The following is a 56,530-nucleotide window of genomic DNA, read 5'->3' on the forward strand; positions in this document are numbered from 1 at the left end:
CCCATCGCCGTGCCTTTGTAACCGGCAGGGGACTCTTTGCTGATCAGCGACGGCAGCAGGGCTTCCATCAGGTTAAACGCCAGGAAGAACAGCTGCACGCCGGCAATCAGCTCCCAGAAGTGCGGGCCGGCACCCCAGAGCACAATCTCAGCTATCAGCAACAGTGCTACGCAGCCAATAAAGACGCGCTTCATCTTGCGCTTCACTTCAGCATAGATAATGAATGGCACGACGGAGACAAATGAAATCAGCATCGTGACCAGATAGATTTTCCAGTGCTCGGCTGCCGGGAAGCCCGCAGCGGCCAGCTGGCCGGGAAGGGCGACAAAGGTCGACATCAGCAGGATGTGCAGACACATAATGCCGAAGTTAAGCTTCAGCAGGCGTGGCTCAACCAGCACTTTGCTGAAGCAGCCCTTTACCATTCCCGATTCACGGTTGAGGACGTGGTTTTTGCTGTCCGGGACTACCCACAGGGTTAAGGCAATACCGAGGGTTGCCAGCACGGCAATCATCCAGAACAGCGCGTGCAGGCCAAGCGCATGGGTGATTATCGGGCCCAGTACCATCGCAATGGCGAAGGTGACGCCAAAGCTAACGCCGATGAACGCCATCGCTTTAGTCCGGTTCTGTTCGCGGGTGAGATCGGACAACAGCGCCATCACGGCGGCAGCAATCGCGCCGGAGCCCTGAAGGGCGCGGCCAAGAATAATCCCCCAGATGGAGTGGGAGAGGGCGGCAATCACACTGCCCAGAACAAAAATAAGCAGGCCACCGACAATCAGCGGCTTGCGGCCAACCCGGTCAGAGAGCAGGCCAAACGGGATCTGGAAGACCGCCTGGGCCAGACCGTAAATGCCAATGGCCAGGCCAATCAATGCCTCGCTCGCCCCCTGCAGCGCCATGCCGTAGGTGGTCAGAACAGGCAGGACCATAAACATGCCGAGCATCCGTAGCGAGAAGACAGTCCCTAAGCCCCAGGTCGCGCGTAGCTCGCCTGGCGTCATTTTATAATCGTTCATTACCACCTCAGTTCAAAAGCAGGCCATAGTGTAGTGCGGGGAAGGGGCGGGGTAAATAAGGGCTTATTTAACAAATATTACATGCGTTATTAATTGATTTTGTGAATAAAAAAGGGTGCCGAAGCACCCTTTTATTGACCTGTTGTCGCTTACCAGACGTAAGTCAGCAGGTTGTGCGAATCTGGCACCATGAAATCCACGGACATCATCACGGACAGAGAAGTGATGGCGACAATGGAGAACACAAACAGCTTACGTGCCCAGACTTTGTCATCTTCCACTTTGTATCCGCGCAGCGCCATGCCAAGCCACCAGACGCTCACCGCAGCCGCTACCGCCAGATATTTATACCCGGCGTAACCACCCAGAGAGAGCATCAGCGTTGCCACGGCAAAGGCGATGATGTAAAGCGTGATGTGGTTCTTGGCAACCGAAATGCCCTTCACGACCGGCAGAACCGGGATGTTCGCTGCCTGATAATCCTTAAAGCGGAAAATCGCGATGGCATAGGAGTGCGGCATCTGCCACAGGCTAAAGATAGCCAGCAGGATCAGCGCACCGCTGTCGAACTCGTTCGTGACGGCGCAGTAGCCAATCACCGGCGGCGCAGCGCCGGAGAGAGAACCAATCAGCGTGCCGTAGACGGAGTGACGTTTCATATACAGGCTGTAGACGCCCACATAGACCACGAACCCCATCACCCCCAGCCAGCAGGCCAGTGGGTTAGCACCAAACCACAGCAGCATAAAGCCAGCAATACCCAGCAAGGTGGCGTACACCAGCGAGACGGAAGGGGCGATCAGGCCTTTCACCAGCACCCGATTTTTGGTCCTTTCCATCTTCTTGTCGATATCCATGTCGATGTAGTTGTTAAATACACAACCGGACGCAACAACCAGTGACACACCGACCAGCGTGTAAATAAAGAGGGCGTAATCAATGCTGCCTTTAGAGGCCAGCAGGAACCCTCCGATCACGGAGATCAGGTTGCCAAAGATGATGCCTGGTTTCGTTACTTGCAGGTATTGCTTAAACATACTCGCCGCTCTTAGTGAACCATCATGTTGTAGTTGAGGTTCCACATAATCCAGATGGAACCGACTACCAGGATAGCGATGATAATCACGGTAAAGATAAAGGCCGTCATGTTCCAGCCTTCATCGGACTTGGTGTTCATGTGCAGGAAGCAAACCAGATGCACCAGAATCTGAATCACCGCGGTCACCAGGATTGCTCCCAGGATAACCGGTTTAGACGCAGAACCGCTCATCACCATCCAGAACGGGATCACCGTCAGGATGATCGACAGGATGAAACCTGTCATGTAGGTTTTTACGCTGCCATGGGAAGCGCCATGATCGTTAGAATGACTCATTACATCGCCCCCATCAGATAGACAACAGAGAACACACAGATCCACACCACGTCCAGGAAGTGCCAGAACAGGCTCAGGCACAGGATACGGGTACGGTTAGTGCTGGTCAGGCCGCGACGGGAGATCTGGAACATCAGTACTGCCATCCAGATCAGACCCGAGGTCACGTGCAGACCGTGGGTACCGACCAGCGCGAAGAACGCGGACAGGAAGCCACTGCGATCCGGACCAAAGCCTTCCATAATCAGGTGATGGAATTCATAGATTTCCATCCCGATAAATCCAGCACCAAACAGCCAGGTCAACGCCAGCCAGGAGACAACCTGGCTCTTGTTGTTTTTGTACATGGCGATAGCCGCCATGCCGTAGGTGATAGAGCTGAATAACAGCAGTGCGGTTTCAACCAGAACGAACGGCAGTTCAAAGATGTCCTTGCCGGTCGGGCCGCCCGCTGTGCCGTTCACCAGAACGGCATAGGTCGCGAACAGACAGCAGAACAGAATGCAGTCGCTCATCAGGTAGATCCAGAAACCGAAGACTTTGGTCGGTCCTGTATCGTGGTGCGCATGTTCATGCGCGTGGGCAGTTGAGTGCGCCAGAGTATCAGTTGCCATTTTTCAGCCCCGCTTTAGAAATCTCGTCGAAATGCTGATTTTCCAGCTTTTCAACTTCACGGACTGGTACGTAGTAGTCCACGTCCTCGTCAAAGCTCTTCACAATCCAGCTGATTACGATGCCAGCGAAGCCAACAATCGCCATCCACCAGATATGCCAGATCATTGCGAAACCAAATACCGTAGCGAAGGCGGCAATAACAATGCCCGCACCGCTGTTTTTCGGCATATGGATCTCTTCGTAATGAGCAGGTTGCTTGTACGCTTCACCTTTTTCTTTCATTTCCCAGAATGCGTCGCGTTCATGAACCTGCGGCACGATGGCAAAGTTATAGAAAGGCGGTGGAGAAGAGGTCGCCCACTCCAGCGTACGGCCACCCCATGGGTCACCGGTCAGGTCACGGTTCTGATCGCGGTCGCGAATAGACACGTAGAACTGAATCAGCTGAGACGCGATACCGCAGGCAATCAGCACCGCACCGCCCGCTGCAACCATCAGCATTGGGTGGAACTGCGGATCGATCTGCTGGCTCAGACGACGGGTCATACCCATGAAGCCCAGCACGTACAGCGGCATAAATGCCACGAAGAAGCCGATGATCCAGAACCAGAACGCGCGTTTACCCCATTTCTCGTTCAGCGTGAAGCCGAACGCTTTTGGCCACCAGTAGGTTACGCCAGCGAAGCAGCCGAAGACCACGCCACCGATGATAACGTTATGGAAGTGCGCAATCAGGAACAGACTGTTGTGCAGAACGAAGTCAGCACCTGGTACCGCCAGCAGTACACCGGTCATCCCACCTACGGAGAAGGTCACGATGAAGCCGATGGTCCACAGCATCGCTGAGTGGAACACGATACGGCCCTGGTACATGGTGAACAGCCAGTTGAAGATCTTCACCCCGGTCGGGATGGCGATAATCATGGTGGTGATACCGAAGAAGGCGTTTACGTTCGCGCCCGCACCCATGGTGAAGAAGTGGTGCAGCCAAACGATGAACGACAGAACGGTAATACACACGGTTGCCCACACCAGAGAGGTGTAACCAAACAGACGTTTACGCGAGAAGGTTGCCGCGATTTCGGAGAACACACCGAAGACAGGCAGAACCAGGATGTACACTTCCGGGTGACCCCAGGCCCAAATCAGGTTGATGTACATCATCATGTTGCCACCCATATCATTCGTGAAGAAATGGGTGCCCAGGTAGCGGTCCAGGGTCAGCAGCGCGATGGTGACGGTCAGAATTGGGAAAGAGGCAATAATCAGGATGTTGGCGCACAGAGATGCCCAGGTAAATACCGGCATCTTGAACATGGTCATGCCAGGGGCACGCATCTTGATAATGGTCACGAAGAAGTTGATACCGGTCAGGGTGGTACCGACACCGGAGAGCTGAAGCGCCCAGATCCAGTAGTCAACGCCAACGCCCGGACTGTACTCAATTCCTGATAGCGGCGGGTATGCCAGCCAGCCGGTCTGCGCGAATTCGCCCACACCCAGTGACAGGTTAACCAGGATAACGCCGACAACCGTGAACCAGAAGCTCAGGTTGTTCAGGAACGGGAACGCCACGTCGCGCGCGCCGATTTGCAGCGGAACGACCACGTTCATCAGACCGATAACCAGCGGCATCGCTACGAAGAAGATCATGATAACGCCGTGGGCGGTAAAGATCTGATCGTAGTGGTGCGGCGGCAGGAAGCCGGCTTCACCCGCAGAAGCGAGTGCCTGCTGGCTACGCATCATGATCGCATCCGCAAAGCCACGAATTAACATGACGATACCGACGATGCAGTACATGATACCGAGTTTTTTGTGGTCAACCGAAGTCAGCCACTCGTTCCACAGGTAGCTCCACTTACCGAAGTAAGTGATCAGGGCCAGTAAGGCCGCGCCACCAATGATAATTGCAGCCACCGTAACCACGATAATCGGTTCATGGTAGGGCACTGCATCCAGTGTCAATTTTCCGAACATTTTCTTCCTCGGCCCCTTAGTGAGCGGTTTCCGCGTGGCTCATGTCCATGCCTTCCATACCTTCATGCGCGCTGTGCTCGCCTTCAGGCTGGGTCATGTCCATGCTCTTGCCGTGATCCATAAATTTGCCAATGACATCTTTGAACAAATCAGGTTTCACATTAGAGAAGTACTCCACCTTGTTGTATTCGCTAGGTGCAGCCACTTTTTCGAACGCCGCCATGTCAGACATGGTGTTTGGAGACTGCTTCGCTTTTTCAACCCACTGGTCGAAAGCGGCACGGTCTGGCGTTGCAATAGCTTTGAACTTCATACCTGAGAAGCCCGGGCCGCTATAGCTGGCGGAGATACCATCATAGGTGCCTGCTTCATTCGCGATCAGATGCAGGTTAGTCTGCATACCGGCCATCGCGTAGATCTGGCTACCCAGACGTGGGATGAAGAAGGAGTTCATTACGGAGTTGGAGGTCACTTTGAACTGAACCGGAGTGTTCGCCGGGAAGGCGATTTCATTCACGGTAGCAATACCCTGCTCTGGATAGATGAAGAACCATTTCCAGTCCATGGAGACCACTTCAATGGTAATAGGTTTCTCATCGTGAACCAGTGGTTTGCTTGGCTCAAGTGCGTGAGTGGTTTTCCAGGTCAGTACGGCAAGGAACAGGATGATCAGAATAGGTACCGTCCAGACCACAGCTTCCACTTTATTGGAGTGTGACCAGTTAGGGCTATACTTCGCATCTTTATTGCTCGCACGATACTTCCAGGCGAAACCAACAGCCATCAAAATGGCAGGAATAACCACAATCAACATCAGGCCAAAAGCCGTCAGTATCAGTGAACGTTGTTCCAGTCCAATCTGTCCTTTGGGGTCTAGTAGTGCAGAATCGCAGCCACTGAGTAATACAGTGCCCGCGAATAATGACAACCATCCCAAACTTTTATTGTATTTCCCGAGTCTCATTTAACGACCTCAATTCCACGGAGTCTGGTGGCGTTTAAAGTGTGCGGGCATTTTACGGGAAGGTTACATTACTGTAAACATCATTAGACCTGTGTCAGGAAGGTGTTACCGGGTTCTGCCGCACGTGTCACAAGTGTTGCAAATTATGTCGGTTTTTATGACAGAAGCCGCATGGCGTGGGCTTTATAACGAAAGGACCCCCAAGCATACCCTAAAAGGGGCAATTGGTATAACCATTGTTAAAAATAAACAAAAAATTAACAATTAATTATCAATAAAAAGACATCTAAAAAACGAAAAATCAAACTATCGGATGCTGAATCGTTTAATGAAAAATAGCGTTTTGGAACTGGAGCCAATAATTTCCAAATCCTATCCCGCACAAAACAACAAATATTTTTTTGGGGGGGCGCTGGCTATTTCGCCGTTATAATTTCGGTTGGTGATTACAACGGGAAATAACCTTTCGCATTTTTCTTCAGGTCATCTGCGTTTTACGCAACGCCATGAAATCGAGCAGACCCCCGGTCAGGATCCCGGCAATAGCCAGCAGGGCGCCAGCGTCCAGCAGAAGCGCTTCGAACGGGATTGCCAGTGACGTGCTGGCGTTAATAATCAGCACCACAAGCCAGAGTGCCAGAGCAACGCAGCCCACCATTAACAGACGTAACGCAAAACGGTAGGCGGTATGATATTCGGTGCGCGGCATAAAGTGTTCGGTCCGCTGCGTATATTCCAGCGTCTGACGGCAGACCAGCAGCAATAAAATTCCCGGCACGGCAGCCACGACAGAGAAGAGATAAAACGTTGGCCAGCCGTGGGCTTCCACGAACCAGCCCGCAATCGGTCCAACGTACACGCGACCCACGGCAGAGAGCGCCGAGAGCAGCGCAAACTGCGTAGCGGAAAATGATTTATTGCAAAGCGTCATCAACAGGGCAACAAATGCCGCGGTGCCCATGCCGCCGCAGAGGTTCTCGAAGAACACCGCCGCGGCCATGCTGATCATATGTTTGTCGGTAATCGACAGCAGCCAGTAGCCCGCGTTAGAGGCTCCCTGAAGGATGCCGAAAATCAGCAGTGCGCGAAACAGGGTCAGGCGCTGCATCAGCACGCCGCCATACAGCGCGCCCATAATCGTCGCAAACAGTCCCAGCGTTTTGTTTACCACACCCACTTCACCGGCATCAAAACCGACACCGCGTATCAGGAAGGTGGTGGTCAGGCTCATGGCAAACGCATCCCCCAGCTTATAAAGGACGATGAGCAGCAGGATCAGCCAGGCGTTGTTGCGACCAAAAAAGTCGCGCAGCGGTTCGGCCACGGCCTGCTCCAGCGAGCGGGGGACCGGAATGACATCACTTGGTTCGGGAGCAAAGATCGTCGCGATAATGCACGGGATAAGCAGGGCGGCCATCAGCCAGTACATACCCTGCCAGCCGAGGTAACGGTCAGCCAGCCACAGTGCCAGTCCCCCGGAGACCAGCATCCCGAGGCGATAGCCCAGCACGCTGATTGCGGCACCGGCGCCGCGCTCTTCCGCAGGCAAAACGTCCGTCTTCCAGGCGTCAAAGACAATATCCTGGGAGGCGGAACAGAAGGCAATCACGACCGCAAGCGCGGCCATCCAGCGAAGCTGTGTGGTGGGCTCAAGAAAACCCATCGCAGCAATGGCCAGCAGCAGCAAGACTTGCGTCATCACTAACCAGCCGCGACGACGTCCCAGGAAAGGTGGCGTGTAGCGATCCATGACCGGAGACCACAGGAACTTAAAGACATAGGCCTGACCGACAAGCGAGAAGAAACCGATGGTTTTAAGGTCGATATTCTCGACCGTCATCCACGCCTGAAGCGTGCCGGAGGTGAGCGCGAGAGGTAAACCCGAGGCAAAGCCGAGGATCAGCAGAATCGCTGATTTCGGTTGCTGGAAAATGCGTATGTAATGGCTGGACATGTTCTTATGAACTGACCCGGTGAAGCACCGGGTCAGTCGGCAGGATTAACGTGCGTTCTGCTTGATGAAGTCGTGGATGCTGGTGTCCTGCGCCATGTCGGAAATGGTATCCGTCAGCACGCTGTTAACCGCATCAGCAATATTTTTATTCGATGCCTGGAACGCGCCTTCGACAGAGTAGCTCGCACGGTAGTTTTTGGTCATCTTATTACCGTTTTTCGCGGTAGCAATGATGGCGATATCCGCTTTGGTCGCGATGTTGTAACGCACGTTGCCCTGAGACACGTCTGCGTACAGGTTGTTAACGATGATCTGCAGATCAACCGCACCGCTTGGGCCAATCATATAGCCGCGAGCGGTCATTTGCTTCTCGAGCACTTCCTGCAGCAGGAAACGCAGGTCGCGGGACGCGGTCAGGGTTACCTGCTGGTTATCGCGGGTCACTTTTGCCAGAGCCTGGTCCTGACGCTGATCGGCACCGTTAATGCTCACGGTGACGCCCATCAGGCTTGGATCCTGCTGAGGCAGCGTAATTTTTGGTGAGACATCAATGGTGGTAGGCGGGGTTGCACAGCCTGCCAGCATAAAAAGGGCTACCAACGGAAAGAAGAGTTTTTTTAACATTTTCGGGTTCTCAACGAATCGTAAGCATTTAAAGAGAAAAATTGCCGTCATCATAACATCGCCAACGGCGAGGGGAAGTGGTCAACGCATGTAAATTCATCGCCTTGTCCGAAAACTGACCAGCTTACCCAATTTCCCCTCTCGCGAATGATGAAAGGTATGAGTCTCGCAGTGAACTTCATTCGTTTGAATGAGAAAATCAGACGAAAGCTAAATATTTGTTGTCAAGGTGTAATGGAAACGGTAAAAGCGGCTAACATTTAAAGGGATGGGTGACATCCTGGCGTTGTCGGAGGAGTAATTTCATGATGATACGTGAGCAGATAGAAGATAAATTAAGGGCAGCGTTCAACCCTGTGTTCCTCGAAGTCGTCGACGAGAGCTATCGTCATAACGTGCCGGCAGGTTCTGAAAGCCACTTTAAAGTGGTTCTGGTTAGCGATCGCTTCACGGGAGAACGTTTCCTGAACCGACACCGCTTGATCTACAGCACCTTGACGGAAGAACTCTCCACCACCGTGCATGCGCTGGCACTGCATACCTACACCAATAAGGAATGGGAAGGCTTGCAGGATACGGTTTTCGCATCACCGCCGTGTCGCGGTGCAGGCACCATCGCCTGATAAATCGGATTTGCAACGGCTGGAGCTTTTCCAGTATGTTGCTTACAGATTTCCTCAAAACGGCCTCCGGGCCGTTTTGTTTTGTCTGAGTTTTGAGCGGATGGAGCGATTTTAAGGCTAAAAATAGCCTTAAAGTGTGAAAAAAGCCGCAGCAACATGCCCCAACCGTTCTCGACTCACCTAAGTGATGCCGCTATAATGCCGCGTCTTATTGAATGTCTTCGGGATGATTCTGGCGACAGGGAATGTGAATCTGCACTAAGAGAGCATCCCGGTATAACAGACAGATTCAGAGTTGACCGAGCACTGTGATTTTTTTGAGGTAACAAGATGCAAGTTTCAGTTGAAACCACTCAAGGCCTTGGCCGCCGTGTAACGATTACTATCGCTGCTGACAGCATCGAAACTGCTGTGAAAAGCGAGCTGGTCAACGTAGCAAAAAAAGTACGTATTGACGGCTTCCGTAAGGGCAAAGTTCCAATGAATGTTGTTGCTCAGCGTTATGGCGCCTCTGTGCGTCAGGATGTGCTGGGTGAACTGATGAGCCGCAACTTTATTGATGCGATCATCAAAGAAAAAATCAATCCGGCCGGCGCGCCAAACTACGTTCCAGGCGAATACAAACTGGGCGAAGACTTCACTTACTCCGTAGAGTTCGAAGTGTACCCGGAAGTTGAGCTGAAAGGTCTGGAATCTATCGAAGTTGAAAAACCGATTGTCTCTGTGACTGACGAAGATGTTGACGGCATGCTGGACACCCTGCGCAAGCAGCAGGCGAACTGGAAAGAGAAAGAAGGCGCTGTTGACGCGGAAGACCGTGTGACCATCGACTTCACCGGTTCTGTAGACGGCGAAGAGTTCGAAGGCGGCAAAGCGTCTGACTTCGTACTGGCAATGGGCCAGGGTCGTATGATCCCAGGCTTCGAAGACGGTATCAAAGGCCACAAGGCTGGCGAAGAGTTCACTATCGACGTGACCTTCCCTGAAGAATACCACGCTGAAAACCTGAAAGGTAAAGCAGCGAAGTTCGTGATCAACCTGAAGAAAGTGGAAGAGCGCGAACTGCCAGAACTGACTGAAGAATTCATCAAGCGTTTCGGCGTGGAAGATGGTTCAGTTGCTGGCCTGCGTACCGAAGTGCGTAAAAACATGGAGCGCGAGCTGAACGGTGCTGTGCGTAACCGTGTGAAATCTCAGGCGATTGAAGGTCTGGTGAAAGCGAACGACATCGACGTTCCAGCAGCCCTGATCGACAGCGAAATCGACGTGCTGCGCCGTCAGGCTGCACAGCGTTTCGGTGGCAACCAGCAGCAAGCGATGGAACTGCCACGCGAGCTGTTTGAAGAGCAAGCGAAACGTCGCGTTGTTGTTGGCCTGCTGCTGGGCGAAGTTATTCGTACCCACGAGCTGAAAGCTGACGAAGAGCGCGTGAAAGGCCTGATCGAAGAGATGGCTTCCGCATACGAAGATCCATCAGAAGTGATCGAGTTCTACGGTAAGAACAAAGAGCTGATGGACAACATGCGCAACGTCGCACTGGAAGAGCAGGCTGTTGAAGCGGTTCTGGCGAAAGCGAAAGTGACCGAAAAAGCGACCTCTTTCAACGAACTGATGAACCAGCAGGCGTAATAACGCCCTAACGGTTTAAAGTTTGACCAAAAAACCCGTTGCCCTCCGGCGACGGGTTTTTTTTATCGCAGCTTTAGTCCTGGAAGGGTGCTAAAACGCCCTTTCAGTGTTAGCGTTACAACAAAAGGTTGTTATGCTTGAAATAGGGCGTGGCGAACCCCATAAGTATGTAATCACGATGATTGAGACTGGCTGATAATCCGTCCATAAGGTTACAATCAGTACAGCAGGTGTTTTCAATTTTGAACCAGGAGACGGAAATGTCATACAGTGGCGAACGAGATAACTTTGCACCCCATATGGCGCTGGTGCCAATGGTTATTGAACAGACCTCACGTGGTGAGCGTTCTTTCGATATCTATTCCCGTCTGCTCAAGGAACGCGTTATCTTTCTGACCGGCCAGGTAGAAGACCATATGGCTAACCTGATCGTAGCGCAGATGCTGTTCCTGGAAGCGGAAAACCCGGAGAAAGACATTTACCTGTACATCAACTCGCCAGGCGGTGTGATTACGGCGGGTATGTCCATTTATGACACCATGCAATTCATCAAGCCAGATGTCAGCACGATCTGTATGGGTCAGGCTGCATCCATGGGTGCCTTCCTGTTAACCGCAGGGGCGAAAGGTAAGCGTTTCTGCCTGCCTAACTCCCGTGTGATGATTCACCAGCCGCTGGGTGGTTACCAGGGGCAGGCGACGGATATCGAAATCCACGCCCGCGAAATTCTGAAAGTAAAAGCGCGCATGAATGAACTTATGGCGCAGCATACAGGTCAATCTCTCGAGCAGATCGAGCGCGATACCGAGCGCGATCGCTTCCTCTCTGCTCCAGAGGCAGTTGAGTACGGCTTAGTCGACTCCGTATTGACCCATCGTAATTGATGCCCGCGACGCGAGTGTGCCGCTATACTAAGGTAGGGCGGCACGCTGCTTTAAGCAGTACGCGTCTTAGAATGGCATTTGCGTCGTCATGTGCGGCACAAAGAACTTAAAAAGAGGTTTGGACTCATGACAGATAAACGCAAAGATGGTTCGGGCAAACTGCTGTACTGCTCTTTTTGCGGCAAAAGCCAGCATGAAGTGCGTAAACTGATTGCCGGGCCGTCCGTGTATATCTGCGACGAATGTGTTGATTTATGTAACGACATCATTCGCGAAGAGATTAAAGAAGTTGCGCCGCACCGTGAGCGTAGCGCATTGCCAACGCCGCATGAAATTCGTCATCACCTTGACGACTATGTCATCGGACAAGAGCAGGCGAAGAAAGTGCTGGCGGTAGCGGTATATAACCACTACAAACGTCTGCGTAACGGCGACACCAGTAATGGCGTAGAACTGGGTAAAAGTAACATCCTGCTGATCGGACCGACGGGTTCCGGTAAAACGTTGCTGGCGGAAACCCTGGCGCGCCTGCTGGATGTTCCGTTTACCATGGCCGATGCCACCACCCTGACCGAAGCCGGTTATGTGGGTGAAGACGTTGAGAACATCATTCAGAAACTGCTGCAGAAGTGCGATTACGACGTACAGAAAGCACAGCGCGGCATTGTTTATATTGATGAGATCGACAAGATCTCCCGTAAATCAGACAACCCGTCCATCACCCGCGACGTGTCGGGTGAAGGCGTGCAGCAGGCGCTGCTGAAGCTGATCGAAGGTACGGTTGCCGCCGTTCCACCGCAGGGGGGGCGTAAGCATCCTCAGCAGGAGTTCCTGCAGGTTGATACTTCCAAGATCCTGTTCATCTGTGGCGGTGCGTTTGCCGGTCTGGATAAAGTCATTTCCCACCGTGTTGAAACCGGCTCCGGCATTGGTTTCGGCGCGACGGTAAAAGCCTCGTCCGAAAAACCGAACGAAGGCGAACTGCTTTCGCAGGTTGAACCTGAAGATCTGATCAAATTCGGTCTGATTCCTGAGTTCATTGGCCGTCTGCCCGTTGTGGCAACGCTGAATGAGCTGAGTGAAGAGGCGCTGATTCAGATCCTGAAAGAGCCGAAAAATGCGCTGACCAAGCAGTACCAGGCGCTGTTCAATCTGGAAGGGGTTGACCTGGAATTCCGTGACGAAGCGCTTGATGCGATTGCTAAGAAAGCGATGATCCGTAAAACCGGTGCGCGTGGTCTGCGTTCAATCGTTGAAGCGGCGCTGCTCGACACCATGTACGATCTGCCGTCGATGGAAGATGTTGAGAAAGTGGTTATCGACGAGTCCGTAATCAGCGGCCAAACCAAGCCGCTGCTGATTTACGGTAAACCGGAAGCCCAGCAGGCATCTGGCGAATAATTCACCAAATCATACAAGCAGTTAATTAAAAAGGGGGGATTTTATCTCCCCTTTACTTTTTCCGTATTCATAGCGTTGAATGTGTGGGAAACATCCCCATATACTGGATACATGTTAATGGTTATGTGAAGTACAGTGACATGACCAGCTTACCTGGCGGACACTAAACTAAGAGAGAGCTCTATGAATCCTGAGCGTTCTGAACGCATTGAAATCCCCGTATTGCCGTTGCGCGATGTGGTGGTTTATCCGCACATGGTCATACCCTTGTTTGTAGGGCGGGAAAAATCTATCCGTTGCCTCGAAGCCGCCATGGATCATGATAAAAAAATCATGCTGGTGGCACAGAAAGAAGCATCGACGGATGAGCCGGGTGTAAACGATCTTTTCACCGTCGGGACCGTGGCCTCTATTTTGCAGATGCTGAAGCTGCCTGACGGCACCGTGAAGGTGCTGGTCGAAGGGCTGCAGCGTGCGCGTATTACCACTCTGTCAGATGACGGCGAACACTTCTCTGCCAAGGCAGAGTACCTTGATTCGCCTGAGCTTGATGAGCGCGAGCAGGAAGTGCTGGTGCGCACCGCAATTAGCCAGTTTGAAGGCTATATCAAGCTGAATAAAAAAATCCCACCAGAAGTGCTGACGTCGCTGAACAGCATCGACGATCCTGCGCGTCTGGCGGACACCATCGCAGCACACATGCCGCTGAAGCTGGCTGACAAACAGTCCGTGCTGGAAATGTCCGACGTTAACGAACGTCTGGAATACCTGATGGCGATGATGGAGTCTGAAATCGATCTGCTGCAGGTTGAGAAACGTATTCGCAACCGCGTCAAAAAGCAGATGGAGAAATCTCAGCGTGAGTACTATCTGAATGAGCAAATGAAAGCGATTCAGAAAGAGCTCGGCGAGATGGACGACGCGCCGGACGAAAACGAAGCGCTGAAGCGTAAAATCGACGCGGCGAAGATGCCGAAAGAGGCGAAAGAGAAAGCCGAAGCAGAATTGCAGAAGCTGAAAATGATGTCTCCAATGTCGGCTGAAGCAACCGTCGTACGCGGCTACATTGAGTGGATGGTGCAGGTTCCGTGGAACGCCCGCAGCAAGGTCAAAAAAGACCTGCGTCAGGCGCAGGAGATCCTGGATACCGACCACTACGGCCTGGAACGCGTGAAAGACCGCATTCTTGAGTACCTCGCGGTACAAAGCCGTGTAAACAAAATTAAAGGGCCAATTCTGTGTCTGGTAGGACCGCCGGGGGTGGGTAAAACCTCTCTGGGACAGTCCATCGCCAAGGCGACCGGACGTAAGTATATCCGTATGGCGCTGGGTGGCGTACGCGATGAAGCGGAAATCCGCGGTCACCGTCGTACCTACATCGGTTCTATGCCGGGTAAACTGATCCAGAAAATGGCGAAAGTGGGCGTTAAAAACCCGCTGTTCCTGCTTGATGAGATCGACAAAATGTCTTCGGACATGCGTGGCGATCCGGCCTCTGCGCTGCTGGAAGTGCTTGATCCTGAACAGAACGTGGCGTTCAGCGATCACTACCTGGAAGTGGACTACGACCTGAGCGATGTGATGTTCGTGGCAACCTCCAACTCCATGAACATTCCGGCCCCGCTGCTGGACCGTATGGAAGTGATCCGCCTCTCCGGTTACACCGAAGACGAGAAGCTGAATATCGCGAAACAGCACCTGCTGCCGAAACAGATTGAGCGTAACGCACTGAAAGCCAACGAGCTGACCGTCGAGGACAGCGCGATTATCGGCATCATTCGCTATTACACCCGTGAAGCGGGCGTGCGTAGCCTTGAGCGTGAAATCTCTAAACTGTGCCGCAAGGCGGTGAAACAGCTGCTGCTGGATAAGAGCCTGAAACACATTGTGATCAACGGCGACAATCTGCATGCCTACCTGGGCGTTCAGCGCTTTGACTATGGTCGTGCGGATAACGAAAACCGCGTAGGCCAGGTGACCGGTCTGGCATGGACGGAAGTGGGCGGCGATCTGCTGACCATCGAAACCGCCTGCGTGCCGGGTAAAGGCAAGCTGACCTACACCGGCTCGCTGGGTGAAGTGATGCAGGAGTCCATTCAGGCGGCGCTGACCGTGGTGCGCGCGCGCGCGGAAAAACTGGGTATAAACCCGGATTTCTACGAAAAACGCGACATCCACGTTCACGTCCCGGAAGGGGCGACGCCGAAAGATGGTCCAAGCGCGGGTATTGCCATGTGTACGGCTCTGGTCTCCTGTCTGACAGGCAACCCGGTACGCGCTGATGTGGCAATGACCGGTGAAATCACCCTGCGTGGTCAGGTTCTGCCTATCGGCGGGTTAAAAGAAAAACTGCTGGCGGCACACCGTGGTGGGATCAAAACCGTATTGATTCCTTACGAGAATAAACGCGATCTGGAAGAGATTCCGGACAACGTAATTGCCGATCTGCAGATTCATCCTGTTAAGCGAATTGAGGAAGTTCTTACTCTCGCATTGCAGAATGAACCGTCCGGAATGCAGGTTGTAACCGCAAAATAGTGACCTCGCGCAAAGAGCGTCAATAAAAACAAGGCTGGTAAGGCATTTCGCACTTGCCAGCCTTTTTTTGTATAGCTAATTTAGATTGCTGATTAGGTCAGCCATCAACAACGGGTGTTGTAAGGTCATGGCAGGCCTGATATAACTGCTGCGCGGTCGCGTTGTGAAGGACTCAGGCGCGATATAAATTATAAAGAGAGGAAGAGAACAGTGAATAAATCTCAACTGATTGACAAAATTGCTGCTGGTGCTGATATTTCTAAAGCTGCAGCTGGACGTGCGTTAGATGCATTAATTGCTTCTGTTACTGAATCTCTGCAGGCTGGAGACGACGTTGCACTGGTAGGCTTCGGTACTTTTGCTGTTAAAGAGCGCGCTGCCCGTACTGGCCGCAACCCTCAGACCGGTAAAGAGATCACCATTGCTGCTGCTAAAGTGCCGGGTTTCCGTGCAGGTAAAGCGCTGAAAGACGCAGTAAATTGATTGCTTTCCCGTTTCAGGGAAGCCGGAAAGTACAAGGGCGCATCATTTGATGTGCCTTTTTTGTTTGTCCAGACCTGATTTGTGCGAGTTTATGCGAGTTGTGGGCTGACAATCGCCCCGTTTTCTTGTCACAATACGCCTTTACGCGCGACGGGCAGGATTTTCCGTCAGCGTCAGGTAACCAGTCACCTACAGCGGAGTGTTGTTACACCATGATGGACAGCTTACGCACGGCTGCTAACAGTCTCGTGCTCAAGATTATTTTCGGTATCATTATCGTGTCGTTCATATTGACCGGCGTGAGCAGTTACCTTATTGGCGGTGGCGCGAACTATGCCGCAAAAGTGAATGGCCAGGAGATCAGCCGTGGTCAGTTCGAGAATGCTTTTGCCGGTGAACGTAACCGTATGCAGCAACAGCTGGGCGACCAATTCTCTGAACTGGCGGCGAATGAAGGGTATATGAAGACCCTGCGCCAACAGACGCTGAACCGTCTTATCGACGAAGCGTTACTGGATCAGTATGCCAAAAAGCTGGGTCTTGGCATCAGCGATGAGCAGGTGAAAAAAGCGATCTTCGCCACTCAGGCATTCCAGTCAAACGGTAAATTCGACAACGCACGTTACAATAGCATCGTCAACCAGATGGGTATGACGGCTGACCAATACGCTCAGGCGTTGCGTAACCAACTGACCACTCAGCAGCTTATCAACGCCGTTGTGGGCACCGATTTCATGCTCAAAGGTGAGACGGAAGAGCTGGCCGCGCTGGTGGCGCAGCAGCGCGTTGTCCGTGAAGCGACCATTGATGTTAACGCCCTGGCGGCCAAACAGCAGGTCAGCGACGCGGAACTGAACGCCTGGTACGAGCAGAACAAAAATACCTTCGTTTCTCCAGAACAGTTCCGCGTGAGCTACATCAAGCTGGATGCTGCCGGGCTGCAGGAAACGGCGTCTGATACAGAAATTCAGTCCTACTACGATCAGCATCAGGATCAGTTCACTCAGCCGCAGCGTAACCGCTACAGCGTGATTCAGACTAAAACCGAGGCTGACGCCAAAGCGGTACTGGATGAGCTGAATAAAGGGGCTGATTTCGCCACCCTCGCGAAAGCAAAATCCACCGATATTATCTCTGCCAAAAACGGCGGTGATATGGGCTGGCTGGAAGACGCAACCACGCCGGACGAACTGAAAAATGCGGGTCTGAAAGAGAAAGGCCAGCTTTCTGGTGTCATTAAGTCTTCCGTTGGTTTCCTGGTCGCGCGTCTGGACGACATCACCGCGGCGAAAACCAAGCCGCTGGCTGACGTTCGTGATGATATCGCGGCGAAAGTGAAACAGGAAAAAGCGCTGGATGCCTACTACGCACTTCAACAGAAGGTGAGCGATGCCGCCAGCAACGACAACGAATCGCTGGCGGGTGCAGAGCAGGCTGCCGGAGTGAAAGCGGTTGAGACGGGCTGGTTTGGTCGTGATAACCTGCCGGAAGAGCTGAACTTTAAACCGGTTTCAGACGCCATCTTTAACGGTGGTCTGGTGGGCGAGAACGGTACGCCAGGCAGCAACTCTGACATCATTACCGTTGACGGTGACCGTGCGTTCGTGCTGCGCGTCAGCGAGCATAAGCCGGAAGCGGTCAAACCGCTGGCAGAAGTGAAGGATCAGGTTGCCGCTCAGGTTAAGCACAACAAAGCGGAACAGCAGGCGAAACTGGATGCTGAGAAGATTCTGGCTGATCTGAAAGCGGGCAAAGACGATGCGCTGAAAGCAGCAGGCCTGAGCTTCGGTGAAGCGAAAACGCTGAGCCGTACCGGTCAGGACCCCATCAGCCAGGCTGCGTTTGGCCTGACTCTGCCTGCGAAGGACAAACCAAGCTTCGGCACCACCACCGATATGCAGGGTAACGTTGTTCTGCTGGCGCTGGACGAAGTAAAAGCCGGTACCCTGCCAGAAGCGCAGAAGAAGGCGATGGTTCAGGGCATTACCCAGAACAATGCTCAGATTGCTTTCGAAGCCATGATGAGCAACCTGCGTAAAGACGCCAAAATCAAGCTGGGCGATGTGATGACTCAGCAGCAATAATTACGTATCTGCTCGCAGATTTTCGTAACGCTCTGCAAAAACTAAAGGCCGCTTTCGCGGCCTTTTCCATTTCTGCAATCTGCTGTTTGTAGCTGTTTTTCCGGGCGGCTATCGTGACGTGGCTGTCAACAAACAAGGAGAAAACAGCATGAAATGTGGAATTAAATCACTGTTAATTGCGCTGGCTATTGCCACCACCGGGATGACCACGAGCGCGCTGGCCGCGACGCCCGCTGCCAAAGCACAGACGGTGCAGAGCAAGTCTGACGCCTCAGCGTCAGTGCAAGGGCAATCCAAAGCGGCTGATGCCGGTAAAACGGCGGATGATGACGGTACGCGGGTCAGTATCAATTCGGCCTCTGCGGAAGATCTCGCCCGCGCAATGAACGGTGTCGGCCTGAAAAAAGCCCAGGCCATCGTCAGCTACCGCGAAGAGTATGGTCCTTTCAAAACTGTTGACGACCTCAAACAGGTGCCGGGCATGGGCAGCGCGCTGGTGGAGCGTAACCTCTCACACCTGACGTTGTAATCTCACAATTACTTGCACTGCGGCGATAATTTGCCAGGATAAAGAGGTCATACCAGTTATGACCTCTGATCCTATAACAACAGTAAAGGCTATTGCGCTATGCAGACAAAAATCAAAGTACGCGGTTACCACCTTGATGTTTACCAGCACGTTAACAACGCCCGCTATCTTGAGTTCCTTGAAGAAGCGCGCTGGGACGGGCTGGAAAACAGCGAAAGCTTTCAGTGGTTGACCGCGCATAACATCGCGTTCGTGGTCGTCAATATCAACATCAACTACCGCCGCCCGGCCGTGCTGGGTGATGTACTCACGGTGACCAGTCAGGTGCAACAGCTCAACGGCAAGAGTGGTGTATTAAGCCAGGTGGTGACGCTCGATCCTGAAGGGCAGGTGGTGGCTGATGCACTGATCACCTTTGTCTGTATCGATCTGAAAACCCAGAAGGCTCTGCCGCTGGAAGGGGCGTTGCGGGAGAAGCTGGAGCTGATGATCGTTTAGAAATTTTGTCTTTTATAAAAGACAAAACGTTTTTCCAGGGATAGAATCATGGACAGGGACTACGTTGTTGAACGCTACCGTACCCGTGACGGAAAAGTGCCATTTGAGGAGTGGGTAGCGAAGATGAAGCGAAAGGATCCGGATGTTGTTTTCCGGATCCTTGTACGGGTTAACCGTGCGATAAAACGTAATTTTGGCGATTACCGATATCTCAGGGAAGGTATCTGGGAGATGCGCATCGACAGTGGTCCCGGCTACAGGATCTATTTTGCGGTAGAAAATCGGCAGGTTTTATTGTTACTTGTGGGTGGTGGCAAAAAGAGCCAGAAAGCAGATATTCAACTGGCGATAGACTTCTGGAACGATCATCAATCAAAAGGATAATCAGATGAGTGCCGCTGAACGAAAATATTCAAGTTCTGTTAGTCACCATGATGCTGTTGTGAAAATGCTGCGTGAGGATCCCTCCTGTGCTCAGCTTTATCTGCAAACAGCCCTGGAGGAGATCTATGAAGACCAGGGGATCCCTGCCTATCTCATTGCACTCCGTCAGGTCATCGAAGCCCGCGGTGGCATAGGTGAAATTGCTGCCAAATCCGGTCTGTCCCGCCAACAGTTATACCGAACCTTATCTGACAACGGCAACCCAACGCTGACGACGCTAATGAAAGTGACTCGTGCTGCCGGCGTAAAACTGTTCGACAGCACGGTTAAGTAGCGTTATTTAAGCCCGGTCTTTTGCTTCATTGCGGCCATCACGCCAACTTTATCGGCCAGATAGTGGTTCAGCCCGTTAGCGCGAAGATTACAGGCCGCGCACTGGCCGCAACCGTCGCCTTTGATGCCGTTATAGCAGGTGAGGGTTTCACTGCGAACCAGATCCAGCTTGCCCCAGTAGTCCGCCAGGGCCCAGGTTTCGGCTTTATCCAGCCACATCAACGGCGTCTCAAAGCGCGTCTCTTTCGCCATGCCCAGATTGACGGCGTGGTTTAATGCTTTCACGAATTCGTCACGGCAGTCAGGGTAGCCGGAGAAGTCTGTTTCGCATACGCCGGTGATTACCGCTTCGGCTTTCACCTGGTAGGCGTAGATCGCCGTCAGGGTCAGAAACAGAATATTGCGGCCCGGTACGAAGGTATTCGGAATGCCGCAGGCATCGGGTTCATAATCCGGTACAGGAATGCTGTCGCGGGTGAGGCTACTGACAGCCAGTTCATTTAACAGCGTAACGTCCAGCACCTTGTGCGCGCGTGCCCCCAGTTTGAGGGCCAGTTCACGGGCAACGTCGATTTCAGCGCGGTGGCGCTGACCATAATCGAAGGTCACACAGTGAACTTCATCATACTGATGAAGGGCCTGAACCAGGCAAGTAGTAGAGTCTTGTCCTCCGCTGAACACGACGACGGCACGTTTCATAAATCATCTCAACAGTTACGGTAAAAACGTTATGTTACCGCCTGGCTACGGCGGCGACCAGCTTCTTCACGATTTGGGGGCAGGCAGCCAGGCTTCGGTAAAATCAAACCAGCCGCGGGTGTTAAGGCGTATCCCGTTTACGCCTGGCGGCGCGCTGATTTGATACTGATAATTAAAGAGCGGCGTCAACACCGCGTTCTCCATTAAGCGGCTGAAAATGGCTTGCAGCCCCGCGTGTCGGTCCCGGGACTCGGCTTGGGCCTGCACCGCATCCAGCGTGGCTTGCAAATGAGCGTAAGCCGGTGTGCTTAACACATGCGGCCAAAGCGCATCACAGCGGAGCCACTGCTCAAGCGTATACGCTGGCGCTTCGCCAATCAGCTTATCTCCCATCATGATGTCTGCATCGGCAAGCTGCTGGCATCCATCCCACGTCTTCGCGTCGTGAAAGATGACGGTCAATTCACAACCCTGCAGGGCGAGGTACTCCTTCAGCTGGCTGGCCATGGTGTGAAGCTCAACGGGCAGATGATAAACCAGCGTCAACGCCTCAGGGAGGGCAATGTCCGTCAAATCAGGCCATTCCGGGATTGTCCAGCCGGGAAGCAGTTCATGAGTTGGCGTGATGAGCCCTTCGTTGAGCGGAAGCGTGTGCAGAAGCCTGGAGAGATGAATGATATTAATCAGCCGCTTTGCCTGGATCTCACTCAGCCGCGCGCTCTGTTTCAGCGTGAGATAACAGAAGCCCAGGCTGGTGCTGCTGCTCACCAGCCGCAGGCTTTCGAGCTCATCGGCCTCGCCAATGGCGATTTGCACCGGGTGGCGACAGCTGGTACCCAGCCTGTAATCAAAAAGCTGGGGAGTGATCCAGTACTCGATGGCCTTAAGCAGCGGATGACTCAGGTGGTACTGCTCATGGCTTTCCAGGCGTACCAGGTCGGGCTCAAAGAGAGTCAGCCGGAAGGGACCACTGCCGACGACCGGGCGATCGGGATGCGCCAGACGGCTACAGTAGGTTGCCAGCCTGTGCGCCAGCCAGTAGTCCGGTTGATGTAAAACAAACGTCAGACATTGCGGATGTGTGGTTTCGACAGACAAGACGCTCTGAAAAAGCGTGCGCATGATGGGCTGTGCTAACAACGCCGTCAGGCTTCGCTGGAGTTGCGCCGTTTCTATTTTATCGCCGTCATGCCAGTGCAGCGTGGAGCGAATATAGAAATGCCAGCGCAGCCCGTCAGCAGAGACCTCCCAATGATGCGCCAGATCGCCGGTGGGTTCACTGCTGTTACCGTTAAATCGCGTCAAGCCTGAGAACACCTGTCCTGCCAGATGTTGTTCGGCCCGGCCCGGTAAAAATCCCGGCTGAAGCGGCTCCAGCGAGCGATAGTAGGGGATGCGCAGCGTCGGCGTGTCGTTTTGCCATTGCCCACCCAAAAACGGATGCAATAACGAACGCAGCTCGTCAGGCGCAAGCTGAGCCAGCTCCAGCGCGTTATGCTGCTGTCCGCTCTTCAGCGCTTCTTCCATCATCATATTGCGCAGCGACTCCGGGGTGGCATGGAACGTCAGTTCGCCGCGCTTGCCGCGACCAGACTGCGCGCGCCAGCTCAGCCAGCCCGCCTCCTGAGCCTGACGCAACAGCGTTCGGACATGCCGCTCGCTACAAAAACAGCGGGCTGCCAGTTCGCTGATAGTGACCTGCTGCGTCGCACCTTCGGACGGCTGCCATAAACGGTGATACTGGTTAAGACGGTTAAGCTGGCGCATAGAAACCCGGAACAATAATTATCATCTATTCACTATTACTTCCGTATATCTCACCTGATACTGATGCACAAGCTAATCGCATCACATTTCAGGAGTCATCATGGCCCGCCTCGCTGCATTTGATATGGACGGCACGCTGTTAATGCCGGATCACCGTCTGGGAGAGAAAACGCTGAGTGCCCTGAAGCGCCTGCGCGAGCGAGATGTCACTCTGACATTTGCCACCGGCCGACATGTTCTGGAGATGCGCCATTTACTGGGCGCGTTTTCTCTTGATGCTTTTCTGATCACCGGAAACGGAACGCGCATTCACACCGTCGAAGGGGAGGTACTGCACCGTCAGGATCTTAACCCGGAAGTGGCGGATATCGTCCTGCACAGCACCTGGGACACACAGGCCAGTGTCCACGTTTTTAACGATCAAGGCTGGTTTACCGGAAGCGAAATCCCCGAGTTACTGCATGCGCATGTCTATAGCGGTTTTAAATATCAGCTTATCGATCTTCGCCGGATCCCCGCCCACGCGGTGACCAAGATCTGCTTCTGTGGCGATCACGACGATCTGCGACGCCTGCGCATCCAGTTAAATGAGGCGCTCGGCAACCGGGCGCATCTGACCTTCTCGGCGGTAGATTGTCTGGAAGTATTACCCGTGGGCTGTAACAAAGGTTCCGCCCTGGCGGTACTGAGCGACCATCTGGGCTTAACGCTGCAGGATTGTATGGCATTTGGCGACGCCATGAATGACCGAGAGATGCTGGGCAGCGTGGGGCGCGGCTTGATTATGGGGAATGCGATGCCGCAGCTGATTGCCGAGCTTCCTCATCTGCCCGTTATCGGACACTGCGGTAACGAAGCGGTGTCCCATTTTTTGACTCATTGGCTGGACAACAACAACCTCCCTTATTCCCCCGAATAGCGAGCGCCTTCCAGCAAGCCAGACGTCGGTCTGGCTTTTTTTTATTTCAGCAGCTGTGCAATCTGCACTTTCCACTGCGTGATGTCGCCGATGTTAGCCTGTACCCATTCTGCATTGTAGTAGGTCTCAAGGTAGCGCTCGCCGCTGTCGCACAGCAGCGTGACGATGGAGCCGGTACGCCCTTCCTCACGCATGCGTGCCGCCAGCTGCAGTGCGCCCCACATATTGGTGCCTGTCGATGCCCCGACTTTGCGGCCAAGCTGGGTTTCCAGCCAGTGTGCGGTTGCCACGCTGGCGGCATCCGGCACGCGAAGCATTTCATCCACTACATCCGGGATGAATGACGGTTCTACGCGCGGGCGGCCAATTCCTTCAATTTTACTGCCTGACGGGCTGCGAAGATCGGCATCGCGGCTCTGCCAGTAGTCGAGGAACACCGAGTTTTGCGGGTCAACCACCATCAGTTGGGTATCGTAGCCCTGACAGCGAATGTAGCGTCCTATGGTGGCTGAGGTGCCACCGGTACCGGCGCTCATCACAATGTACGACGGCACGGGGTGCGGCTCGTGGGTCATCTGGCGGAAAATACTGTCAGCGATGTTGTTATTGCCGCGCCAGTCCGTTGCGCGTTCGGCGAAGGTAAACTGGTCCATATAGTGGCCGTTGAGCTCACGGGCCAGCATTTCAGAGGCGGCGTAGATTTCGCAGGCACTCTCAACGAAGTGGCAGCGACCGCCGTAAAATTCGATCTGCTCGATTTTGCGTTTTGCAGTGCAGGAGGGCATCACCGCGATAAACGGCAGGCCCAGCAGACGGGCAAAATAGGCTTCGGACACGGCGGTTGAACCAGACGAGGATTCAATAATGGGAGTGCCTTCTTTGATCCAGCCGTTACATAAACCGTATAAAAACAGTGAGCGCGCCAGGCGATGCTTCAGGCTGCCGGTCGGATGGGTGCTTTCATCCTTCAGATAGAGCTGAATACCGTCAAATCCCGGCAGGCAAAGGCGGATCAGGTGGGTATCCGCCGAACGCTGGTAGTCGGCATTGATTTCGCTGATGGCATGTTTAACCCAAGTGCTATTCATCGTAATTATCCGTTTGTCATTTTGTGCCCAGCATAGCGAAAAGCACAGAAAAAATTGTTGCTATCTGGCCTTTAAAATAGAATGAAGGGAGAAAAATTTTCTCTGTGAGGTGGGTATGCTAGATAAAATTGACCGTAAGCTCCTTTCCTTGCTGCAAAGTGACTGTACCCTCTCTTTGCAGGCGTTGGCAGATGCCGTTAATCTGACCACCACACCGTGCTGGAAGCGCCTTAAGAAGCTCGAAGATGATGGCATTTTGCTGGGGCGCGTCGCGCTGCTCGATCCCGAAAAACTGGGGCTTGGGTTGACGGCATTTGTGCTGATTAAAACCCAGCACCACAGCAGCGAGTGGTATTGCCGCTTTGTTACTCAGGTCTCTGAGATGCCCGAGGTGCTCGGTTTCTGGCGAATGGCCGGCGAGTACGATTACCTGATGCGCGTCCAGGTGGCAGACATGAAGCGCTATGATGACTTCTACAAGCGGCTGGTGAACAGCGTTCCGGGCTTATCAGACGTCACCTCAAGCTTCGCCATGGAACAGATTAAGTACACCACAGCCTTACCCATTGAATAACTTCGTAAAAAACCTTCAGGAACAAACCGCGTGCGATTATTTGCCCAATTAAGCTGGTACTTTCGTCGGGAGTGGCAACGCTACCTCGGTGCAGTGGCCCTGCTTATTATCATTGCCATTCTGCAGCTGATCCCGCCGAAAGTGGTGGGGTACGTCGTGGATGGCGTCACCGAACAGCATTACACCACCGCACGGGTGTTGATGTGGGTCGGCACGCTGGTGCTGACGGCCGTCATTGTTTATCTCCTGCGCTACGTCTGGCGCGTGCTGCTGTTTGGTGCGTCCTATCAGTTGGCCGTTGAGCTGCGTGAAGATTTTTACCACCAGCTGAGCCGACAGCATCCCGAATTTTATCTGCGCCATCGCACCGGGGACCTCATCGCCCGTGCCACGAACGATGTCGATCGCGTGGTCTTCGCCGCCGGAGAAGGGGTATTAACGCTGGTGGACTCGCTGGTGATGGGCTGTGCGGTATTGATTGTCATGTCCACGCAGATCAGCTGGCAGTTGACCCTTCTGGCGCTGCTGCCGATGCCGCTGATGGCATTGGCGATCAATCGCTACGGCGAACAGCTGCACGAGCGCTTCAAACTGGCACAGGCGGCATTTTCGTCTCTGAACGATCGCACTCAGGAGAGCATGACCAGCATTCGCATGATCAAAGCCTTTGGTCTGGAGGACCGGCAGTCCGCGCTGTTTGCCGCCGATGCGGCAGACACGGGGTCGAAGAACATGCGCGTCGCGCGCATTGACGCCCGTTTTGACCCGACAATCTATGTTGCGATTGGCATGGCCAACCTGCTGGCTATTGGAGGCGGTAGCTGGATGGTGGTACAGGGGACGTTAACCCTGGGACAATTGACCAGTTTTGCGATGTATCTCGGGCTGATGATCTGGCCGATGCTGGCTTTAGCCTGGATGTTCAACATTGTGGAGCGGGGCAGCGCCGCCTACAGCCGCATTCGCGCCATGCTGGCCGAAGCGCCGGTGGTGACTGACGGCAGCGAAGCGGTCCCGGAAGGGCGAGGCGTGATGAAGGTCGACGTCCGTCAATTTGTCTATCCGCAGACGGCGCATCCGGTACTGGAGAACGTCAGCTTTACGCTTCAGCCCGGCCAGATGTTGGGTATTTGTGGTCCTACGGGGGCCGGAAAAAGTACCGTCCTCTCTCTGCTCCAGCGCCACTTTGACGTCACCGAAGGGGATATTCGTTTCCATGATATCCCCCTGAGGAACCTGCTGCTGGATGAGTGGCGTGGCCGCCTGGCGGTGGTCAGCCAGACGCCGTTTTTATTTTCGGACACCGTGGCAAATAACATCGCCCTCGGATGCCCTGCGGCGACGCAGGAGGAGATCGAGCATGTGGCGCGTTTAGCCAGCGTGCATGATGATATTTTGCGTCTGCCGCAGGGGTACGAAACGGAAGTCGGAGAGCGTGGCGTCATGCTGTCCGGCGGGCAGAAACAGCGTATTTCGATTGCCCGTGCGCTGCTGCTGAATGCCGAAATCTTGATCCTGGATGATGCGCTCTCCGCTATGGATGGCCGTACCGAGCACCAGATCCTGCATAACCTGCGTCAGTGGGGTGACGGTCGCACGGTGATTATCAGCGCTCACCGTTTGTCGGCGCTGACCGAAGCCAGCGAAATTCTGGTATTGCAGCACGGGCACATTGCCCAGCGCGGGCAGCATGAAAATCTTGTTGAGCAACCGGGCTGGTATCGCGATATGTATCGCTATCAACAGCTTGAAGCGGCGCTGGACGATGCCCCCGAACAGAATGAGGAGGCCGCTAATGCGTAAGCTCGGAACGATGTGGCCGACGCTCAAACGTCTGCTGGCCTACGGCTCGCCGTGGCGTAAACCGCTGTCCGTGGCCGTGCTTTTACTCTGGATAGCGGCGATTGCAGAAGTGAGCGGGCCGCTGCTCATCAGTTACTTTATCGACAATATGGTCGCCAAAAGCTACCTGCCCCTGGGGCTGGTGGCGGGTTTAGGCGTCGCTTACGTTGGGTTACAGTTGACGGCTGCAGGGCTGCACTATGCGCAGTCGCTGCTGTTTAACCGCGCAGCCGTCGGTGTCGTCCAGCAGCTGCGTACGGATGTAATGGACGCCGCGCTTCGCCAGCCGCTCAGCGAGTTTGATATTCAGCCGGTCGGGCAGGTTATCTCCCGGGTAACCAACGATACCGAGGTGATCCGCGATCTGTACGTCACCGTGGTGGCGACGGTGCTCCGCAGCGCGGCGCTGATTGGTGCGATGCTGGTGGCAATGTTCAGTCTCGACTGGCGCATGGCGCTGGTGGCGATCACGATCTTCCCGGCGGTGCTGATCGTCATGGTCATCTACCAGCGCTACAGCACGCCAATCGTGCGTCGGGTACGAGCCTATCTGGCCGACATCAACGATGGCTTCAACGAAGTCATCAACGGCATGAGCGTTATCCAGCAGTTCCGCCAGCAGGCGCGCTTTGGTGAACGGATGGGCGAAGCCAGCCGCTCGCACTATATGGCACGCATGCAGACGCTGCGGCTTGACGGTTTTTTGCTGCGTCCGCTGCTGAGCCTTTTCTCTGCGCTGGTGCTTTGCGGTCTCCTGATGCTGTTTGGGCTGAGCGCTAACGGTACGATTGAAGTAGGTGTGCTGTACGCCTTTATTAGCTATCTGGGGCGCCTTAACGAACCGCTGATCGAGCTCACCACCCAGCAGTCTATGCTGCAACAGGCGGTGGTCGCCGGTGAGCGTGTGTTCGAGCTGATGGACAGGCCGCGACAGGCCTACGGCAACGATGAGCGACCTTTGCAAAGCGGTGCCATTGATTTTGATAATGTCTCGTTTGCCTATCGCGAAGACCGGCTGGTGTTGCAGGATATCTCACTTGATGTTCCGTCGCGTGGTTTCGTGGCGCTGGTGGGCCATACGGGAAGCGGTAAGAGTACCCTCGCCAGCCTGTTAATGGGGTACTACCCGGTTACGCACGGTGAAATCCGGATCGACGGACGTCCGCTCGCGTCTCTTAGCCACAACGTGTTGCGTAAAGGCGTCGCGATGGTGCAGCAGGATCCGGTCGTCCTGGCCGATACCTTCTATGCGAACGTGACCCTGGGGCGGGACTACACGCAGGAGCAGGTCTGGGAGGTACTGGAAAAAGTGCAGCTGGCGGATCTGGCGCGCGGGTTTAGTGAGGGGATCAATACGAAGCTGGGCGAGCAGGGGAACAACCTCTCCGTCGGGCAAAAACAGCTCCTCGCCCTGGCGCGGGTGCTGATTGAAACGCCACAGGTTCTGATTCTGGATGAAGCGACAGCCAGTATTGACTCCGGTACCGAGCAGGCCATCCAGCAGGCGCTGTCGGCCGTGCGTGACCATACGACGCTGGTGGTGATTGCCCACCGTCTTTCCACCATCGTTGATGCTGATACCATTCTGGTGCTACATCGCGGCCAGGCCGTTGAACGGGGTACGCACCGTGAACTGTTGGAAGCCAAGGGACGTTACTGGCAGATGTATCAGCTTCAGCTGGCAGGCGAAGAGCTGGCGGCCAGCGTGCGTGAGGAAGAATCGCTGAGCGCCTGATGCACCAAAATGAGGCGACGCGCTAACAGTCATTCCTGTTGGTGCAAAACGGAAACGCACCCTGCACCGGCATGGTGCGTTTTTTTTCACCGGTTCGTTTATCAAGGCCGTGTAGCGCTCTTTGCACCGCAGTTCCTTCTGGTTTTCATTTCTGGCACACCCCTTGCAATACCTTCTGCGTAAGCTGCGGCCATTACCGAATTCTGACTGGAGGGGATCTATGAAGCTGGTTACGGTTGTAATCAAACCATTCAAACTCGAAGACGTGCGTGAAGCGTTGTCTTCCATGGGTATTCAGGGACTGACTGTCACCGAAGTGAAAGGCTTTGGTCGTCAGAAGGGTCATGCCGAGCTTTACCGCGGGGCGGAATACAGCGTTAACTTTCTGCCAAAAGTAAAAATTGATGTCGCGATTGCTGACGATCAGCTTGATGAAGTCATTGATGTCATTAGCAAAGCGGCCTACACAGGCAAAATTGGCGACGGCAAAATTTTCGTTGCCGAACTGCAGCGCGTCATTCGCATTCGTACCGGCGAATCTGACGAAGCGGCACTGTAAGTAACTCCTGGCACACAGTGATAGGGATCGAGAAAATGAAGATAGCAACACTTAAAACGGGTCTGGGTTCGCTGGCACTGCTGCCGGGCCTCGCGCTGGCTGCCCCTGCGGTGGCAGATAAAGCCGATAACGCCTTTATGATGATCAGCACCGCGCTGGTGCTGTTCATGTCAATTCCGGGGATTGCCCTGTTCTACGGCGGTCTGATCCGTGGCAAAAACGTTCTCTCCATGCTGACCCAGGTAGCCGTGACCTTCGCACTGGTCTGCGTGCTGTGGGTGGTTTACGGTTACTCGCTGGCCTTTGGCACTGGCAACGCCTTCTTCGGTAACTTTGACTGGGTGATGCTGAAAAATATTGAGCTGACCGCGCTGATGGGCAGTTTCTACCAGTATATTCACGTTGCGTTCCAGGGCTCGTTCGCCTGCATCACCGTCGGGCTGATTGTAGGCGCGCTGGCCGAGCGTATTCGTTTCTCTGCCGTTCTGATCTTTGTGGTGGTCTGGCTGACGCTCTCCTATGTGCCGATTGCGCACATGGTCTGGGGCGGCGGTCTGCTGGCAACGCACGGCGCGCTGGACTTCGCGGGCGGTACCGTCGTACATATCAACGCCGCGGTAGCGGGTCTGGTTGGCGCATACCTGATCGGCAAACGCGTGGGCTTCGGTAAAGAAGCGTTCAAACCGCACAACCTGCCGATGGTCTTTACCGGTACCGCGATCCTCTACTTTGGCTGGTTTGGCTTCAACGCCGGGTCTGCAAGCGCAGCAAACGAAATCGCCGCGCTGGCCTTCGTGAACACCGTCGTGGCCACAGCCGGTGCGATCCTCTCCTGGGTCTTCGGTGAGTGGGCGGTGCGCGGTAAACCTTCCCTGCTGGGGGCCTGTTCTGGCGCTATCGCGGGTCTGGTCGGTATCACGCCTGCCTGTGGTTATGTGGGTGTCGGTGGTGCGCTGCTGGTAGGTTTGGTTGCAGGTCTTGCAGGTCTGTGGGGCGTTACGGCACTGAAACGCGTGCTGCGCGTTGATGACCCTTGCGATGTATTTGGGGTGCACGGTGTGTGCGGCATCGTCGGCTGTATCATGACCGGTATCTTCGCCGCGAAATCGCTGGGTGGCGTGGGCTATGCAGAAGGTGTCACTATGGTTCATCAGGTACTGGTGCAGCTGGAAAGTATTGCTATCACCGTGGTGTGGTCTGCCGTTGTCGCTTTTATTGGCTACAAGCTGGCGGACATGACTGTGGGTCTGCGCGTACCGGAAGAGCAGGAGCGCGAAGGTCTGGATGTGAACAGCCACGGCGAGAATGCGTATAATGCTTGAGTAGAGTCCATTGCCCGGTGGCGCTGCGCTTACCGGGCCTACGGATTGTGCTTTTGTAGGCCGGGTAAGGCGAAGCCGCCACCCGGCTTTTTTACGTCAACCGCGATTACGCATTACCCCTTCCTGCACCGTTGAAGCGACCAGCACGCCGTCCTGCGTATAAAACTCTCCACGCACAAACCCGCGAGCGCTCGATGCCGACGTACTCTCCACGCTGTAAAGCAGCCACTCATTCATGTTGAAGGGACGGTGGAACCACATGGAGTGGTCGATGGTCGCGACCTGCATCCCTTTTTCGAGGAACCCGACGCCGTGCGGCTGCAGTGCCACCGGCAGAAAGTTAAAATCTGACGCATACCCGAGCAGATACTGATGCACGCGGAAATCTTCCGGCACGGTACCGTTGGCGCGGATCCAGACCTGACGTTTCGGCTCGGCGGTGTGACCCTTCATCGGGTTATGGAACTCGACGGGGCGGATCTCCAGCGGTTTATCGCACAGAAATTTCTCTTTGACCTGTGGCGGAAGCAGATGCGCCAGCGCACGGGCGATATCGGTCTCTGATTTGAGCGTGTCTGGCGACGGTGCCGGCGGCATCGTTTTCTGATGCTCGTATCCCGGTTCCGGTGCCTGGAACGAGGCGGTCATATAGAAGATGGGCTTACCGTTCTGAATGGCAGCCACGCGGCGGGCACTGAAACTATTACCGTCACGCAGAACTTCAACATCATACACAATCGGTTTTGCGCTATCGCCAGGGCGTAAGAAATAGCTGTGGAACGAATGCACCAGACGGTCTGCCGGGACGGTCTCCTTTGCCGCGTACAGCGCTTGTCCAACGACTTGCCCACCGAAGACCTGGCGCAAGCCTAAATCTTCACTCTGTCCGCGAAAGAGTCCTTCCTCAATTTTTTCCAGATTCAGTAATGTCAGCAGATTGTTCAGTGCCTGACTCATAGTTGTCCTCAATAAACGCCGTAGCGAAAGATAGGCAGAGTATAACGCAGAAATGTAAGTGGTCCGATGGGTAGAATAATCTTAATATCGGCACGTTTTCAGGCATTAATCGGTGATCTGTGCCACACTTGAATACGTTATGTGATTGAAACGACATCGGATGGGATCGATCCCGCTGGTGCATTGATGATAAGGAGACTTCAATGAAACTCGTACCCATGCTAAGTGGTGTAGCTATTGCGGTGGCGTTGTCCGCCTGTGCCGGTAAGAGCGCCCAGGTGCCGGTTCCTGCAGCCGATCCGAACGGGATTAATACCCTTTCACAGCAATCCATTCAGCAGCCTAATGTTTCCGGTACCATCTGGATCAAACAGAGAGTCGCTTTACCGCCGGATGCGGTATTAACGGTCACGCTGTCTGATGCTTCTCTGGCCGACGCACCGTCGAAAGTCCTGGCTCAGCGTGCGGTTCGTACTGAAGGTAAGCAGGCGCCATTTAGCTTCGTGCTGCCATATAACCCGTCAGACGTTCAGCCGAATGCCCGTATCCTGCTGAGTGCCGCGGTAACGATCAACGATAAGCTGGTCTTTATTACCGATACGGTTCAGGAAGCCATTAACCACGGTGGGACTAAAGTCGACCTGAATCTGGTTCCCGTACAGCAAACCGCAGTGCCGGTTGCTCCACAGACCAATCAGCCGTCCCTGCCAACCCCACCGACCCAGATGTAATTGTTGCTATCACCCTCTCCTTCGGGGGAGGGGTTAGTACACCCACCGGTACTTTTGCAAATCAATCTGTCCCGATCCCGATACCTGCACACCCTCTGACAGTAATGCCTGGCGCTGACGCTGGAGATCCGGTCCGGTCAGCGAGATGGCACCATGACGATTCACCACGCGATGCCAGGGCAGCGTGCTTCCTTCCGGCAGCCGTTTAAGAACGCCGCCTACCTGTCGCGCCGCGCGCGGTGAACCGGCCAGCTGTGCGACATCACCATAGGTTGTGACGTAGCCTTCCGGGATTGAGGCCACAATTTGCCATACGCGCTGGGGAAAGGAGTCGTGTTCGTCCATACCTGCACCTGTGGGGATCATCTGGACAGCCATGGTAAACGAAGATTGCCCTGATTGCTGCGTCTGTTTGCGCAATAAACCAGCATCCGGTTCCGGGTCGCTTGCAATTGGGTCTTCGCACAGGGATAATGCGCCAGCGCGTTGGTTATCAACGCTCTCAATGGGGGCTCTGTTGGTTCTCCCGCAACGCTACTCTGTTCACCAGGTCAGGTCCGGAAGGAAGCAGCCAGGGCAGACGACGTGGGTGCCGGGATGTAGCTGGCAGGGCCCCCACCCATTTACGGCCTCGTACAAACCTTCCTGCGTTACCTCTCTCTGTAGTCATTATTCCACAATACTATAACGCCTAGACGCTGTAATATATATTTCATCGTGCTGAAATATTATTGTCATAAACCTGTAATAATAGACTGGCATTTTATAATTGGACGTCTATTTAACACCAAAATTCAAAAAAATATAAATCTGGATAACAGTGTTAACTTCGTGTATTACATAAAGTACTTATTCCGAAGGGAAGTGACAAACATGGCTACTGCGGTTTTAAATGTAAAAATTGACGACGCGCTAAAAGAAAGGCTTCGCCACTATGCGGAAGTGAATAACGAGAATTTAAGCGTGACCACAGAGAAACTGCTGCTGCTGGCGTTTGAAGCAGTAGAAGAGGCGGGAGTATCGGAAGAAGATATTGATAATCAGCATACGGAAGAAGAGAGTGTTTCTCCTTTTACTCCTAAAGAAATCAAAGCACTACGTAAACTTCTGAAGAAGAGAAAATGAAACAACAACTGTCAACTGCCAGTGACTACAACGAGGCCTGCGATCTCTTGCGCTCAGGCTATGTGAAGCATGTACGTCTTGGCTGGAATGTTGGAAGCGATGAGTTCTTTCGTATTGCGTCTGACTGGTGTGATACCGGTGCAAAAATAAAGAAAGACGGTGATAACTTCGTTATTTCGCTGAAAGGTTTCCCTATTCCTCCGCAACATTAATTGTTGTCCAGTGAAAACTGCTGACTGCATATATTACAGTCAGCAGTTTTTATTTTATGATCCCCTTCAAACTTTTTATTCTTAAACCAGACTGCGTTTGATGGCCGGCTCATTTGAATGTAATGCACGCCATAAGGGTTTAATCCGCAGTAACGCCGCTTCCATTTCCGCTGGCTCCAGCGAGAAGGGCATGCGCAAAAAGCGGTCAAACGCCCCCGATAAGCCAAACCGTGTGCCCGTTCCCAGGTTAATCCCGATGATTTCTGCCCGCGCGGCAAGCTGTGTCGCCAGCATGCCGGGAAGTTCGATCCAGTAAGAAAGTCCGCCTTCCGCCTCATGGAATCGCCACTCGGGAAAATGTTCACGCAGCAGTTCACTGCATCGATCGCGCCGTTCCGCAAGCATCTTGCGGCGAGCGGGCAGAAAACGTTCGCTATTGTTGATAAGCCACAGCGTCGCCAGTTGCTCCAGCAGCGGCGAGCCCAGATCAAGCGTATCCCGCGTCTGGGCGAGGGTGGCGATGGTACGTGAAGAGGCGCGGATCCAGCCGAGACGCAGCCCGCCCCAGAAGCTTTTTCCGGCGGAGCCTAATGTCATGACGGTTGCCTCCCGGTTAAATGATGCCAGCGGTGGCGGTGGGGGCGAGTCAAACCAGAGATCGACCATCGTTTCATCTACAACCAGCGTCGTGCGGGTTTGTGCGGCAATATCGGCGATCGCCTGACGGGTGGCGATATCCATACAACGCCCGGTTGGGTTGTGAAAATCAGGCATCAGGTAAGCCAGGCGCGGTGCAGTCTGGGCAAGCGTGGCGGCAAAACCATCCGTGTCCCAGCCTGTATCCGGCAGCGACACCCCAACGGGCCGGCACTGCGCCCCCTGAATGGCGGCAATCGCCAGCGGATAGGTGGGGTGATCGACCACGACGCGATCTCCCGGCCCGGTTAACATCCGCAATATCAGCGCAAAACCGCTGACGGCACCGTTGACCACCATGACTTCGTCTGCGCGGGTGGAAAGACCCCGTTCGGTATAGCGTGCCGCTATAGCTTCCCGAAGCGCAGGCAGCCCAAGCTGGTCGTAGCCCGTCAGCGAGAGGTGCTGGGTAATAGCCGTCAGCGCGTGGGTATAAGCCTGGTGGATCTCTGGCCCGGCATTGAGGGCGGCAGTGGAGAGATCCAGTGCGGCACTCGCCGCTGAAAGGGTAGGAACGGCGCGCGTATCCGGGAGGATCACGCGCGACCCGCTGCCGTGGCGGCTTTCAAGATATCCCTCCTCGCGCAGATGGGCGAGGGCGCTGCTGACGGTGGTCCGGCTCACGTCCAGCGCCGTAGCCAGCTCACGCTCACCCGGCAGTCGCGTATTTAATGCCAGTCGGCCATCAAGGATTAACAGACGCAACGCGTCAGCCAGCTGGCGCCAGAGCGGGGTGCGGGATGAAGCTTGCTGCCAGTGGCCTAAAAGGCGTACCAGAGACTGACTTCCAAAGCGGCGTGATGACATATGCAGTCCACTATTTGAAAACTGGACATTAATCATAGTGCCATTTTAGGTCAGGATGAAAGCCTGGTTATCGGGAGAAGATAAAAAATGGTACGTCGTCTGCTACAACTTTATGTCGGTTTGGGTCTGTATGGCCTCTCTACCACGATGTTTATTCGCTCGGATCTGGGGGTTGATCCGTGGGATGTATTTCACCTTGGCGTCGGGCTACAGCTGGGGATGAGTATCGGGACGGTGATCATTTTGACCGGCGCTGCGGTGCTGCTGCTGTGGATCCCACTGCGCCAGATGCCCGGACTCGGCACGATCAGTAACGTGATTTGTATCGGTCTGGCGGCAGACGCCAGCATGGCGCTCATCCCCGAGCTGAGTTCGTTACCTGTGCGAATCGCTTTCCTGGTATCGGGCATTGTGATGAACGCGATTGCCACCAGTATGTACATTGGTGCCGGTTTCGGGCCCGGCCCGCGCGATGGTCTGATGACAGGCATTCACGTCCGGCTGGGCTGGTCCATTCGCAGCGTGCGAACCACAATCGAAGTGTCCGTCCTGCTGATTGGGTGCGTGCTTGGCGGTACGTTTGGCGTAGGAACCGTACTGTATGCCCTGACCATTGGTCCGCTTATTCAGCTCTGTATGCCCTGGTTCCGCCAGAAGTCGCGCAATGAGAACGTTCCTCAGCCGGAACGGGTTGTTTAATTTGCGAAGCGCTCACATGTTTTAACGGCATCGCTGTGGCAGAATAGTCGCTTCGACTATCGCGATGCCAGAATGCATGAAAGCAATCACTCTCTATGATGTCGCCTCCCTTGCGGGGGTTTCTTATCAGACCGTTTCCCGCGTGATTAACGACGCGGAGCATGTCTCTGCCCGCACGCGGGAAAAGGTGCAGCAGGCAATGGCGGAACTGCACTATGTGCCTAACCTGCGGGCACAACAGCTGGCGGGTAAACGCACCCGTACGCTGGGTCTTATTACGACCGATCTGGCGCTGCACGCGCCTTCACAAATCGTCTCGGCGGTAAAATCCCGGGCAGCGGAACAGGGGGCGAGTGTCCTCATTTCTATGGTAGAGCAACCGCACCAGTGTCAGGCCGCGCTTCAGGCGTTGCTGGCGCAGCGGGTGGAAGCACTGCTGGTCAATGTGCCGCTTGACGATCCTCACGCCGAACAGCTCAGGGCGCTGGCATCGCCCGTTCCGGTGCTGTTTCTGGATGTATCGCCCTCAGCGCAGGTAAACAGCCTCGTGTTTAACGCAGAGGAGGGGGCGCGTCTGGGCGTTGAGCATCTGCTTTCGCTGGGGCATCAGCATATTGCTTTGTTGAGCGGACCGGAAAGCTCGGTCTCTGCGCGTGCGCGTCTGGCCGGATGGCAAGCGACGCTGGCACAGGCCGGCCTTGACGCGGTTGCCGTGGAATACGGTGACTGGAGCGCGGCCAGCGGTTATGAGAAAGGGCATATGCTGCTGTCGGGTACGGTATTACCGGAGGCGATTCTGGTGGCGAACGATCAAATGGCGCTTGGGGTGATGCGCGCCTGCGCGGAAAAAGGGGTAGCGATCCCTGGCCAGCTATCGGTAGTCGGGTTTGACGATACGGCCGACAGTGCCTGGTTTTCGCCGCCGCTGACGACCGTTCGCCAGGCGTTTCGCCAGGCGGGCGAACGCAGCGTGACGTGGCTGCTGGACCCCCTCCAGGGCGATGCGTGCTGGCAGGTTCAGCTGCCGGTTACGCTGGTGATCCGTCACTCCACCGCGCGCCGCCATCCGCAGCAGGCCGAACAAGAGGATCTGGCGGAGCAGCTCAGACGCCTGGCTCTCCTGGCAGAGCAGCTTGCGCGTAAATAAAACTTTGTGATCTGACTCGCTGCTCCGCGATGGAATGCTTTACCCTCGCTCAGTGCCAGGGCATGTTAACCAAAATTGTGAGCGCTTCGCAAAGAGGTTAGTATGCCCAACACTTTATCACCGACGCTCGGTGCCATTCTGGCCCGACGGGACTGGGAAAACCCCGGCGTTACCCAGTGGAACCGGCTGTCGGCTCATTCGCCGTTACACAGCTGGCGCCATGAATCCTCGGCCCTGAACGACGAGGAGTCAGTCAGCAGACGTTCTCTTAACGGGGCGTGGCGGTTTAATTATTTTCCTGCACCCGAGCAAGTCCCGGAGGCATGGGTAACGGAAGATTGCGCGGACGCCGTTGCGATGCCCGTGCCGTCTAACTGGCAGATGCAGGGGTTTGACACACCCATCTACACCAACGTCACCTATCCCATTCCCGTCACGCCGCCTTTTGTTCCGCAAGAGAACCCAACCGGATGTTACTCGCTCACATTTGAGGTGGATGACGCCTGGCTCCACGGCGGGCAAACCCGCATTATCTTTGACGGCGTGAACTCGGCGTTTCATCTTTGGTGCAACGGACAGTGGTTAGGCTATTCCCAGGACAGCCGCTTGCCCGCCGAATTCGATCTCTCGGCGGCGCTGCGCGCCGGGGAGAACCGCCTGGCGGTCATGGTACTGCGCTGGTGCGACGGCAGTTATCTTGAAGACCAGGACATGTGGCGGATGAGCGGCATTTTCCGCGACGTCACTTTGCTGCATAAACCCGAAACGCAGATCGCCGATTATCATGTGTTGACGGACCTGAACGCTGAGCTTGACCGCGCGGTGCTGAAAGTGGCGGTCGCGCTGACAGGCGCTCGCTACGCGGAGTGCGATGTCACGATAACGCTGTGGCGCAACGGTGAACGCTGTGCCAGCGCGACCCAGCGGCCAGGCTCTGCCATTGTGGACGAGCGCGGCGGCTGGGCTGAGCGGTTAACGGTGGCGATCCCCGTCGAGCACCCTGCGCTGTGGAGTGCTGAAACGCCGGAACTGTATCGCCTGACGATTGCGCTTCTCAACCCGCAGGGTGAGGTGGTCGAGGTCGAGGCATGCGACGTTGGCTTCCGCCGCGTTGACGTCAGCAATGGCCTGCTCAAGCTCAACGGTAAACCGCTGCTGATCCGCGGCGTTAACCGACATGAGCACCACCCTGAAAACGGCCAGGTGATGGATGAAGCAACCATGCGTCGCGATATCGAAATCATGAAGCAGCACAACTTCAACGCCGTGCGCTGCTCGCACTATCCTAATCATCCGCTGTGGTACCGGCTTTGCGATCGTTATGGGCTGTACGTCGTTGACGAAGCGAATATCGAAACGCACGGTATGGTGCCGATGAGCCGCCTCGCTGACGATCCGCGCTGGCTACCTGCCATGAGCGAGCGCGTGACCCGCATGGTGCAGCGCGACCGAAATCATCCTTCGATTATTATCTGGTCGCTGGGCAATGAATCCGGCCACGGTGCGAACCACGATGCGCTGTACCGCTGGCTGAAAACCACCGACCCGACGCGCCCGGTGCAGTATGAAGGCGGCGGGGCGAATACGGCAGCGACCGATATTGTCTGCCCGATGTACGCCCGGGTCGATCAGGATCAGCCTTTCCCGGCAGTCCCTAAATGGTCAATCAAGAAATGGATCGGCATGCCGGATGAAACGCGTCCGCTGATCCTCTGCGAATACGCCCACGCGATGGGCAACAGCTTTGGTGGGTTTGCGAAATACTGGCAGGCGTTTCGCAATCATCCTCGCCTGCAGGGCGGGTTTGTCTGGGACTGGGTCGATCAGGCCCTGACGAAGCAAGACGAAAAGGGTAACGCGTTCTGGGCGTACGGCGGAGACTTTGGCGATAAGCCGAACGATCGGCAGTTCTGCCTCAATGGTCTGGTATTCCCCGACCGAACCCCGCATCCGGCGCTGTACGAAGCGCAGCGCGCCCAGCAGTTCTTTACCTTTACGCTGGCGAGCACTGCTCCGCTGGTGATTGAGGTGCAAAGCGGCTACCTGTTCCGCCACACCGATAACGAGGTGCTGAGCTGGACGATTGCACGTGATGGAGAGATGCTGGCCGCGGGCGAGGTCACGCTCGCGATGGTTCCCGAGGGCACCCAGCGTCTGGAGCTCGATCTGCCGGCGCTGAAGGCCGGGCCGGGAGAGGTTTGGCTGAATGTTGAGGTTCGCCAGCCGCGGGCAACGCCGTGGTCACCGGCTGGCCATCGCTGCGCGTGGGAGCAGTGGCCGCTCCCGGTTCCTCTCTTTATTGCGCCGACAGTGTCTGCGGGCGAACCTCCCGTGTTGACGCAACATGACCTCATGCTGGAGATAACGCATCAGCAGCAGCGCTGGCAGTTCGATTGCACTTCCGGAAACCTGACCCAATGGTGGCGAGATGGCGTGGAACTGTTGATTTCGCCCGTGACGGATAGCTTCAGCCGCGCGCCGTTGGATAATGACATTGGCGTGAGCGAAGCGACGAAAATCGATCCGAACGCGTGGGTTGAACGCTGGAAAGCAGCGGGTATGTACGATCTCACCTCCCGCGTACTGTCCTGTGATGCAGAGCAGCATGCTCGCGAGGTGGTGGTCAATACCCTGCATGTCTGGGAGTACCAGGGCAAAGCGCTGTTCCTGAGCCGTAAAACCTGGCGGGTGGACGAGCAGGGCGTTCTGCATGGTGATATTCAGGTCGATATGGCGTCTGATATCCCGGAACCCGCGCGGATTGGCCTGAGCGTTCATCTCGCCGAAGCGCCGGAAAACGTTCACTGGCTGGGGCTGGGGCCGCACGAAAATTACCCGGACAGAAAGCTGGCGGCACAGCAGGGGCGCTGGACATTGCCCCTGGAGGCGATGCACACGCCGTATATCTTCCCGACGGAAAACGGTTTGCGCTGCGATACCCGCGAACTTGTGGCAGGAACGCATCTGCTGAATGGTCAGTTCCACTTCTCAATAAGCCGCTACAGCCAGCAGCAGTTGCGCGAGACAACCCATCATCACCTGTTGCGCGAAGAGCCAGGGTGTTGGCTCAACCTCGACGCGTTTCACATGGGCGTGGGCGGCGATGACTCCTGGAGCCCCAGCGTCTCGCCGGAATTTCTCCTGCAGACGCGCCAGCTTCGTTATCGCTTCAGCTGGCAGCAGAACCTCAGTTGACCCTTGAGATGCGGCCACCTGCCGTGGCCGCAGGCTTATGCCAGGATGCCGCTCAGGCCGTGCAGGCTCATGTAAATCCCTACCACGGTAATCAGCGCAGCGGAAATCCACGGTGCTTTGCGGGACAGTTCGCTAAAGCCAGGCCAGCGTTTGGTCGCGTGTTTGAGGCTAAGGGCGGCAATCGCCCCGGACGCGACCAGCGTCAACGCCAGACCGATACTGAAGCTGAATACCAGCGTCGCGCCGAGCGCAAAATGCTTTAACTGAAGGCAGATCAGCAGAACCGTGATGGAGGCCGGGCAGGGAATAAGCCCGCCTGTCAGGCCAAACATCACGATCTGTCCCGTGGTCACATGTTGTCCATTAAAACGCCGGTTAATATCCTGCGCATGGGCGCGCTGGTGGGCGTCCTGCCACTCCTCTTCAACAAGCGGGTGGTGGTGATCATGATGATGGTCATGGTCATGGTCATGTTCATGTTCATGTTCATGATGGTGGTGGTGATGATCGTGCGGCTGGCTCTCTTTCCAGGTTCGCCATGCCATCCACAGGGCGATCAAAACGATCAACACCCCGGAGAACAGCTGGAACCAGGGCTCGGACGTATGAGCATCCCAGCCCCGACCAAACCATAACCCTGCCATGGCAATGATCCAGACCACCGCCGTATGGGATAGCGTTGCCGCCAGACCCAGCAGTACAGCCTGCTTCAGCGTGCCGCGGATGGCCACGATAAAGGCAGCCATCATGGTTTTGGAATGGCCCGGTTCCAGACCATGTAACGCGCCGAGCAGGATAGCGCTGGGAACAAACAGCCAGGCATTACCCTGCTGCAGAAGTGAAGCAAAATCGGTCATTGAATGTTCCAGGGTGGAAAGCGTGTGCAAATACTACTCCCCCCCAGTAGTAATATACTACCCCCCAGTAGAAAAATACTCAGGGGGAGTAGAGCGTGATATGCTTTAAACGCCATAAACTGAGGGAGACAGAGATGTCACATACCGTTCGCGACAAGAAAATGTTATTGACTCGCCTGAAGAAAATTCAGGGGCAGAGCACTGCCCTCGAAAAAATGCTTAACCGCGATCACGAATGCGCCGAGGTGCTACAGCAGCTGGCGGCGATCCGTGGGGCAGTCAATGGCATGATGATGCAGGTGATTGAAGGGCATCTCACCGATCATGTCGTGAAAGAGCCTGAAGAGGCGCAGCGTGAAGCCGATCTTGGCGTGGTGTTGCAGGTGATCAAATCCTACCTCAAGTAACGTGCCTGCCGAGGTTATTTTCAGCCCACAGAATAAATTCCGTCTTTGGCAGCGCCTTACTGTAGAACCACCCCTGCCCATACTGCACCCCATGACGGTGCAGCCACGCGAGCTGCCCTTCGGTCTCAACACCTTCCGCCACCATCGCCAGCTTCAGCGATTTCGCCATTTCAATAATGTGCGGCGTGACGTTTTTGTACTCCAGCGCATCCACGAACGATTTATCAATTTTGAGCGTATCTACGTCGAGATCCTGCAGATAGCTCAGGCTGGAGTAGCCTGTGCCAAAGTCATCAATATAGACAGGATGACCGGAATGACGTAGCGCGGCGATAGCCGGGGCGCTGATTTTAGGGTCGGCAAAACCGCGTTCGGTGAGCTCAAGAGCGATTTGTCGCGGATGAATTTGCCATTTATTCATTAACTGACTCAGCAATGGTGGCAGTTTGCCGGAGGTCAAATCGGCAGGGGCGAGATTAATGGAGATATGCTGATCGGGGTGGTGTTGCAACCAGTGGCCCATATCTTCAAACACTTTTTCAATGACTAACTGCGTGAGCTGCGAGATGAGCCCGGTTTGTTCAGCAAGGGGAACAAAAATATCCGGCGAGAGGCTGCTGCCATCTGGCTGAGGCCAGCGCGCCAGCGCCTCTGCCCCTACCACTTTCCCGCTACAGAGCGCCACGATGGGCTGATAGTGAACCACAAAATCCCGGCTGTTAATGGCGTCAAGCAGGCGATTGCGGGGCGACTGGATGCGACGCAGTATCCGCAAGACAAACAGTGCGGCGAGCAAGCTTATCAACATGCCAAACGGTAACCAGAAAAGGAGTTGCCTGTGCCAGGTATCAGCCAAAGGTTTGAGCGGAGCCCAGGTCACGACGGTAAAGCCCAACTCAGGGACAGGCTTCATCACGTACATTGAACCGTTGTACTGGACGCGGTCTCCCTCTCGTTCCTGAATCATCTCGCGGATATGCGGCGCGAGTGGATTAGTGCTGGCAAAAATGCGGTGTGTTGCGGTTCCGACCAGGGCTGCGTCGATGGCTATTTCCCCGAAGGGGATCACATCCACCAGCGAGTCAGGATCGATCATGACAAGGTAGCGGCCTTTGCCCAGCACAACCATGTAACGGTGAAATCCCAGATCGTTTTGCGCCGTCAGCCATGCGCTGTAACCATCCCGGGTAATGCGCGTTGGTGGGGGGAAGGGGGAGGCATGGCTGGATTGCTCCAGCGAGGAGCAGCGTGGTTTCAGGTTGTCGGTATAGATCGCTTCCTGGACATATCGCCAGGAAAACGCGGCCCGGCGCATCTCTTTTAAATGCGAAGGGCTGCACGGCACGCCGTCATACGTTTGCAGATGATTAAGCGCATCTTTTGCCTGAGCCAGGACCCTGTCGGTTCGTATCAGCACACGAGAAGCATAGTTATCCAGCGCATCGACAAATTTCTCTTCCGCCTGGCGATGCGCCAGCCAGATGCTCAGGCAAATGGGAACCAGCACAGAAAAGATAAGTATGCCAGTCACCAGACTGACCAGATGTCGGGTGTTCATGCTGTCGTTTCCTTTCTCATATGTCGAAATCCGGACACTGAGTTCCCTGCCTGAAGAGAAAGATTTTACCGCGAAATGATACAGTTATAGCACGTGGGCGGCCTGGTTTTTATTTTATCTCAGGTAAACCTGTAAAATATCAGTGGCAAAAGGGGGGTTGTTTTTTCAACAAGGGCTGGATATCATTTTGTTATGTTATAACAAAACATGAGAGATTGATGATGAAACCTGATATCCATCCAGCGTATCGCACTGTGGTATTCCACGACACCAGTGCCAATGAATACTTTAAAGTCGGCTCAACCATTAAAACTGACCGCGAAATTGAACTCGACGGTGAAACGTATCCATACATCACCATCGAGGTTTCTTCGAAATCGCACCCGTTTTATACCGGTAAGCAAAAAACGTTCTCCACGGATGGCAGCGCGGCGCGCTTCCGTAAGCGTTTTGGCGGTTTTCTTAATGCGAAGCGGGGGTAATGATGCAGGTGCTTAACTCATTGCGCAGTGCGAAACAGCGTCACCCGGATTGCCAGATAGTCAAACGCAAGGGACGCTTATACGTGATTTGCAAATCCAATCCGCGCTTTAAGGCGGTTCAGGGGCGTAAGAAAAGACGCTAGGCGCGTATTTCTCGCCAGCTTTCCAGGGATCTTTTCTGTTTGCCATCGGCGGTAAAATTGTCGGTGGCAAGCCAGCCTTCAAAGGCGCTCGCCAGCGCCGGCCACTCTTTGTCGAGAATCGAAAACCAGTCGGTATCCCGGTTACGGCCTTTTATGACCAGCGCCTGGCGAAACCGCCCTTCAAACTGAAAACCCAGGCGCAGTGCGGCTTTGCGTGAAGGTGCGTTAAGGCTGTTGCACTTCCATTCGTATCGCCGATAGCCCAGGGTATCAAACACGTACCGCATCAGCAGGTATTGCGCTTCTGTCGACATTGGCGTGCGGCTCAACAGGGGCGAGAAATGAACGTGCCCCACCTCCACGACGCCGTTTTTCGGATCGATCCGCATCAGGGCCAGCGTTCCCACCGGAGACTGGGTCTGATTATCAATGACGGCAAAGTGCATCGGGTCAGATAAGTCACTCACGCTCGCCACCCATTTGGCATATTCAGCGGCCGTGGCATCAGGTTCGCGCAGCAGCCACGTCCAGCTACGGGTGTCTTCGGCCAGGGAATAGGCGGAGAAGAGCGCCTCGGCATGCGCCACGCGCAGCGGTTCAAGCCGACAAAAACGCCCCTGCAGTACCACCCGGGACGGATGGGGCCGAGGCTGCCAGTCGATAAGGGCGTCGCCTACGGGTTGTCCAAACTCATTGAATGTCTTCATCTTCATTTCCGTGACGTTGAAAAGAGCTTCAGACTAGTGAATTGCTGGTTCCTTAAAAAGCACCACTCGGCTATGTTTTGTTGGTACCACAAGGAGATGAGATGAATATACCGGGTGATGAATTTTATACTTTGCTCCATGCTGCACTGAAAAAGCGTGGGGACGAGACACTCCAGCGGGCGCTCTATCTGGCTTTGCGAGAGGCCATCCTCAGCGGGAAACTTCAGTCCGGTAGCCAGCTATCCGGCTCGCGAACGCTGGCGCAGCAGCTTGCGGTTTCCCGGAACACCGTTAACGCGGCGCTGGACCAGCTTACGCTTGAAGGCTATTTGCTGCGTAACCGGCAGGGGACAAAGGTTGCTCAATTTGCGCATCGCGCACGCGTCCGGGAATTGCCGGCGCCTGAGGTTGTGCTGGCAAAACGGGTCACTCATCTGCCTGCGCCGGTGCAGCGTGATACTCCGGTCATGGCATTTACGCCGGGAACGCCCGCCATCAACTATTTCCCGTTGCCGCTGTGGCGGCGATTGTACGATCGCGTCTTGCGCGAGGAGGGGAACGCTCTGCTTGGGTATGGCGATCCGGCCGGAGAGCCGTCGCTTCGTGCGGCGATTGCTCGCCACCTCGCGCTTTCCCGGGGCATTGACTGCGACGCCAGCCAGATAGTGATAACCGAAGGGGCGCTTGAAGGGGTTAATCTGTGCACGATACTGTTGAGCGAACCTGGCGATGTTGCCTGGGTGGAAAACCCCGGCTACGCCGGGGCCAAAAGTGCCTTTGTCAAAACCGGCCTGACAATGACGGGAATGCCGGTGGATGATGAGGGAATGTGCTGGGATGGGCGGAATGCGCCTTCCCCCACGCTGATTTTCACTTCGCCCTCGCATCAGTTCCCTTACGGAAGCGTGCTCAGCGCTCGGCGGCGGCTGGCGTTGCTGGAGCTGGCCCGACAGCACAACGCATGGATCATTGAAGATGATTACGACAGCGAGTTCCGTTATGCCGGTGAGCCCGTACCGGCCATGCTGGGAATGGTGAATAACGCCCCTGTTGTGTATCTCGGAACCTTCAGCAAAACGTTGTTTCCGTCACTCAGAATGGGGTTTATGGTGCTGCCGCCCGCACTGGCGAAGGCGTCGCGCGCTGCCATTGGCTCGCTGCTGCGCGGCGGGCATCGTGCGGAGCAGCGCACCCTCGCGCTGTTCATTGAAGAAGGTCACTATGCCCGTCATCTTGCTGCCATGCGGCGGCTTTATCGTAAACGTTACCGCCAGCTGCGCGAGGCGCTGAGCACAGCGCTTCACACCCCTCACCGTATTCTTGCCGGAGAGGGCGGGATGCACCTGACGGTGACGATTAACGGTATTGATGACCAGAGGCTGGTGGAGAAGGCGAGGGCATTTCAGCTGGCACCCGCTGCGCTGAGCGGGTACTACCTGGAGGCGAAGCAGGGGCAAACCGGTCTGGTTTTAGGTTATGGCAATACCTCTGCTTCGCAGTTTGTGCCGGGTATCCGACGCCTGCAGGCGTTAATTACGCAGCAGCAGGGCGGGAAAGAGTAAAGACATCATAGAAAGAGAGCTGACCTTTGGTGGAAACCATTTTTTGCAGCTTCTCTTTTTGCACGGTTTCAACGGCCGGAGAGTGCATGATGCTCTCGATAAGCTCCGCAGGCACGAAACGCGTGTTGTACCATTCACCGTTGTAGCAGACCCGGAAATCGAGCACGTCGATATCTTCGTAACGGTAGCGGGGATTCACGTCGAAAAAGAAAAAAGCGTTAAAGACGACAAATAACACAACCAGTAGCCAGACGGAGTCCACCAGCGTTTCGGACTTCAGCATCACAATAAGCGTTGCCAGCCAGGCGGCATACATTGCGACAAACAGTCCGGGATGTTTGCGGATAAAGCTGATGCTAAAGCGCGGGCGATTATCGCGCTTTTCGCGGAGGTTAAGATCGTCGATGGTGGCGGTAAGCAGGCGCTGTATCTCGGTCATTTTTTGCCTTTATGCGTGTAGACAATACAGGGTGTCTGCCAATTTTAGGGGAGCCATCCCGCTGAAAAAAGTAACAGTCAGGCGCTAAAAGACCATAACAGTTGACTCCCCCGGGATCTTACAGCGTTTTGATGATCTTCGCCGGGTTACCGCCAACGACGACATTAGACGGGACGTCTTTCGTCACGACGGCACCGGAAGCGACGACCACGTTGTCACCCAGGGTAACGCCTGGGTTAATGACCGCCCGTCCGCCAATCCAGACATTATTGCCAATAGTGACGGGCTTACCAAACTCGACGCCGCTATTACGTTCCTCCGCATCCAGGGGATGGGTTGCTGTATAAATATGAACACCCGGCGCGAGCATACAGTTATCGCCGATATGAACAGGACACACATCCAGCATCACGCAATCGAAGTTCGCGTAAAAGTTTTTGCCCAGATAAATGTTATATCCATAGTCGCAGCGGAAACTCGGCTCAATATAAGCCCCTTCACTTTGCCCCAGCAGTTCCGCCAGAATGGTCTGGCGTTCTGTTTTTTCATCAGGCGCAGTGTGGTTATAGCGATGGATGAGATGGCGTGCCCGCAGTCTGTCGGCGCGTAGTGTCTCATCACCCGGGCGGTAATGTTCTCCTGAAATCATCTTCTGTTTTTCAATGCTCATCGTAAACCTCTCTGGATGTGATTCCTGAAGGGTAATCGCAACTGGCCAGGAGGGGAACGTTCCCGAAAAGCCGATGTGAGCAGAGTCACAACATTGTTGCTGATGAGCGCGTTTAACACGGAGACCTGGCTTTCGCACAGGGAGCATAACGGGACAGGTAAATACAGCTTAGAACGTGGCGTAGAAACTCTACAGACACACTTCAAAGATCAACGAACAAATTTCCACACGGATGTGGGGATTTTGTCATATAACTTATTCATCGTTAGCTCAGCGAGGCGATGGTCAGCAGCTGAATAAAATACCGCCAGTTCATTATCAGAAAGCTCGTATTTATTCTTTTCAATGACACGTTCGAGGGTGTCAATTGACTGACAACGACGTAAGCGCATCAAATAATCGACCTTTGTGAGTGGTTTTTCAGACATAAATTCACCTTAGTAATTGTAATAATTTTAACAGGAAAGGCTAACGGGGTTAGCTCTGCTCACGTTGACGAAACAGCGGAATAGTCGGTTTCCCGATTTGCGCCATTTTTGCAAATCCTGAGCGTTAATGCCGTAACTACTGAACAACATAAAGGTGTCGTCCAGGTATTCATCGATTTGCTCAATGAGCTTATTATCTTCATTGTACTTAATTTTATAATTAAGTGCGAAGGTAGCGATATGCTCGATAAACTCGTTCAACTGTAAATTGATGGCAGACGTTGGATCGTTTACCCAGCCATGGTTACTTTCATCAAGATTGGCAAGGCAGTCATGGTACAAGGATTCGCAGAGAAATTTCAACTGCGCGATATCATGCCGTTTTGGCGAGTACTCGTCCATAGCGCATCCCCTTCTGAGTGATTTATTACTCACCGAACATCATTGTCGGGATGGATACAACTGACTTAGCTACATGAGTGCTGTGTTCCTGATAACCTAACTATAAGCCACTCCTGTCTGGATTTCACCGCGCTATTACGAAAAATTACAAATAAAACCGCAGGCTGCGAGACTCTACGCAAATGTTCATCCGGAACGGAACATTTTTATCCAGATTAACGCTTGTTTTGTTAGCTTCCTTACGTTTCATTAGCTTAGGTTTGCGCCTGAAGAAAAAGTTCAAATCCGGAGTTCTGTTTTTCCGAACTTTTAATTAGGAATATTCCTAACCCTCTGACCGAAGAAATGAATTTAAAAAAATCCTGTATTCTCGGATTACGTTATCCGTTATTTATGATATGTCCTGTTACGCTGGCAGAAAATAAATAAAACCACAATAAGCGTATTTTATGATTTTTTCTTAAAATGAAAAAGGCCGCTAATGCGGCCTTTTTATGATGTGAAACCGGTATCAGTGCGGTTCTACCGAATGACTGTGCTCAACATCTTCATTTTTGCGGCTGAAGCGGCGGCGAACCACCACGAAGAACACCGGAACGAAGAAGATAGCCAGCACGGTCGCGGTGATCATACCGCCCATCACGCCAGTACCGACCGCGTTCTGCGCACCGGAGCCCGCGCCAGAGCTGATAACCAGCGGCAGTACGCCGAGGATAAACGCCAGTGACGTCATCAGAATAGGACGCAGACGCATACGTACCGCTTCAAGCGTCGCCTCGATAAGCCCTTTACCTTCTTTCTCCATCAGGTCTTTGGCGAATTCAACGATAAGTATCGCGTTCTTCGCCGACAAGCCAATGGTTGTCAGCAGGCCTACCTGGAAGTACACGTCGTTGGTCAATCCACGGAACGTCGCCGCCAGCAGTGCACCGATAACCCCGAGTGGAACCACCAGCATAACGGAGAACGGAATCGACCAGCTCTCATACAGTGCCGCCAGACACAGGAATACCACAATCAAAGAAATGGCATACAGGGCAGGGGCCTGGTTACCGGACAGACGTTCCTGATAGGACATACCGGTCCAGTCATAGCCGATGCCCGAAGGCAATTTGCTCGCCAGCTCTTCCATCAGGTTCATGGCTTCACCGGTGCTTCGGCCTGGTGCGGCCTGACCCAGGATCTCCATTGATGGCAGACCGTTGTAACGTTCCAGACGTGGTGAACCATATTCCCAGCGTGACGTTGAGAACGCCGCGAACGGAACCATCTGACCATTGCTGCCGCGAACGTACCAGTTATTAATATCGTTCGGCAACATACGGTACTGCGCCTCTGACATCACGTACACTTTCTTCACACGACCACGGTCGATGAAGTCGTTCACGTAACTACCGCCCCAGGCCGCGCCCAGTGTGGTATTGATGTCGCTGATGGACACGCCCAGCGCCTGTGCTTTCTCCTGGTCGATATCGATCTTGTACTGCGGCGTATCTTCCAGACCGTTTGGACGCACGCCAACCAGTAGGTCAGGGTGTTTCGCCACCTCGCCGAACAGTTGGTTACGTGCCTGCGTCAGTTTTTCGTGACCCAGACCGCCCTGGTCGATCAGCTGGAAGTCGAAACCGGTCGCGGTACCCAGTTCAACAATCGCTGGCAGGTTAAAGGCGAAGACCATCGCATCCTTAATCTGCGAGAAGGTCCCCATTGCACGGCCAGTGATGGCCTCAACTTTGTTCTCTTCGCCCGGACGATCCGCCCAGTCTTTCAGAGAGACGAAGGCGATACCGGTGTTCTGACCACGACCCGCAAAGCCAAAGCCGTTAACCGCAAACACGGACTCAACGTTCGCTTTCTCTTTGGTGAGGTAGTAGTCCGTCACTTCATCCAGCACTTTCTGGGTACGCTCCTGCGATGCACCCGCCGGAAGCTGCGCCATCGTCAGGAACACGCCCTGGTCTTCATCAGGCAGGAACGAGCTTGGCAGACGAACGAACAGATAGGCCATGCCGACGACAATGATGATATAGAGCAGCAGATAACGACCGGTGCTACGCAGGATGTTGCCCACGCTGTCGGTGTAGTGGTGCGTGCTCTTGTCAAACATGCGGTTAAACCAGCCGAAGAACCCTTTATGCTCGCCATGACCGCCTTTCTGAATGGGCTTCAGCATGGTGGCACACAGCGCAGGCGTCAGGATCAATGCGACCAGCACCGACAGCGCCATCGCGGAAACGATGGTAATCGAGAACTGGCGGTAAATCGCACCGGTAGAGCCGCCGAAGAAGGCCATCGGGATAAATACCGCCGACAGTACCATCGCGATACCGACCAGCGCGCCCTGGATCTGGCCCATGGATTTACGGGTTGCTTCCTTCGGCGGTAAACCCTCTTCCGCCATGACACGCTCGACGTTCTCTACCACTACGATAGCGTCATCCACCAACAGGCCGATGGCAAGCACCATCCCGAACATCGTCAGGGTATTTATCGAGAATCCAAAGGCCGCAAGGATGGCAAAGGTCCCCAGCAGAACGACCGGCACGGCGATGGTTGGGATCAGCGTCGCGCGGAAGTTTTGCAGGAACAGATACATCACCAGGAAGACCAGGATAATCGCTTCTACCAGCGTTTTAACCACTTCATGAATCGAAATTTTTACGAACGGCGTCGTGTCGTACGGGTAGACGATTTTCAGACCTGACGGGAAGAACGGTTCCATCTTCTTCAGCTCTGCGCGGATCGCCGTGGCGGTGTCCAGGGCGTTAGCGCCGGTCGCCAGTTTAATACCCAGACCGGAAGCCGGTTTACCGTTAAACTTCGCAATGATGTCGTAGTTTTCGCCACCCAGCTCCACTTTCGCTACGTCGCGCAGGCGAACCTGCGAACCGTCCTGATTCACTTTCAGCAGGATTTTGCTGAACTCATCGGCGGAGGTCAGACGGGTTTGCGCGATAATGGACGCGTTAAGCTGCTGGCCTTTCACAGGTGGTGTACCGCCTAACTGACCGGCTGCCACCTGGGCGTTCTGCGCTTTAATCGCGTTAATCACGTCAACCGGCGTCAGCTGGAAGTTGTTCAGTTTGTTCGGATCCATCCAGATACGCATCGCGTACTGAGAACCGAACAGCTGAACGTCACCCACACCGGAAGTACGGCTGATGGCATCCTTCATGTTGGCGCCCACGTAGTCGGAAATATCCTCCTGCGTCATGGTGCCGTTGGTGTTGATAACGCCAACAACCATCAGGAAGCTACTGGACGATTTCTCGACGCTCACGCCCTGCTGTTGTACTTCCTGCGGCAGCAGCGGCATTGCCAGCTGCAGTTTGTTCTGCACCTGAACCTGTGCGATGTCAGCATCGGTACCTGACTCGAAGGTCAGGGTGATCTGTACTGTACCGGTTGAGTCACTGTTTGAGGACATGTACATCAGGTTATCGATACCGTTCATGTTCTGTTCGATAACCTGGGTGACGGTGTCCTGCACCGTTTTCGCATCAGCGCCCGGGTAGGTTGCGGAAATTGTCACCGCCGGTGGCGCAATCGTTGGATATTGCGCGACAGGCAGCTTCAGGATCGCAAGTCCCCCGGCCAACATGATGATAATGGCGATCACCCACGCAAATATGGGGCGATCGATAAAGAAATTAGGCATGTCTTAACGGCTCCTGTTTAAGTTAAGACTTGGTTTGTTCTGACTGGTCAGCGGCCGAAGCAGATTGTTTATCGTCAGATTTCACTTCCTGTGCTTTGACCTGCGCACCAGGACGAACTTTTTGCAAACCAGTAACAATCACGCGATCGCCATCTTTCAGACCTTCCGTCACCAGCCATTTATCGCCAATCGCCTGAGTGGCGGTAATGTTGCGCATTTCGACTTTGTCATCCGCCCCGACAACCAGCGCGCTCGCATCGCCACGTGGCGTACGGGTCACACCCTGCTGTGGAACCAGAAGTGCGGTTGGATTGGTGCCTTCTTCCAGACGCGCGCGAACGAACATACCTGGCAGCAGATTTTTGTCAGGGTTCGGGAAAATCGCCCGTAAGGTGATGGAACCGGTAGTCTGGTCGACCGTCACATCGGAGAACTCCAGAGTCCCTTCCTGCGGGAACTTGATACCGTCGTTGGTCACTAGCTCCACTTTGGCTTTGCCGTTTTCCTGTTTCAGGGTGCCGTTAGCCAGCTCCTGTTTCAGGCGCAGGAAATCATTGCTGGACTGGGTTACGTCAACGTAGATCGGATCAAGCTGCTGCACGGTAGCCAGCGCAGTGGTTTGTCCGTTCTGTACCAGCGCCCCTTCCGTGACGGAAGATTTACCAATACGACCGCTGATAGGGGAGGTCACTTTGGTATAGGCCAGATTAATACGTGCGGTTTCGACGGCCGCTTTGGCGGCCACCACGGCGGCGTTAGCCTGCTGGGCATCGGCCAGAGCGGTATCATAATCCTGTTGACTGATGTACTTCGTACCGAGCAGTTTTTGATAACGGTTCAGCGTCAGCTGGGCGATTTTGGCGGCGGCTTGCGCTTTTGCCAGGTCGCCTTTGGCGCTTTCATAAGAGGCCTGATAGGTCGCGGGATCAATCTGATACAGAGACTCACCGGCTTTCACATCACCGCCTTCGGTAAAGTTACGTTTCAGGATAATGCCACTCACCTGAGGGCGAACTTCCGCAATGCGATAGGCATTGGTACGGCCAGGTAATTCGGTGGTGATCTGCAGAGGTTCAGATTTGAGTGTCACTACGCCGACTTCTGGCGCCTGCTGAGCTCCTTGTTGAGCTGGTTTGTCGTCACATCCTGTTAGCGCTAAGCTGCCTGAGAGCATCAGAACGACCGCCAGAGGCGTTAACCCTCTGTTTTTGTTCATATGTAAACCTCGAGTGTCCGATTTCAAATTGATCAATGGTCCTGAGTCCAAAAACCCATTGCTGCGTTTATATTATCGTCATGCTATGGTACATACATTCACAAATGTATGTAAATCTGACTCCTGTAAATTCACTCACCTATGGCACGAAAAACTAAACAACAAGCGCTGGAAACCCGACAACATATCCTTGATGTGGCAATACGTTTGTTCTCTCAGCAGGGTGTTTCATCAACCTCGTTGGCACAAATTGCTCAGGCTGCTGGCGTGACTCGGGGTGCGATTTACTGGCATTTTAAAGATAAGTCAGATCTGTTCAGTGAAATCTGGGAGCTTTCAGAGTCCAGCATTAGCGATCTTGAGAGTGAGTATCGGGCAAAATTCCCTGACGATCCACTCTCAGTATTAAGAGAGATATTAGTATATATCCTTGAAGCTACGGTAGTTGAAGAACGTCGCAGATTAATGATGGAAATAATTTTTCATAAATGCGAGTTCGTGGGCGAGATGGCGGTGGTGCAGCAGGCGCAGCGTAGTTTGTGCCTGGAGAGTTATGACCGCATTGAACAAACGCTCACCCAGTGTATGCAGGCGAAGCTGTTACCGGCTAATTTACTGACTCGTCGGGCGGCTATCCTGATGCGCAGCTATATTTCGGGCCTGATGGAAAACTGGCTTTTTGCGCCGGACTCCTTTGACCTCAAGCAGGAAGCACGCAGCTACGTCGCGATTTTACTGGAAATGTGTCAGTTCTGCCCGACGCTGCGCAGCGATGCCCCTTCGTTACCCGCCTGAGCCATTCCAGGATTTATCTTAGAGGATAACGTTCACGCTATTCTGCTTCAGACGAGCGTGATATTCTTCACGCCGGACTATTATCGGTCATCTGCTGACATCATTCACAACTATGCTGCCCATCAATCGCTCGCAACATCCTGTTTTTGCATTGCTCTTTGCTATGCTGTTTTTCTTCTCCACCGGACCGCTTTCGTGGGCCCGCGCAGATAACAGTACGGATATCCCCTCACGCAGTGATGTTCAGTCGCAACTCGACACCCTGAACAAACAAAAAGAGCTCTCTCCGCAGGAGAAACTCACCCAGCAGGATCTGACAGAGACGCTGGAAAACATTGATAAAATTGAGCGCGTTAAAGCAGAAACCACCCAGCTTCGTCAGAAGGTGGCGCAGGCGCCTGAGAACATGCGCAAGGCCACGGAAGCGCTGAATGCGCTGAGTGACGTCGATAACGACGACGAAACGCGTAAGACGCTCGCCACGCTTTCTTTACGTCAGCTGGAGTCGCGCGTTGCCCAACTGCTCGACGATCTGCAAACCGCGCAGTCCGACCTCGCGACCTACAACAGTCAGCTCGTCTCTCTGCAAACCCAGCCCGAGCGCGTGCAAAATGCGATGTATACCGCGTCTCAGCAGCTGCAGCAGATCCGCAACCGCCTGAACGGTACGACGGTGGGGGAAGGGACGCTTCGCCCAACGCAGCAAACTCTGCTGCTGGTTCAGCAGTCATTACTCAATGCGCAAATTGAACAGCAGCGTAAAAGCCTGGAGGGGAATACGGTGCTGCAGGACACGCTCCAGAAACAGCGTGATTACGTCACGGCGAATATTAATCGTCTGGAACACCAGCTTCAGCTGCTGCAGGAAGCGGTAAACAGTAAGCGTCTGACCCTGACGGAAAAAACGGCCCAGGAGGCGGTATCGCCGGACGAAACAGCCCGTATCCAGGCCAACCCGCTGGTGAAACAGGAGCTTGAGGCTAACCATCAGCTGAGTCAGCGTCTGATTCTGGCGACGGAAAACGGCAACTCGCTGGTTCAGCAAAACATTAAAGTGAAAAACTGGCTGGATCGGGCGCTGCAGGCGGAACGCAACATCAAAGAACAGATCGCGGTCCTGAAAGGTAGCCTCCTGCTGTCGCGTATTCTCTACCAGCAGCAGCAGACGCTGCCGTCCGCCGACGAGCTGGAAGACATGACTAACCGCATTGCGGATTTGCGTCTGGAACAATTTGACGTGAATCAGCAGCGTGATGCCCTTTTCCAGAGCGATAACTTCGTCGCCAAAATTGAAGAGGGTCATTCCAGCGACGTGAACCCGGAAGTGCATGACGCGCTGCTTCAGGTCGTCGATATGCGCCGTGAGCTATTGGATCAGCTCAACAAACAGCTGGGCAACCAGCTGATGATGGCCATCAACCTGCAGATCAACCAGCAGCAGCTGGTCAGCGTTTCCAAAAGTCTGCAGGAGATTTTGACGCAGCAAATTTTCTGGGTGAACAGCAACAAGCCGATGGACTGGGACTGGGTGAAGTCCTTCCCTGAACAGCTGAAAACGCAGATTAAGAGCATGAAAATCACCGTGAACTGGGAGAAAGCCTGGCCTGCGGTAATGATTGCTTTCCTGGCGGGATTACCCCTGCTGCTGATTGCCGGTCTGATTCGCTGGCGTTTGAAATGGCTTAAACAGTACCAGGCGAAGCTGGCCTCGGAAGTGGGGCAACTGCGCAACGACAGCCAGCTCCATACGCCAAAAGCGATTCTGATCGATCTTATTCGCGCCCTGCCGGTGTGCCTGATTATTCTGGCGGTAGGCCTGATTCTGCTCACCATGCAGCTTAACGTCAGCGATCTGCTGTGGGCATTCAGCAAAAAACTGGCGCTGTTCTGGCTGGTGTTTGGCCTGTGCTGGAAGGTCCTGGAAAAAGACGGCGTTGCGGTCCGTCATTTCAACATGCCTGCCCAACTGACCAGCCACTGGCGTCGACAGATTGTACGTGTCAGCCTGGCGCTTCTGCCGCTTCACTTCTGGTCAGTTGTTTCTGAACTGTCTCCGCTGCATCTGATGGATGATGTGCTGGGTCAGTTGGTCATTATGCTGAACCTGCTGCTGATTGCCATCCTCATGTGGCCGATGTGCCGCGATAGCTGGCGTGATAAAGAGTCCCACAATATTCGTCTGGCCACCGTGACAGTACTGGCGATCATTCCGCTGGCGCTGATGGTGCTCACGGCGACGGGCTACTTCTATACTACGCTGCGTCTGTCCGGGCGCTGGATCGAAACGGTCTATCTGGTGATCGTCTGGAATCTGCTCTATCAAACCGTACTGCGCGGGTTAAGCGTCGCGGCTCGCCGTATTGCTTACCGTCGTGCCATCGCGCGTCGTCAGCATCAGGTGAAAGAGGGCGCCGAAGGTGCGGAGCCACAGGAAGAACCGACCATCGCGCTGGAGCAGGTCAACCAGCAGACGCTGCGTATCACTATGCTGGTGATGATCGCGCTGTTTGCGGTGATGTTCTGGGCTATCTGGTCTGATTTAATTACCGTTTTCGCCTACCTCGACAGCATCACCCTCTGGCAGTACAACGGCACCGAAGCTGGCGCTGCGGTGATGAAAAGCGTCACCATGGGCAGCCTGCTGTTTGCGCTGGTGTCGTCGGTGGTAGCCTGGGCGCTGATTCGCAACCTGCCGGGTCTGCTGGAAGTGCTGGTCCTCTCGCGGCTGAACCTGCGTCAGGGGGCGTCGTACGCTATCACTACGATCCTGAACTACGTCATTATTATTGTCGGGGCGATGACGGTATTCGGCTCGCTGGGCGTCTCGTGGGATAAACTCCAGTGGCTGGCGGCCGCCCTCTCGGTAGGTCTGGGTTTTGGCCTGCAGGAGATCTTCGGTAACTTTGTCTCCGGTCTGATCATCCTGTTCGAACGTCCGGTGCGAATTGGCGATACCGTCACCATCGGGACGTTCTCCGGTACGGTCAGCAAGATCCGCATTCGTGCCACCACGATTACCGATTTCGATCGCAAAGAGGTGATCATCCCGAACAAGGCGTTCGTGACCGAGCGTCTGATCAACTGGTCGCTCTCTGATACGGTGACGCGCGTGGTGATCCGCCTGGGCGTAGCCTATGGATCGGATCTGGAGAAGGTGAAAGAGGTGCTGCTGAAGGCAGCCTCAGAACATCCGAAAGTGATGCACGATCCGG

At 54.5% G+C, this 56,530-nt stretch carries 52 protein-coding genes and 1 other RNA gene (2 of these 53 running past the window's edge); 30 read left to right on the top strand and 23 right to left on the bottom strand.

Annotated elements, in window-relative coordinates; genetic code table 11:
- The 8 genes from AAER43_RS04915 to AAER43_RS04950 all read right to left on the bottom strand — a co-directional run.
- Window positions 1–1,022: the 5' portion of an MFS transporter gene (locus AAER43_RS04915; RefSeq protein WP_023332232.1), read on the bottom strand. 340 nt of this gene lie to the left of the window's left edge; the window shows 1,022 of its 1,362 coding nt (coding positions 1–1,022); its start codon is at window positions 1,020–1,022; the stop codon falls past the left edge of the window.
- Between the two features lie 149 nt (window positions 1,023–1,171).
- Window positions 1,172–2,059 carry a heme o synthase gene (gene cyoE, locus AAER43_RS04920; RefSeq protein ID WP_014882769.1) on the bottom strand — a complete coding sequence of 296 codons (888 nt, stop codon included), beginning with the start codon at window positions 2,057–2,059 and terminating at the stop codon, window positions 1,172–1,174.
- Window positions 2,060–2,070: 11 nt separating this feature from the next.
- Window positions 2,071–2,397, bottom strand: coding sequence for a cytochrome o ubiquinol oxidase subunit IV (locus tag AAER43_RS04925; RefSeq protein ID WP_006176899.1), 327 nt, complete (start codon window positions 2,395–2,397; stop codon window positions 2,071–2,073).
- A complete protein-coding gene (locus AAER43_RS04930) occupies window positions 2,397–3,011 on the bottom strand; it encodes a cytochrome o ubiquinol oxidase subunit III (RefSeq protein WP_008503324.1) in 615 nt (204 codons plus the stop codon). The genes AAER43_RS04925 and AAER43_RS04930 overlap by 1 nt, the downstream gene beginning before the upstream one ends.
- Window positions 3,001–4,992 carry a cytochrome o ubiquinol oxidase subunit I gene (gene cyoB / locus AAER43_RS04935; protein ID WP_014168864.1) on the bottom strand — a complete coding sequence of 664 codons (1,992 nt, stop codon included), beginning with the start codon at window positions 4,990–4,992 and terminating at the stop codon, window positions 3,001–3,003. Before cyoB ends, AAER43_RS04930 begins: the two co-directional genes overlap by 11 nt.
- A gap of 16 nt (window positions 4,993–5,008) precedes the next feature.
- Window positions 5,009–5,956, bottom strand: a complete 948-nt coding sequence (cyoA, locus tag AAER43_RS04940) for a cytochrome o ubiquinol oxidase subunit II (protein ID WP_014882770.1) — start codon at window positions 5,954–5,956, stop codon at window positions 5,009–5,011.
- 478 nt (window positions 5,957–6,434) lie between these two features.
- Window positions 6,435–7,910, bottom strand: coding sequence for a muropeptide MFS transporter AmpG (ampG, locus tag AAER43_RS04945; protein ID WP_050862454.1), 1,476 nt, complete (start codon window positions 7,908–7,910; stop codon window positions 6,435–6,437).
- Window positions 7,911–7,955: 45 nt separating this feature from the next.
- Window positions 7,956–8,534 carry a lipoprotein gene (locus AAER43_RS04950; protein WP_014882772.1) on the bottom strand — a complete coding sequence of 193 codons (579 nt, stop codon included), beginning with the start codon at window positions 8,532–8,534 and terminating at the stop codon, window positions 7,956–7,958.
- A 305-nt stretch (window positions 8,535–8,839) separates the two neighbouring features.
- On the opposite strand from AAER43_RS04950, the gene bolA reads away from it, so the two are divergent.
- From bolA to AAER43_RS05005, 11 genes are all read left to right on the top strand, one after another.
- Window positions 8,840–9,157, top strand: a complete 318-nt coding sequence (gene bolA / locus AAER43_RS04955; protein WP_057057831.1) for a transcriptional regulator BolA — start codon at window positions 8,840–8,842, stop codon at window positions 9,155–9,157.
- A gap of 330 nt (window positions 9,158–9,487) precedes the next feature.
- Window positions 9,488–10,786, top strand: a complete 1,299-nt coding sequence (tig, locus tag AAER43_RS04960; RefSeq protein WP_014882773.1) for a trigger factor — start codon at window positions 9,488–9,490, stop codon at window positions 10,784–10,786.
- A gap of 260 nt (window positions 10,787–11,046) precedes the next feature.
- Window positions 11,047–11,670, top strand: coding sequence for an ATP-dependent Clp endopeptidase proteolytic subunit ClpP (clpP, locus tag AAER43_RS04965; protein WP_014069126.1), 624 nt, complete (start codon window positions 11,047–11,049; stop codon window positions 11,668–11,670).
- 126 nt (window positions 11,671–11,796) lie between these two features.
- On the top strand, window positions 11,797–13,071 hold the full coding sequence (gene clpX / locus AAER43_RS04970) for an ATP-dependent protease ATP-binding subunit ClpX (protein WP_014882774.1): 1,275 nt from the start codon (window positions 11,797–11,799) through the stop codon (window positions 13,069–13,071).
- Window positions 13,072–13,254: 183 nt separating this feature from the next.
- On the top strand, window positions 13,255–15,609 hold the full coding sequence (gene lon / locus AAER43_RS04975; protein WP_014882775.1) for an endopeptidase La: 2,355 nt from the start codon (window positions 13,255–13,257) through the stop codon (window positions 15,607–15,609).
- A 210-nt stretch (window positions 15,610–15,819) separates the two neighbouring features.
- Window positions 15,820–16,092: a nucleoid-associated protein HU-beta gene (hupB, locus tag AAER43_RS04980; protein ID WP_002444653.1), complete on the top strand. Its 273-nt coding sequence runs from the start codon at window positions 15,820–15,822 to the stop codon at window positions 16,090–16,092.
- Window positions 16,093–16,304: 212 nt separating this feature from the next.
- Entirely contained in the window at window positions 16,305–18,176 is a 1,872-nt protein-coding gene (gene ppiD, locus AAER43_RS04985; RefSeq protein WP_023332234.1) for a peptidylprolyl isomerase, read from the top strand.
- A 148-nt stretch (window positions 18,177–18,324) separates the two neighbouring features.
- Complete coding sequence (locus tag AAER43_RS04990; RefSeq protein WP_047344471.1) at window positions 18,325–18,705, top strand: helix-hairpin-helix domain-containing protein; 381 nt, start codon at window positions 18,325–18,327, stop codon at window positions 18,703–18,705.
- Window positions 18,706–18,804: 99 nt separating this feature from the next.
- Window positions 18,805–19,203, top strand: coding sequence for a YbgC/FadM family acyl-CoA thioesterase (locus AAER43_RS04995; RefSeq protein WP_014882778.1), 399 nt, complete (start codon window positions 18,805–18,807; stop codon window positions 19,201–19,203).
- 48 nt (window positions 19,204–19,251) lie between these two features.
- On the top strand, window positions 19,252–19,587 hold the full coding sequence (locus AAER43_RS05000) for a type II toxin-antitoxin system RelE/ParE family toxin (protein WP_050862453.1): 336 nt from the start codon (window positions 19,252–19,254) through the stop codon (window positions 19,585–19,587).
- A gap of 4 nt (window positions 19,588–19,591) precedes the next feature.
- A complete protein-coding gene (locus AAER43_RS05005) occupies window positions 19,592–19,921 on the top strand; it encodes an addiction module antidote protein (protein WP_050862452.1) in 330 nt (109 codons plus the stop codon).
- 2 nt (window positions 19,922–19,923) lie between these two features.
- Here the strand turns inward: AAER43_RS05005 and queC are convergent, their stop codons facing one another.
- Complete coding sequence (gene queC / locus AAER43_RS05010; RefSeq protein WP_050862451.1) at window positions 19,924–20,619, bottom strand: 7-cyano-7-deazaguanine synthase QueC; 696 nt, start codon at window positions 20,617–20,619, stop codon at window positions 19,924–19,926.
- Between the two features lie 66 nt (window positions 20,620–20,685).
- On the bottom strand, window positions 20,686–22,386 hold the full coding sequence (locus tag AAER43_RS05015) for an SgrR family transcriptional regulator (protein WP_050862450.1): 1,701 nt from the start codon (window positions 22,384–22,386) through the stop codon (window positions 20,686–20,688).
- A 100-nt stretch (window positions 22,387–22,486) separates the two neighbouring features.
- Here AAER43_RS05015 and cof point away from each other — a divergent pair, with 100 nt between their 5' ends.
- Complete coding sequence (gene cof / locus AAER43_RS05020; RefSeq protein WP_014882783.1) at window positions 22,487–23,305, top strand: HMP-PP phosphatase; 819 nt, start codon at window positions 22,487–22,489, stop codon at window positions 23,303–23,305.
- Between the two features lie 41 nt (window positions 23,306–23,346).
- On the opposite strand, the gene AAER43_RS05025 is transcribed toward cof, so the two are convergent.
- Entirely contained in the window at window positions 23,347–24,393 is a 1,047-nt protein-coding gene (locus AAER43_RS05025; protein WP_050862449.1) for a PLP-dependent cysteine synthase family protein, read from the bottom strand.
- A gap of 115 nt (window positions 24,394–24,508) precedes the next feature.
- On the opposite strand from AAER43_RS05025, the gene AAER43_RS05030 reads away from it, so the two are divergent.
- From AAER43_RS05030 to amtB, 5 genes are all read left to right on the top strand, one after another.
- Window positions 24,509–24,967 (top strand): Lrp/AsnC family transcriptional regulator, encoded by a 459-nt coding sequence (locus tag AAER43_RS05030; protein WP_008503307.1) that lies wholly within the window; start codon window positions 24,509–24,511, stop codon window positions 24,965–24,967.
- A gap of 30 nt (window positions 24,968–24,997) precedes the next feature.
- Window positions 24,998–26,770, top strand: a complete 1,773-nt coding sequence (locus AAER43_RS05035; RefSeq protein ID WP_050862448.1) for a SmdA family multidrug ABC transporter permease/ATP-binding protein — start codon at window positions 24,998–25,000, stop codon at window positions 26,768–26,770.
- Window positions 26,763–28,544, top strand: a complete 1,782-nt coding sequence (locus AAER43_RS05040) for a SmdB family multidrug efflux ABC transporter permease/ATP-binding protein (RefSeq protein WP_014882786.1) — start codon at window positions 26,763–26,765, stop codon at window positions 28,542–28,544. The genes AAER43_RS05035 and AAER43_RS05040 overlap by 8 nt, the downstream gene beginning before the upstream one ends.
- Window positions 28,545–28,764: 220 nt before the next feature.
- Window positions 28,765–29,103, top strand: coding sequence for a P-II family nitrogen regulator (glnK, locus tag AAER43_RS05045; RefSeq protein WP_008503304.1), 339 nt, complete (start codon window positions 28,765–28,767; stop codon window positions 29,101–29,103).
- A 35-nt stretch (window positions 29,104–29,138) separates the two neighbouring features.
- Window positions 29,139–30,425 (top strand): ammonium transporter AmtB, encoded by a 1,287-nt coding sequence (gene amtB, locus AAER43_RS05050; protein ID WP_014882787.1) that lies wholly within the window; start codon window positions 29,139–29,141, stop codon window positions 30,423–30,425.
- Between the two features lie 96 nt (window positions 30,426–30,521).
- Here the strand turns inward: amtB and tesB are convergent, their stop codons facing one another.
- Complete coding sequence (gene tesB / locus AAER43_RS05055; RefSeq protein WP_014882788.1) at window positions 30,522–31,382, bottom strand: acyl-CoA thioesterase II; 861 nt, start codon at window positions 31,380–31,382, stop codon at window positions 30,522–30,524.
- A gap of 203 nt (window positions 31,383–31,585) precedes the next feature.
- Here tesB and AAER43_RS05060 point away from each other — a divergent pair, with 203 nt between their 5' ends.
- Entirely contained in the window at window positions 31,586–32,113 is a 528-nt protein-coding gene (locus AAER43_RS05060) for a YbaY family lipoprotein (RefSeq protein ID WP_045281686.1), read from the top strand.
- A 33-nt stretch (window positions 32,114–32,146) separates the two neighbouring features.
- Here the strand turns inward: AAER43_RS05060 and AAER43_RS05065 are convergent, their stop codons facing one another.
- The gene (locus AAER43_RS05065; protein WP_014882790.1) at window positions 32,147–32,458 is read right to left on the bottom strand and encodes an MGMT family protein; all 312 of its coding nucleotides are present in this window, start codon (window positions 32,456–32,458) and stop codon (window positions 32,147–32,149) included.
- Between the two features lie 170 nt (window positions 32,459–32,628).
- Between AAER43_RS05065 and ffs the strand changes: the two genes are divergently transcribed.
- From ffs to AAER43_RS05080, 3 genes are all read left to right on the top strand, one after another.
- Window positions 32,629–32,725, top strand: an RNA gene (gene ffs / locus AAER43_RS05070) — signal recognition particle sRNA small type.
- 261 nt (window positions 32,726–32,986) lie between these two features.
- A complete protein-coding gene (locus AAER43_RS05075) occupies window positions 32,987–33,238 on the top strand; it encodes a hypothetical protein (RefSeq protein WP_023310587.1) in 252 nt (83 codons plus the stop codon).
- Window positions 33,235–33,450, top strand: a complete 216-nt coding sequence (locus AAER43_RS05080) for a hypothetical protein (protein WP_023310588.1) — start codon at window positions 33,235–33,237, stop codon at window positions 33,448–33,450. The genes AAER43_RS05075 and AAER43_RS05080 overlap by 4 nt, the downstream gene beginning before the upstream one ends.
- A gap of 81 nt (window positions 33,451–33,531) precedes the next feature.
- Here the strand turns inward: AAER43_RS05080 and AAER43_RS05085 are convergent, their stop codons facing one another.
- Window positions 33,532–34,953 carry a PLP-dependent aminotransferase family protein gene (locus AAER43_RS05085; RefSeq protein ID WP_050862447.1) on the bottom strand — a complete coding sequence of 474 codons (1,422 nt, stop codon included), beginning with the start codon at window positions 34,951–34,953 and terminating at the stop codon, window positions 33,532–33,534.
- Window positions 34,954–35,040: 87 nt separating this feature from the next.
- Between AAER43_RS05085 and AAER43_RS05090 the strand changes: the two genes are divergently transcribed.
- The 3 genes from AAER43_RS05090 to AAER43_RS05100 all read left to right on the top strand — a co-directional run bounded on the left by AAER43_RS05090 (window position 35,041) and on the right by AAER43_RS05100 (window position 39,994).
- Window positions 35,041–35,652: a membrane protein gene (locus AAER43_RS05090; RefSeq protein WP_050862446.1), complete on the top strand. Its 612-nt coding sequence runs from the start codon at window positions 35,041–35,043 to the stop codon at window positions 35,650–35,652.
- 76 nt (window positions 35,653–35,728) lie between these two features.
- A complete protein-coding gene (locus tag AAER43_RS05095; protein WP_014882794.1) occupies window positions 35,729–36,799 on the top strand; it encodes a LacI family DNA-binding transcriptional regulator in 1,071 nt (356 codons plus the stop codon).
- 102 nt (window positions 36,800–36,901) lie between these two features.
- Window positions 36,902–39,994, top strand: coding sequence for a beta-galactosidase (locus AAER43_RS05100; RefSeq protein WP_057057833.1), 3,093 nt, complete (start codon window positions 36,902–36,904; stop codon window positions 39,992–39,994).
- A gap of 35 nt (window positions 39,995–40,029) precedes the next feature.
- On the opposite strand, the gene AAER43_RS05105 is transcribed toward AAER43_RS05100, so the two are convergent.
- Window positions 40,030–40,851 (bottom strand): nickel/cobalt efflux protein RcnA, encoded by an 822-nt coding sequence (locus tag AAER43_RS05105; RefSeq protein ID WP_050862444.1) that lies wholly within the window; start codon window positions 40,849–40,851, stop codon window positions 40,030–40,032.
- A gap of 134 nt (window positions 40,852–40,985) precedes the next feature.
- On the opposite strand from AAER43_RS05105, the gene AAER43_RS05110 reads away from it, so the two are divergent.
- Window positions 40,986–41,258, top strand: a complete 273-nt coding sequence (locus AAER43_RS05110) for a metal-sensing transcriptional repressor (RefSeq protein WP_032637313.1) — start codon at window positions 40,986–40,988, stop codon at window positions 41,256–41,258.
- Here the strand turns inward: AAER43_RS05110 and AAER43_RS05115 are convergent.
- A complete protein-coding gene (locus tag AAER43_RS05115) occupies window positions 41,251–42,816 on the bottom strand; it encodes an EAL domain-containing protein (protein ID WP_050862443.1) in 1,566 nt (521 codons plus the stop codon). The two genes, AAER43_RS05110 and AAER43_RS05115, sit on opposite strands and share 8 nt — an antisense overlap.
- A 221-nt stretch (window positions 42,817–43,037) precedes the next feature.
- Between AAER43_RS05115 and AAER43_RS05120 the strand changes: the two genes are divergently transcribed.
- Both AAER43_RS05120 and ykgO read left to right on the top strand, forming a co-directional pair.
- Window positions 43,038–43,298: a type B 50S ribosomal protein L31 gene (locus AAER43_RS05120; RefSeq protein WP_010428154.1), complete on the top strand. Its 261-nt coding sequence runs from the start codon at window positions 43,038–43,040 to the stop codon at window positions 43,296–43,298.
- Window positions 43,299–43,300: 2 nt separating this feature from the next.
- Complete coding sequence (ykgO, locus tag AAER43_RS05125) at window positions 43,301–43,441, top strand: type B 50S ribosomal protein L36 (protein ID WP_003859006.1); 141 nt, start codon at window positions 43,301–43,303, stop codon at window positions 43,439–43,441.
- On the opposite strand, the gene AAER43_RS05130 is transcribed toward ykgO, so the two are convergent.
- Window positions 43,438–44,148, bottom strand: coding sequence for a GNAT family protein (locus AAER43_RS05130; RefSeq protein ID WP_014882798.1), 711 nt, complete (start codon window positions 44,146–44,148; stop codon window positions 43,438–43,440). The genes ykgO and AAER43_RS05130 overlap by 4 nt on opposite strands.
- 101 nt (window positions 44,149–44,249) lie before the next feature.
- Here AAER43_RS05130 and AAER43_RS05135 point away from each other — a divergent pair, with 101 nt between their 5' ends.
- On the top strand, window positions 44,250–45,710 hold the full coding sequence (locus tag AAER43_RS05135; protein WP_057057834.1) for a PLP-dependent aminotransferase family protein: 1,461 nt from the start codon (window positions 44,250–44,252) through the stop codon (window positions 45,708–45,710).
- Here the strand turns inward: AAER43_RS05135 and AAER43_RS05140 are convergent.
- The 6 genes from AAER43_RS05140 to acrA form a co-directional block, all read right to left on the bottom strand.
- Entirely contained in the window at window positions 45,682–46,149 is a 468-nt protein-coding gene (locus tag AAER43_RS05140) for a YlaC family protein (RefSeq protein WP_014882800.1), read from the bottom strand. The two genes, AAER43_RS05135 and AAER43_RS05140, sit on opposite strands and share 29 nt — an antisense overlap.
- Window positions 46,150–46,267: 118 nt before the next feature.
- On the bottom strand, window positions 46,268–46,819 hold the full coding sequence (gene maa / locus AAER43_RS05145; protein WP_014882801.1) for a maltose O-acetyltransferase: 552 nt from the start codon (window positions 46,817–46,819) through the stop codon (window positions 46,268–46,270).
- Window positions 46,820–47,028: 209 nt separating this feature from the next.
- A complete protein-coding gene (locus tag AAER43_RS05150; RefSeq protein ID WP_014882802.1) occupies window positions 47,029–47,247 on the bottom strand; it encodes an HHA domain-containing protein in 219 nt (72 codons plus the stop codon).
- 27 nt (window positions 47,248–47,274) lie between these two features.
- The gene (gene tomB, locus AAER43_RS05155; RefSeq protein ID WP_050862441.1) at window positions 47,275–47,649 is read right to left on the bottom strand and encodes an Hha toxicity modulator TomB; all 375 of its coding nucleotides are present in this window, start codon (window positions 47,647–47,649) and stop codon (window positions 47,275–47,277) included.
- A 511-nt stretch (window positions 47,650–48,160) separates the two neighbouring features.
- Window positions 48,161–51,307 (bottom strand): multidrug efflux RND transporter permease subunit AcrB, encoded by a 3,147-nt coding sequence (acrB, locus tag AAER43_RS05160; RefSeq protein WP_014882803.1) that lies wholly within the window; start codon window positions 51,305–51,307, stop codon window positions 48,161–48,163.
- A gap of 22 nt (window positions 51,308–51,329) precedes the next feature.
- A complete protein-coding gene (acrA, locus tag AAER43_RS05165; protein WP_014882804.1) occupies window positions 51,330–52,523 on the bottom strand; it encodes a multidrug efflux RND transporter periplasmic adaptor subunit AcrA in 1,194 nt (397 codons plus the stop codon).
- 141 nt (window positions 52,524–52,664) lie between these two features.
- Between acrA and acrR the strand changes: the two genes are divergently transcribed.
- Window positions 52,665–53,318, top strand: a complete 654-nt coding sequence (gene acrR, locus AAER43_RS05170; protein WP_014882805.1) for a multidrug efflux transporter transcriptional repressor AcrR — start codon at window positions 52,665–52,667, stop codon at window positions 53,316–53,318.
- A 112-nt stretch (window positions 53,319–53,430) separates the two neighbouring features.
- On the top strand, window positions 53,431–56,530 hold the 5' portion of the coding sequence (gene mscK, locus AAER43_RS05175; RefSeq protein WP_032637303.1) for a mechanosensitive channel MscK. Its footprint extends 248 nt past the window's final position; 3,100 of the gene's 3,348 nt are visible here — the first part of the coding sequence; the start codon lies at window positions 53,431–53,433; its stop codon lies off the right edge, out of view.

Origin of the sequence: Enterobacter sp. FUJ80071 (assembly GCF_038739915.1) — a bacterium.
Lineage (GTDB): Bacteria > Pseudomonadota > Gammaproteobacteria > Enterobacterales > Enterobacteriaceae > Enterobacter > Enterobacter kobei.

What these genes read in the sequence shown, in the direction of transcription:
- cyoE (WP_014882769.1), bottom strand. Translation starts at nt 2,059, where the DNA reads ATGTTTAAGCAATACCTGCAAGTAACGAAACCAGGCATCATCTTTGGC.
- AAER43_RS04925 (WP_006176899.1), bottom strand. Translation starts at nt 2,397, where the DNA reads ATGAGTCATTCTAACGATCATGGCGCTTCCCATGGCAGCGTAAAAACC.
- AAER43_RS04930 (WP_008503324.1), bottom strand. Translation starts at nt 3,011, where the DNA reads ATGGCAACTGATACTCTGGCGCACTCAACTGCCCACGCGCATGAACAT.
- cyoB (WP_014168864.1), bottom strand. Translation starts at nt 4,992, where the DNA reads ATGTTCGGAAAATTGACACTGGATGCAGTGCCCTACCATGAACCGATT.
- cyoA (WP_014882770.1), bottom strand. Translation starts at nt 5,956, where the DNA reads ATGAGACTCGGGAAATACAATAAAAGTTTGGGATGGTTGTCATTATTC.
- ampG (WP_050862454.1), bottom strand. Translation starts at nt 7,910, where the DNA reads ATGTCCAGCCATTACATACGCATTTTCCAGCAACCGAAATCAGCGATT.
- AAER43_RS04950 (WP_014882772.1), bottom strand. Translation starts at nt 8,534, where the DNA reads ATGTTAAAAAAACTCTTCTTTCCGTTGGTAGCCCTTTTTATGCTGGCA.
- bolA (WP_057057831.1), top strand. Translation starts at nt 8,840, where the DNA reads ATGATGATACGTGAGCAGATAGAAGATAAATTAAGGGCAGCGTTCAAC.
- tig (WP_014882773.1), top strand. Translation starts at nt 9,488, where the DNA reads ATGCAAGTTTCAGTTGAAACCACTCAAGGCCTTGGCCGCCGTGTAACG.
- clpP (WP_014069126.1), top strand. Translation starts at nt 11,047, where the DNA reads ATGTCATACAGTGGCGAACGAGATAACTTTGCACCCCATATGGCGCTG.
- clpX (WP_014882774.1), top strand. Translation starts at nt 11,797, where the DNA reads ATGACAGATAAACGCAAAGATGGTTCGGGCAAACTGCTGTACTGCTCT.
- lon (WP_014882775.1), top strand. Translation starts at nt 13,255, where the DNA reads ATGAATCCTGAGCGTTCTGAACGCATTGAAATCCCCGTATTGCCGTTG.
- ppiD (WP_023332234.1), top strand. Translation starts at nt 16,305, where the DNA reads ATGATGGACAGCTTACGCACGGCTGCTAACAGTCTCGTGCTCAAGATT.
- AAER43_RS04990 (WP_047344471.1), top strand. Translation starts at nt 18,325, where the DNA reads ATGAAATGTGGAATTAAATCACTGTTAATTGCGCTGGCTATTGCCACC.
- AAER43_RS04995 (WP_014882778.1), top strand. Translation starts at nt 18,805, where the DNA reads ATGCAGACAAAAATCAAAGTACGCGGTTACCACCTTGATGTTTACCAG.
- AAER43_RS05000 (WP_050862453.1), top strand. Translation starts at nt 19,252, where the DNA reads ATGGACAGGGACTACGTTGTTGAACGCTACCGTACCCGTGACGGAAAA.
- AAER43_RS05005 (WP_050862452.1), top strand. Translation starts at nt 19,592, where the DNA reads ATGAGTGCCGCTGAACGAAAATATTCAAGTTCTGTTAGTCACCATGAT.
- queC (WP_050862451.1), bottom strand. Translation starts at nt 20,619, where the DNA reads ATGAAACGTGCCGTCGTCGTGTTCAGCGGAGGACAAGACTCTACTACT.
- AAER43_RS05015 (WP_050862450.1), bottom strand. Translation starts at nt 22,386, where the DNA reads ATGCGCCAGCTTAACCGTCTTAACCAGTATCACCGTTTATGGCAGCCG.
- cof (WP_014882783.1), top strand. Translation starts at nt 22,487, where the DNA reads ATGGCCCGCCTCGCTGCATTTGATATGGACGGCACGCTGTTAATGCCG.
- AAER43_RS05025 (WP_050862449.1), bottom strand. Translation starts at nt 24,393, where the DNA reads ATGAATAGCACTTGGGTTAAACATGCCATCAGCGAAATCAATGCCGAC.
- AAER43_RS05030 (WP_008503307.1), top strand. Translation starts at nt 24,509, where the DNA reads ATGCTAGATAAAATTGACCGTAAGCTCCTTTCCTTGCTGCAAAGTGAC.
- AAER43_RS05040 (WP_014882786.1), top strand. Translation starts at nt 26,763, where the DNA reads ATGCGTAAGCTCGGAACGATGTGGCCGACGCTCAAACGTCTGCTGGCC.
- glnK (WP_008503304.1), top strand. Translation starts at nt 28,765, where the DNA reads ATGAAGCTGGTTACGGTTGTAATCAAACCATTCAAACTCGAAGACGTG.
- amtB (WP_014882787.1), top strand. Translation starts at nt 29,139, where the DNA reads ATGAAGATAGCAACACTTAAAACGGGTCTGGGTTCGCTGGCACTGCTG.
- tesB (WP_014882788.1), bottom strand. Translation starts at nt 31,382, where the DNA reads ATGAGTCAGGCACTGAACAATCTGCTGACATTACTGAATCTGGAAAAA.
- AAER43_RS05060 (WP_045281686.1), top strand. Translation starts at nt 31,586, where the DNA reads ATGAAACTCGTACCCATGCTAAGTGGTGTAGCTATTGCGGTGGCGTTG.
- AAER43_RS05065 (WP_014882790.1), bottom strand. Translation starts at nt 32,458, where the DNA reads ATGGACGAACACGACTCCTTTCCCCAGCGCGTATGGCAAATTGTGGCC.
- AAER43_RS05075 (WP_023310587.1), top strand. Translation starts at nt 32,987, where the DNA reads ATGGCTACTGCGGTTTTAAATGTAAAAATTGACGACGCGCTAAAAGAA.
- AAER43_RS05080 (WP_023310588.1), top strand. Translation starts at nt 33,235, where the DNA reads ATGAAACAACAACTGTCAACTGCCAGTGACTACAACGAGGCCTGCGAT.
- AAER43_RS05085 (WP_050862447.1), bottom strand. Translation starts at nt 34,953, where the DNA reads ATGTCATCACGCCGCTTTGGAAGTCAGTCTCTGGTACGCCTTTTAGGC.
- AAER43_RS05090 (WP_050862446.1), top strand. Translation starts at nt 35,041, where the DNA reads ATGGTACGTCGTCTGCTACAACTTTATGTCGGTTTGGGTCTGTATGGC.
- AAER43_RS05095 (WP_014882794.1), top strand. Translation starts at nt 35,729, where the DNA reads ATGAAAGCAATCACTCTCTATGATGTCGCCTCCCTTGCGGGGGTTTCT.
- AAER43_RS05100 (WP_057057833.1), top strand. Translation starts at nt 36,902, where the DNA reads ATGCCCAACACTTTATCACCGACGCTCGGTGCCATTCTGGCCCGACGG.
- AAER43_RS05105 (WP_050862444.1), bottom strand. Translation starts at nt 40,851, where the DNA reads ATGACCGATTTTGCTTCACTTCTGCAGCAGGGTAATGCCTGGCTGTTT.
- AAER43_RS05110 (WP_032637313.1), top strand. Translation starts at nt 40,986, where the DNA reads ATGTCACATACCGTTCGCGACAAGAAAATGTTATTGACTCGCCTGAAG.
- AAER43_RS05115 (WP_050862443.1), bottom strand. Translation starts at nt 42,816, where the DNA reads ATGAACACCCGACATCTGGTCAGTCTGGTGACTGGCATACTTATCTTT.
- AAER43_RS05120 (WP_010428154.1), top strand. Translation starts at nt 43,038, where the DNA reads ATGAAACCTGATATCCATCCAGCGTATCGCACTGTGGTATTCCACGAC.
- ykgO (WP_003859006.1), top strand. Translation starts at nt 43,301, where the DNA reads ATGCAGGTGCTTAACTCATTGCGCAGTGCGAAACAGCGTCACCCGGAT.
- AAER43_RS05130 (WP_014882798.1), bottom strand. Translation starts at nt 44,148, where the DNA reads ATGAAGACATTCAATGAGTTTGGACAACCCGTAGGCGACGCCCTTATC.
- AAER43_RS05135 (WP_057057834.1), top strand. Translation starts at nt 44,250, where the DNA reads ATGAATATACCGGGTGATGAATTTTATACTTTGCTCCATGCTGCACTG.
- AAER43_RS05140 (WP_014882800.1), bottom strand. Translation starts at nt 46,149, where the DNA reads ATGACCGAGATACAGCGCCTGCTTACCGCCACCATCGACGATCTTAAC.
- maa (WP_014882801.1), bottom strand. Translation starts at nt 46,819, where the DNA reads ATGAGCATTGAAAAACAGAAGATGATTTCAGGAGAACATTACCGCCCG.
- AAER43_RS05150 (WP_014882802.1), bottom strand. Translation starts at nt 47,247, where the DNA reads ATGTCTGAAAAACCACTCACAAAGGTCGATTATTTGATGCGCTTACGT.
- tomB (WP_050862441.1), bottom strand. Translation starts at nt 47,649, where the DNA reads ATGGACGAGTACTCGCCAAAACGGCATGATATCGCGCAGTTGAAATTT.
- acrB (WP_014882803.1), bottom strand. Translation starts at nt 51,307, where the DNA reads ATGCCTAATTTCTTTATCGATCGCCCCATATTTGCGTGGGTGATCGCC.
- acrA (WP_014882804.1), bottom strand. Translation starts at nt 52,523, where the DNA reads ATGAACAAAAACAGAGGGTTAACGCCTCTGGCGGTCGTTCTGATGCTC.
- acrR (WP_014882805.1), top strand. Translation starts at nt 52,665, where the DNA reads ATGGCACGAAAAACTAAACAACAAGCGCTGGAAACCCGACAACATATC.